The following is a 49,944-nucleotide window of genomic DNA, read 5'->3' on the forward strand; positions in this document are numbered from 1 at the left end:
GCCGTCCGCGAAGCCGGCCTCTGTCAGGAGCTTGCGCGCGCCGTCGACGTCGCCCTTGTGGTCGGTGCTCGGGTACGGGTCGTAGTCCACCCGGCCGGTGATCGTCGGCGGCTGGATCGTCGTACCGATCTCCGCCAGCGCCGAACCACCGTCCGCGTCCCGGACGGTCTGCTTGTTCACCGCGAGGTTGATCGCCTGCCTGACCTTCACGTTGTCCAGCGGCTTCTTCGTGGTGTTCAGCCCCATGTACGTCGTACAGCCGTTGATGCCGGTCATCGTCCGCTGCTTCAGCTGCGGCGTCTGCATCCGGGCCACGGTGGCGGCCTGGACGGTGCCCGCGATCGCGTCCGCGTCGGTGCCCTGGCCGGCGATCATTCGCTCGTCGATCGTCGCCGGGTCGAGCCCGAACGTCCACTGGAACACGTCCGGGTTCGCGGTCCGGACGTCGTCGGTCTTCTTGTCCCACTTGTCGTTGCGGACCAGCTTCAGCGAGGCGCCCGGCTTGTAGTCGGCCAGCTTGTACGGGCCGGACGCGATCGGCTTGCTGTCCAGCGCGTTGCCCGCGCCCTGGCCCTTCGGCACCGGCGTGAAGGTGTTCTGGGCTACCACGCTGCCGAAGTCAGCGAACGGCTTCTTCAGGTGGAAGACGATCGTCTTCGCGTCCGGGGTCTGGATGGTTGCCAGGTCACCCGACTTGTACGGCCCCTGGTACGTCGCGGGCGCCTCGATCAGCTGCTTCGCGTACGGCGAACCGATGCCGATCTCCGGGTCCCACGCGCGCTCGACGCCCCACTTCACGTCCGCGCTGGTGATCGGCGCGCCCGTCTCGAAGAACAACCCGTCCTTCAGCGTGAATGTCCAGGTCTTGCCGCCGTCCGTCGGCTTGCCGGTGTCGGTGGCGAGGTCCGCGACGATCTTCGTACCCTCCGCGCCGGGCGCGGCGCCCTGGGTGGTGAGCGTGCGGTAGATCAGCCGGTAGAAGTTGTTCACGCCGCCGTCGAACCCGCGGGCCGGATCGAGGTGCGAGAACGCCGCGTTCGCGAGCACCTGCAACGTACCGCCCTGGACAGCCTTGGCGCCGGGGCCGTCCGACGTACCCTTCGTCCCGGATGCACCGCCGCCGCACGCGGTGAGGGTCAACGCGGCCGCTGCCACGAGCCCGACCAGCTTCGAGGTTCTCTTCATCAGTCTTCTCTTTCGGTTCGCAGCCACACACGCATGGCCAGGGGCTGACGGTTTCCCCAGAGGAAGTACGGCGACAACGTCACCGGCACGTACTTCGAGGCGGTCTCCTGGGGTGTTCCGGTGAGGACGGGGTACAACTCGGCCACCGGCGGCGGGGCGACACCGGCGGTCAGATCCAGTACGACGTGCCCGCCGTCGGTGCGCGCCGTCGCTTGTGCGACGCGGGCCGGCGTCAGCAGCAGGTCGTCCACGGGGGCGTCGACGTCTTGTTGCTCGACGCAATAAACAAGCGGGCCGCGGGCAACAGCAAGCGCTCCGCGGGTCGCGTCCGCGTACGGGTGCGTTCCGTGTGCTCTGGGTGCCATCGGCAACGTCAGCCGGATCACATCTCCAGCCACGAATGCCCTTCGAACACGAACCCACCTGTCTCCCTCCGGCTGAACAACAAGCGGTTCAGCCGCCGGGCCCGGGTTGGTGAGGGTTGGGGTGGTGGTCCAGTTGGGGATGCGGAGGGCGATCGTGCGTTCCTCCGCGGGGGCGTTCTCCACCGTGAGGGTGATCTCGCCGTCCCATGGGTAGTTGGTGGTGACGGTGACGGTGAGGTCCGGGGTGGTGAGGCGGGCGTCGGCGTAGATGCCGACGTAGAGGGTGTTGTCGCGGTGCAGGGCGAGGTGGTCCTGGAGTTCGGACATCCAGCGGATGATGTTCGGCGGGCAGCACGGGCAGCCGAACCAGGCGCGGCGGAGCAGCTCACCACCGTCCTCGGCGCCCGAACGCTGCTCGTGGTCCGGCCGGCGCTGCAGCGGGTTGTCGTAGAAGAACGCCGTACCGTCGGCCGAAAGCCCCACCGCGTAAGCGTTGTAGAGCACCGTCTCGTACACGTCGAGGTACGACGCCTGCCCCGTCGCGCGGAACATCCGCCACGCCCACTGCATCGTCGCGATCGCCGCACACGTCTCGGCGTACGCCCGCTCGGACGGCAGCTCGTACCGGTCGCCGATCGCCTCGTCGGAGTGCCGGCTGCCGAGCCCGCCGGTGAGGTACAGCTTCGTCGCGACCATGTCGTCCCACAGCCGCTCGAGCGCCGCGAGCAGCGTCGGATCGCCCGTTTCCAGGTGTACGTCGGCGGCTCCGGCCGCGAGGTACGCCATCCGTACGGCGTGCCCGGTCACCGAAGGCAGCTCGCGGAACGGGACGTGGTCCTGGAAGTACTCCCCCGGGAAGATCGTGTGCCGGAGCTTCCCCCGCCCGCGCCGGTCGACGAACAGCTGTGCCTGTGTCAGGTACGCCGCGTCGCCGGTTTCACGATAAAGCTCGACCAGCGCCAGCTCCACCTCGGGATGACCGTCGACGACCTCCTCGCCGTCCACGCCGTACTTGCGGACCACGAGATCCGCGAACCGCCGGGCGATTGTCAACAATCTGCCGTCCGACAGTTGACGCTTCGCGGCGACCGCCGCCTGGACGAGATGGCCGAGGTTGTACAGCTCGTGCCCCCAGCCGAGGTCCGACCACGGCTGCTTCGGCTGGTCCGGGTCCTGGAAGTACGAGTTCAGGTAGCCGTCGTCCGCCTGCGCCTGCTCGAGCAGCTCGACGACCTCGTCGTAGAACTCCCGCGCCCCCGCCGGCGCGTCCTCGCGGCCGACCTCGTAGGCGAGTCCTTCGAGGGTCTTGTACAGGTCCGTGTCCAGGAACGGGTACCGCCCGCGGTACGGCCCGGCCGACGGGTCGCTCAGCCGGCGGAGGTTCTCCAGGTTGCCGGCCTTGCGGAGCTCGGCGATCGCGTGCGGGATCGTCGCCGTCCGGTTCCGCTGCTGCCAGGCCTGCAGCAGTCCGCCGGTCAGTTGCGCGTGCACCTCTGTACCGTGTGACATTGCACTGACCTTAAGTGCAATGTCACACCTTGCCAACCCTTGACGGAAGACGTTTACACGCCGGAAACCAACCACGCGATGGACCCTTGAGCCGCCATCGTGTTCGGGTGAGCGCGCCCCGTATCAGCCTCCGCCGCCCGGCGGCGGGCAGACCCGCCGGCAACCTGTACCGCGTCACCGCCGCCGTCACCTTCGTGACGGTGCTGCTGTTCTGGTTGCTCGACGAGTTGCTCGCGACAACCGCTCCGGACCCCTGCGCGAACGTCCCCCGCGGAACCGTCTGCGCGCCTCCCCCGGCGCTCGACCGCTCCGACGGATCCCCCACCGGCCTGCAGCTGCTGCTGTGGACGATCGCCGTCGAAGTACTGGTCATCGCCTGCTACCTCGCGCTGGCGATCGTGCGCCGCACGATCGACGTCCGCGCGGCACTCCGCTGGTCACCGGCGGCGGTCATGCTCGTCGTACTCGCCGTCGGGGGATTCGGCTGGCTGTTCGGCAACACCTGGACCCTGAGCGGCACCGTCGGCGTCGGCTATCTCATCCTGTTCGCCTGCTGGCTGCTCACGCCACTCGTCCTGTACGACGTCTACCGCGGCGACCGTGCGGCCGTCGTCCCGGCCGCGATCGGCCTCGCCCCGACCGTGGTCCTGAACGCGGCCTTCCAGGAGTGGACCACGTCGCTGCCCGCCGTGATGCTCGTCATCGCACTCGCTACGGTCGCCTTCCTCCACCTCCGCCGGCAGCGGTCATAGCCGCGGGTCGACCGGCTCCGACTCCAGCGCCAGTACGGCGAAGACGCATTCGTGGATGCGCCACAGCGGCTCGGCCCGCGCCGCGCGCTCCAACGACTCCAGCCCGAGCGCGTACTCGCGGAGCGCCAGCGACCGCTTGTGACCGAGGTTCCGATCACGCAGCCGTTCGAAGTTCGCCGGATCGGTGTAGTCAGGCCCGTAGATCAGCCGCAGGTACTCCTGCCCACGCACCTTGAGCCCCGGCTGCGCGAGTCCCTTCGCCGTCCGGGTCAGGTTCGCTGCCGGCTTCACCACCATGCCCTCTCCCCCGGCACCGGTCAGTTCCTCCCACCACGCGACGCCCGCGTCCCAGTTACCGGCGTCGACGTAGAGCCGGCGCGTCGGCGTGATCAGTTCCGGGCCGGCGGCAACCATCCGATCTGCGAGGCCGAGATGCCAGCGGTGCGGCCGCTCCTGGAACGTCGCACCCTCGGACGCCAGCACCTGGAACGGCGCGAGCCGTACGCCGTCCAGCCCGTCCGTCGGCCAGCAGTACCGCCGGTACGCCGCCGTGAACCGCTCCGCGTTCGCCGTCCGGCGTTCCGCCGTGGCCAGCAACTCCCCCACGTCCAGCCCGGCCTCAACCGCGGACCGCAGCGCGGCGGTTGCGGCAGGCAACGAAGTACGCGCGGCCGCGCCGACCGCGGCGTACTGGTTCCGCAGCAGGTCCTCCGCCTTCGCGCTCCAGGGCAGCAGCTCCGCGTCGAGCAGCAGCCAGGATGTGTCCAGCTCTTCGAAGAGACCGGCAGCGGAGGCGACCGCGCGCAGTCGCAGCAGCAGCTCGTCTGTCAGCGCCGCACCGAAGAACGACCGCCCGGTCCGCGTGTGGATCGCCCCACGCCCGGCCAGTCCGAACCGCCGCTCAGCAACGTCGTCGTCCCGCGTCAGCAGTACGACGGCACGCGAGCCCATGTGCTTCTCCTCGCACACCAGTTCCGTGACGCCCTGCCCGCGGTACGTCTCGAACGCCTGCCGCGGGTGCTCCAGCAGCCCCGGCTCCGGCGATGTCGCGACCGGGCTCATCGTCGGCGGCAGGTAGAGCAGGAACCGCGGGTCGATCGCGAACCGGCTCATCACCTCCAGCGCCGCGCCGGCCTGCTCCGCGCGGACGCTCAGCCGGCCGTGCGACGCGGTCTCGATGACGCGGCGGCCGGTCACGTCGGTCAGCTCGAGTACGTCGGGTTCGCGCTCCGGAGCTGTTGCCACGTGCAACGGTTTCGCGGGCGCGTAGTACTCCTCGGCGGCCGGTACCGAGACCAGCTCCCGCTCCGGGTAGCGCAGCGCGGTGAGCGAGCCGCCGAACACGCAGCCGGTGTCCAGGCAGATCGTGTTGTTGATCCACTCCGGCTCGGGCGTCGGCGTGTGACCGTAGACGACCATCGCGCGACCGCGGTAGTCGTTCGCCCACGGACACCGCACGGGCAGCCCGAACTCGTCGGTCTCGCCGGTCGTCTCGCCGTACAGGCAGAACGAGCGGACGCGCCCCGACGTCCGGCCGTGCATCCGCTCGACCAGGCCGGCGTGCGAGACGACCAGGTTGCCGCCGTCGAACACGTAGTGCGAGATCACTCCGTCGATGAACGCCGCGACCTCGTCCCGGAACTCCTGCGGCTCGGCGGCGAGCTGCTCCAGGGTCGTTTCCAGGCCGTGGCTGATCTTCACGTTCTTGCCGCGGAGCACACGGAGCAGTTTGTCCTCGTGGTTGCCAGGGACGCAGTACGCGTTGCCAGCAGCAACCATTCCCATGACCAGGCGGAGGACGCCGGGGGTGTCGGGTCCGCGGTCGACGAGGTCGCCGACGAAGATCGCTCTGCGGTCGGGGTGTAGGGCGTCGACGGGACGGCCGGCGTCGTCGCGGGTCAGGGTGTAGCCGAGGTCGGTGAGCAGGCGCTCGAGTTCGGGGCGGCAGCCGTGGACGTCGCCGATGATGTCGAACGGGCCGGTCCGGTCGGTGAGGTCGTTGTACAGCCGGGTGCGTTCGATGCTGACGGCATCGATCTCTTCCACGCTGTTGAGGACGTGGACGGTGCGGAAGCCCTCGCGTTTGAGGCTGCGCAGGCCGCGTTTGAGCTGCGAGCGCTGGCGGACGATGACCTTGCTGCCGAACTGGCGGTCGGCGCGTTGCTCGTTGCGTTCGACGCAGACGCGCTCGGGTGGGTCGAGGACGATCGCGACCGGGAGTACGTCGTGTTCGCGGGCCAGGTTGACGAGTTCCTTGCGGGCGTCCGGCTGGACGTTGGTCGCGTCGATCACGGTCAGCCGACCGGCCGCCAGCCGCTTGCCCGCGATGAAGTGCAGGACTTCGAACGCGTCTTTGCTGGCGGCCTGGTCGTTCTCGTCGTCGGACACCAGCCCCCGGCAGAAGTCACTCGAGATCACCTCGGTCGGCCGGAAGTGCGTCCGCGCGAACGACGTCTTCCCGGACCCACTGGCCCCGACAAGCACCACCAGACACAGGCTGGGGATCTGCATCAGTTCACCACCTGTCGGCGGAAGAGAGCGAGTTGGGTGGGTGGGCCGACCCCTGGGTCGTCGGGGCCTACCGCGCGGAACTCGACCGTATAGCCGTAGCGGGTGGCGGTTTGCTGGGACCAGGTTCGGAATTCCGCGCGGGTCCACTCGAAGCGGTGGTCGGGGTGGCGGAAGGTGCCGGCCGGGAGGGACGGGAAGCGGATGTTGTACTCGCTGTTCGGGGTCGTGACGACGGCCGCCGCCGGGCGCGCGGCGTGGAAGACCGAGTGGGCGAGCGCGGGCAGGCGTGGTGGGTCGACGTGTTCGACGACCTCCATCAGTACGATGGCGTCCAGGCCGGCGAGGCGTTCGTCGGCGTACGTCACCGAGGACTGCAGGAAGGTCAGCCGGTCCCGCTGCCGGTCCGGCAGGTCGTCGTAGTGCAGCCGGCGTTTCGCCGCGAGCAGCGACCGCACCGACACGTCCGTCGCGATCAGCTCCCCGACCATCGGGTCCTTGAGCAGCTCGCCGACCAGCGCGCCCTCACCACAGCCGATGTCGGCGATCCGCCGCGCCCCGAGTTCCCGCAGTACGCCGGCCACCTCCGTACGACGCTCCACCGCGAGCGACACCACCCCCGCGGCGGACGCCCCCTCCGATCGCGCCCCGCCGTCCCCAGCCGGCGCCCCATCCAGGAGTGTGACGCCGTCCTCCTCGGTCGGCTCCTCCGTGAGCGCGAACCCGTCGACCTCGGCCAGCCGTTCCAGCGCGGCGTCGGCGAGGTACCGCCGGTGCGCGAGGTAGCGCCGCGAGATCAGCTCCTTCTCCGGATGCGCCGACAGCCACCCCTCGCCGGCCCGGACCAGCTTGTCGACCTCGTCCGGCCCGACCCAGTAGTGCTTCGCGTCGTCGAGCACCGGAAGCATCACGTACAGGTGGTTCAGCGCGTCGGCCAGCCGCAGTACGCCAGTCAGCCGCAGGTCGACGTACCGCGAATCACCCCACGCGGGGATCTCCGGGTCGAGCGGTACGGGGCGGGCGTCGACGGTCCACCCGAGCGGCGCGAACAACCGCTCCGCGAGGTCGGCGCCGCCGTTGCAGGGCAGCGCCGGTACGTGGACGTCGAGCGGGATCGCCCGCGCGGCGAGTTCGGGGCGGGCGTCGCAGCGGCCGTTCATCGCCGTACGGAAGAGTTTTCCGAGCGCGACCGCGAGCAGGCTGGAGGCGGCGTACGGACGGTCGTTCACGTACTGGCCGAGCGTGAAACCCTCGGTCGCCTTGCCGCGGCCGGCCTTCACCAGGCCGATCGGGTCGATCTCCAGCAGCACCGCCGCCGTACAGCGATCGGCAGTGGCCTCCGGGTAGAACACGTGGGCCGAACCGCCGGTGACGTCGATCGCCTGCGGCCGCGCCGGGTTCTTGTGCAACAGGAACCCGAAATCGCTCGCAGGGGCGTCCACTCCGGAAAGATCGGTACCAAGTGTCAGGAACACCCGACGTATTCGATCATGTGTCGCGGATCGAGACACGCGGTTCAGGGTCTGGCGTGTTCAGGCGGTTTGGATCTAGCTTGAGAACAGAAGATGAGTCGCTACAGACCGTCCTTCCCCGCTGACACTCTGTACACGTCCCCGGTTTGTGGCGAGAGCCCACCCACGCCACCACTACGGGGAAAGGATCATGGCAGCTCTCACACGCCACACGGGGTGTCGCCGGTGAAACCCCAGACGTTCGAACTCGTCCGTTACGCCGACATCAGCGGGGTCTCCGGAACCGGCGTCGTCGCCGAAGGGTGTGTCTTCACCGACGGCTCGGTCGCCCTGCGCTGGCACGGCGCGAACCCCTCGACGGCCGTCTGGCCGGACCTGGACTCCATCCTCGCCGTGCACGGCCACCACGGCGCCACCGTCGTCCGCTGGCTGGACGTCTCCGAGATGGAACCCGTCCCGGGCACCGACCTGCTGCCCGGCGAGGTCGCCCACATCCTCGCCACCGGCCGCCGCACCCACCACAACACGCCGGCCGCCGCCTCGGCCTGACGCACTGGATCTTCGGACTGGCCGCCTACGGGGTGAGGCCGGTCAGGGCGAAGAACTCGGCGCGGGAGCTGGGGTTCTCGCGCAGGGTGCCATGCAGGGATGACGTGACGGTACGCGAGCCGGCCGCCCGGACGCCGCGCAACGACATGCACTGGTGCTCGGCCTCGATCACCACGCCGACGCCCTTCGGGTCCAGGTGGTCCTGCAGCCAGTCCGCGACCTGCTTGGTCAGCCGCTCCTGCACCTGGAAGTCGCGCGCGAAGAGTTCCACCACGCGGGCCAGCTTCGACAGCCCGAGGATGCGGTCGCCGGGCAGGTAACCGACGTGCGCCACGCCCTGGAACGGCAGCAGGTGGTGCTCGCACAACGACTGCACCGGGATGTCCTTGGCGAGGACGAGTTCGTCGTACCCCTCGTCGTTCGGGAACGTGGTGAGCTCGAACTCCCGCGGCGTGAGCATTTCGGCGTACGCGTTCGCGACCCGGCGCGGGGTGTCCGCGAGGTGCGCGCTCCGCGGATCGCGCCCGAGCGCGGTCAGCAGGTCCGCGACGGCACGCTGCGCGGCCGGCAGGTCGATCTGCTCCCGGCGGGCAACGATATGGAGGGGGACGGACTCGAGGTCGGCCGAGATCGCCATCTGCACTCTCCTGAGGTATCAGCGAACTGCCATCATACTGTTTGATCAACCGAAGTTGTCGATAGAATCATTCCGTGGACACCTCGCGCGATGCCGCCGTCCAGGCGGTCGCCGTACTCGAGGAGCCGACCCGGCGCCGGCTCTACGAGTACGTCGTCGCGCACGCCGAGCCGGTCAGCCGCGACGACGCCGCGACCGCGCTCGGGATCCCGCGGACGACGGCCGCGTTCCACCTGGATCGGCTGACCGACGAGGGCCTGCTCGAGACGTGCTACGAGCGGCGTACCGGTCGCACCGGTCCGGGCGCGGGGCGGCCCGCGAAGCTGTACCACCGCTCCGACCACGAGATCGAGATCAGCCTCCCCGAACGCCAGTACGCCGTCGCCGGCCAACTCCTGGCGGCCGCGATCCAGGACGCGGAATCCGGCACCATCACCCCCCGGGAAGCCGCGAACCGCCGAGCCCACGCCTACGGTGAGGAACTCGCCCAGGCCGCCGCGGACGGTGATGGGGTTGATGTTCTGGTGGGGGTGCTCGAGGGCGCTGGGTTCGAGCCTCGGGTGGAAGAAGACGGGATCGCGCTGGTGAACTGTCCGTTCCGGCGGTTGGCCAAGGAGCATCCTCGGTTGGTCTGTGGGATGAATCTGCATCTCGTGGCCGGGGTTGTCGCGGGGCTGGAAGTCGGGTACCAGGCGGAGCTCGCACCCATGCCGGGGCATTGCTGTGTGCGTCTCGTACAGTCGACCCGTGGCTAAGGCGAAGCAGAGCCAAGGGACGCCGGCGACAGTCGCGTTGACCAAGGCGAAGGTCGAGTTCACGACGCACGCGTACGAGCACGACCCGGCGGCGAAGTCGTACGGGCTGGAGGCCGCGGAGGCGCTCGGGCTGGATCCGGAGCAGGTGTTCAAGACGCTGCTCGTCGAGGTGGACGGCAAGCTCACGGTCGGCGTCGTACCGGTCGGCAAGCAGCTCGATCTGAAGGCGATCGCGGCCGCGGCCGGTGGGAAGAAGGCCGTGATGGCCGACCCGGCCGCCGCCGAACGCAGCACCGGGTACGTCGTCGGCGGGATCAGCCCGATCGGCCAGAAGCGCGCCCTGCCCACGGTCGTCGACGCCACCGCCGCCGACCACCCGACCGTCTACGTGTCGGGCGGCCGGCGCGGCCTCGACATCGGCCTCTCCCCCGCCGACCTGATCACGGTGACGAGGGCACGGACGGCGGCTATCGCCAGATAGACCCGAGCTGGTGGACCGCCAACTGGTCGACGACCACCCGCCCTTCGGCGATCAGCTCCAGGTCGGTGGGACGAACGTTGTAGCTCTGGTAGACCGCACCGTCGTTCCCGAACACGTCCAGCTGATCGCGATCGACCAGTAGGCGCAGCTTGATCCGGCCGTCGGTCGCCCGCAGCGTGGCGCCGTCCAGCGTCTGCTCCGCCACGTCGTACGTCACCTCACGCCCCACCTTCAGCGTGACCCGCCTCGCCTGGCTGACGTCGACGACGGCCTCCAGCTCGTAGGTGCTGCCGGTCGCGAGCTGCCGCGTACCGTCCTCGACCACCAGGTCCTGCTGAATCTCCGTCGCCACGCGCAGTGAGGCGAGTTCGGCGATCGGAGTGCAGACGATCTGCAATCCGTCGATCGTCTCCGCCAGCCGCAACTCGACCGGAAACGACGCGTTGCCCGTCCACACCGCCCCCTTGTTCTCCCCCTGCCACGCCATCGACACGATCCGCTGGTCCGGCAGATTCTCGAACGTCAACCCCGCGTAGTACCCGCTCCCCGCGAAGGTCTTCGTCTGGTTGAGCTTCCGCGGCACAGTCCAGTCACTCGTGTACGTCGTACCGTCCCAATCGCCGACGTAGTACTCGCCGCTCCCCGCGTGCAGCACCCACCGGTACCCGCCCTCGACCGGCATCCGGATCAGGTTCGGGCACTCGAACAACCAGTCCGCGCGGTACCGCGACGCGAACGTCCAGTCGAGCAGGTTGAGCGACGTGTAGAAGTCCGCCCCGTTCCCGCCCTCGTCCGACCACACGACCATGCCCCACGTCTCCGTCACCGGATCCCGGAACACCTTCGGATCCCGGCTCGTGCCGCCGGGCGTGACGACCGCCTTCCCTCCGGCGTACGCCGTGAACGTGTTGCCGCCGTCCAGGCTGTAGAAGACCGTGGCGCCGTTCGTCCCGGAGTACACGACGATCGGGTCCTCGTCGCCGTTCTTCAGGCCGCTCGTGTTCGCCAGGTCGACCACGCCGCCGCCGGACCACAGGTCGCCCGGATGCACCTTCGGATCCAGCGCCACCGGGCCTTGTTCCCAGTGCACGAGGTCGGTGCTGGTCGCGTGTCCCCAGTGCATCGTGTCCCACACCAGGCTGTCCGGGGCGTGCTGGAAGTAGAGGTGATAGATACCGCGGTAGTACAGCGGCGCATTCACGTCGTTCATCCAGCCCCGCCGGCTACTGAAGTGGAACTGGCCCCGGTTGTCTTCGTCGTAGTCCTCCATAGGCAATCAGATTGCCTGTGGAGGACTGCCCTCGCGAGTTCGGCGCGTGTCAGCCGGTGAGGCCGGGTTTGCCTGTTTCCAGGTGGCCGGTGAGGCGGCGGCGGTACGTCGGGTCGTCGGGGGTGGTCACCTCGACGTCGTACCAGCCGTGGTCGGTCGGCCAGAACAGTGGGCAGGACTGTTTGCCGCGCAGCTCGAGTGTCGTGGCCTTCTCGGTGTAGTCGCGGGCCTTGAGCTTGACCGTGAGCTGCTTGCGGGAGGTGTTGACCAGGTGGATCTGCAGCGCGCCGGCCCGGTTCTCGATGCGTACGTCGAGGCCTGCTGCCACGCCGGCGGACGAACCGGCCACTTCCACCCAGAAACGGTTCGGGCCTTGGACCGCGAGTTCGAACGGGCCGTCGACGGGGATCTCCACCAGTGTGGGTGTGTCGCCCGGCGTTCGAGCGGTTGCCTCGTGGTGTACGTCGTAGTGGGTCGGCGCCGGGAGCTCGCCGCCGTACGGGTAGACGGTGAAGTGCGCCGACTGCGCACCGTGGTTGCTGAGGGCAAGCATCAACTTGCCGTCGGCCACCGAACCCGAAACCGACGGCCCGTAAGGAAGTGCGCGGGCCGAGCGGCGGCCGGTCTCCTGCACGGGGAGTGCCTGGTCGGCCGGCGGCGACGGGTGCCAGCGGTCGATCGGCGCCGGCACCGGGCCGGGCTTCTCGACCGAGGGCTGCGGGTAGCCGCGGTCGAAGTCGAACGTCGACGTCAGGTCACCGCAGGCCGTCCGGCGCCAGGTGCTGATGTTCGGCTCCCGGACGCCGGTCCACTCCTCGAGGAACCGCAGTACCGACGTGTGGTCGAAGACCTGCGAGTTCACGTGCCCGCCGACCGTCCACGGGGAGACGACCGTCATCGGGACCCGCGGGCCGAGGCCGATCGGCCGGCCGGCGTACCAGTCGTCGCTGCCGGCCGAGCCGGGCCGCGGCGCGACCGGCGGCGGTACGTGGTCGAAGTACCCGTCGTTCTCGTCGAAGTTCACGAACAGCACGGTGTTCGACCAGGTCTCCGGGTCGGCGGCGATCGCGTCCAGAACGTCGTAGATCAGGTTCGCGCTGGCGACTGGGGTGGACGCGTCGGGGTGCTCGGAGTCGACCGACGACGGAACCAGCCAGCTCACCTGCGGCAGCGTGCCGGCCCTGATGTCGGCGCGCAGCCGCGGCACCAGCGACTCCGGTTCGGAGCGGTACATCGCCTTGCGGAACAGCTTCTGCTCCGCGGCCGGCAGCTCGTCGACCGCAGCCGTCAACTGCTGCAGCGCGACGGCCCGCTCGGCCTCGCTCTTCGCGAAGAGCTTGTCGTAGAACTCCTCGGTGGTCCGGTAGCCGCCCGGTACGTGCGCGAGGATCTTGTGCCCGACGTCCTTGAAGGTCTTGAAGTACTCGACCGCGTTGTCGGTGAAGTTGTCCCACTCCTGGTAGATCTGCCAGGAGACGCCGGCCTTCTCCAGCCGTTCCGGGTACGTCGTCCACTCGTAGCCGGCGTGGTCGTAGTCGTACGCCGCGTTCGTGACCGCGCGTTCCGTCGTACCGGGCTCGTAGCCGACCGTGCCGGACCAGAGGTAGGTCCGGTTCGGATTGGTGGAGCCGTTGATCGAGCAGTGGTACGCGTCGCAGATCGTGAACGTCTCGGCGAGCTCGTACTGCAGCGGGATGTCCTGGCGCTCGTAGTGGGTCATCGTGGCGGCGGTCTTCGCCTGGATCCAGTCGTCGTTCCAGCCTCCGGCCCAGGCCTGGGTCGCGTCGCCGAAACCGTGCGCCAGCGCGCCGAGGTACTGGATGTCGTCCGGGCCACGGCCCGCGTCCGCGGCGGCCTTTCGCAGAGCGAACGGGAGGACCTCGCCGCCGCCCGACATCGGCTGGTGGAAGATGCTCTTGCCGTTGCGAAGGCGCAGCGGGCGGCGGTCGCCGTAGCCGCGGACGCCGCGGAGCGTGCCGAAGTAGTGGTCGAACGAGCGGTTCTCCTGCATCAGCACGATCACGTGCTCGATCGCGCGCAGCCCGCCACGCCGGACGGGTTGCGCCATCGCGGTGTGCAGCGACGGTGGGAGCAGCGAGACCGCCGTCCCACCCGCCACCGAACCGAGCACCAGGCGCCGGGAGATTTCAGTCATGGCCGGGACCCTAAAGGCAACCTGTATCCACCGCTAGACACGAAGGTGAACACTGCCCGCCCCTCGCTTCGCTCGGGGCGGGGGGTGGAATGAGCCCGCGCTTCGCTTGGGGCGGGGGCGGAATGAGCCCGACCCGAGCAGCTAGCCCCGGCGGGTGACTGCTGCGTCTCTGAGGGATTGGAGGACAGTTTCGGTTGTGTCCCAGCCCATGCACGCGTCGGTGATCGACTGGCCGTAGGTGAGTTTCCGGGTGGGGTCGAGGTCCTGGCGGCCCTCCTGGAGGAACGACTCCAGCATCACGCCGACGATCGCCTTGTTGCCGGCCGCGACCTGCGCGCCGATCTCACCCGCCGCCACCGGCTGCCGCTTGTGGTCCTTGCGGCTGTTGCCGTGGCTCGCGTCGACGACCACCCGCTCGGGCAGCCCGCCCTTGCGGAGCAGTTCGACGGCGCCGGCGACCGAGTCCGCGTCGTAGTTCGGCCCGCTGTCCGAGCCACGCAGTACGAGATGGCAGTCCGGGTTGCCGCGGGTGTGCAGGATGGCCGGCGCGCCGTCGTGGTCGATGCCGGTGAAGACGTGCGGTACGGCGGCCGCCTTGATCGCGTCGACCGCGGTGGCGATCGAGCCGTCGGGGCGGTTCTTCATCCCGATCGGCATAGACAGGCCGGACGAGAGCTGCCGGTGCACCTGGCTCTCGACGGTCCGCGCACCGATCGCGCCCCATCCGACGGTGTCGGCGATGTACTGCGGGGTGATCGGGTCGAGGAACTCGCAGCCGACCGGCAGGCCGAGCTCGGTGACCTGGACGAGCAGCTTGCGGGCGATCCGCAGCCCGCGGTTCACGTCGCCGGAGCCGTCCAGCCCCGGGTCGTTGATCAGGCCCTTCCAGCCGAGGGTCGAGCGCGGCTTCTCGAAGTACACCCGCATCACGACCAGCAGGCCGTCGGACAGCCGCTCCGCGATCGGCGCGAGGCGTTCGGCGTACTCGAGGGCCGCGTCGGCGTCGTGCACGGAGCACGGGCCGACGACGACCAGCAGCCGGTCGTCGGTGCCGTTCAGTACGTCGGTCACCGCCTGGCGGCCGGCGGCGACGGTACGGGCGAGCTCGTCACCGAGCGGGAACTCGTCGTGCAACGCCTGCGGGGTGACCAACGGGACGGTCTTCTCGATCCGTCGGTCGACGACGCGGGTCTGCTCGCCCGGTTTCGGCAGGGTGTTCATGATGGGGACCTTTCCGCCGGTCCGCTCGCGTTGCAGCGCAGTCAGCCGGCTGGAGATACGAGAAAAGGCAAGGACGGTCGTCCTTGCCTTCGTGCCGGCTCTGGTGTCTGCGGTGGGCGTCAGCGATCGGCTGAGTCGCCCGGCACCAAGGCCGGCCACTCAAAAAATCGCCAATAGCTGCGCTTCACACCAAGGACAATAGCACCCATGAACATCCGTACCACCCACCGAGACGAACTCCCCGCCCTCCAGGACCTCGAACTCGCCGCCGGCGTGCTGTTCCGGGAGATCGGGATGACCGACGTCGCGGAACACCCGCCGCCCGCGCTGGAGGTGTTCGAGGGCGCGCGCCGACGGGCGGCTCTGGGTGGCGGCCGACGCGGCGGACCGGCCGGTCGGGTTCGTGCTCGTCGAACTGGTCGACGACGGCGTGCACATCGAGCAGGTCAGCGTGCGCCCGGAGCAGCAGGGGCACGGGATCGGGCGGCGGTTGATCGGGTACGTCGACACGTGGGCGGCCGGACGCGGATACCAGCTACTGACGTTGAGCACGTTCCGGCACGTGCCGTGGAACGGGCCGTACTACGCGCGGCTGGGTTTCGAGGAACTTCCGGACGAGGCGTTGACGCCGGGGCTGGTGCGGATCCGGGCGGCGGAGACGGCGTTCGGGCTCGACCCGGTGGAGCGGATGTTCATGGTGCGGAAAGTTGCCGGGCAGTAACCACCTGCGTTCGGTTTCGTTGACTGCTGCAAGACGGGTCGAGACAGCGGGGAGTTGCAACAGGTGGTGAGGCCGCGGACCTTCGAGCTGGTTCGGTACCGGGATCCCAGTGGTGTGTCGGGGACGGGTGTGGTGGCGGAAGGGTGTGAGTTCACCGACGGTTCGGTGGCCCTGCGCTGGCGCGGTGACAACCCGGCGACAGCCGTCTGGCCGAACGTCGAGTCCATCCTGGCCGTGCACGGTCACCAGGGCGCGACGGAGATCCGCTGGATCGACGCTCCGAGGCCGCCGGGCAACCTGTTCGAGGAACTCCATCGGGTCCAGTCCGCGAACGCAGTCCCAGATCCGCTCACGCCGCCGCCCGGCCACCCTCGTGGATGGGCGGGGGCCCGACATCTGAGGTAGAACGTGGCCGTGATCCAGATCCACCAGAGGCAGCGCCCATGCCCGTGACGCAGCTCTACCTGGTCCGGCACGGTGAGCCGGACTACGCGCCGATCGACTCCCGCGGCTGGCCGGGGATGGCGGCCGACTCCGCGCCGCTCACCGCCGTCGGGATGAAGCAGGCCGAGGACCTCGCGGACCTGCTGTCCGGCATCCGCGCGACGTACCTGGTCAGCTCGCCGTTCACCCGGGCCCTGCACAGCGCCGCGATCATCGGCCACCGGCTCGCGCTCGGCGTCAAGGTCGACCACGAACTCCGCGACTGGCTGCCGGACCACACCGGCCTCTGGCGCAGCGCCGCCGACGTCCGCGCCGCGCAGGCCGAGTTCGAGGCGTACGACGGTGAGTGGCCGGAAGGCATCCAGCGCCCGTGGGAGCCGCTGTCCCGGGTCCGCGAACGCGCCCTCGACGCCCTCGCCCGGCACACCGCCAGCACCGACGGACCGGTACTCGTCGTCACGCACGCGACCGTGATCCGGGCCTTGACCGGCGCGAAGGACCTCGCGCACGGAGCCCACGAGTACTACCGCTACGAGGCCTGAAAACCCCGCCTGAAACGGCGCCTGGGCATCTGCACGTGCAGACGACTTTGCACCGATAAAGTGACCTATGTCACATCTCTTGATGACGTGAACACGCTTTCCGCCTGAAAACCGCCGATTACGGCCCGCGACGGGCCCGTGTTGGCTCGCCGCGATAACGATGCGCCCGAACTTCGAGACAACAAGGGTTGAACTACGTAAGAGATGAGCATAGTTTTCACCGAGCGCCCGTCCGCGCTCACGGTGAGTCAAGGAGGTTGCCATGTCGAGAGGGATGCCTCGCCTGCCCCGCCCGCTCATGGATCTGTGGGATTGGCAGTCGCAAGCCGCATGCCGGGACGTCAACCCGGAGCTCTTCTTCTCACCCGAATCGGAGCGTGGCGTTCGCAAACGCGCTCGCGAGATGGTGGCCAAGTCGCTCTGCGGCACCTGCCCGGTCCAGCCCGAGTGCCGGCAGCACGCGCTGTCGGTCGGTGAGCCGTACGGCGTCTGGGGCGGCACCACGGAGTCCGAGCGCGACAACACCGTCCTGCCCGAGCACCGGAAGTCCGCCTAACCCCCTCCTCGCCGAGACTGTGAGGCCTGTGAAAATCAGGCCTTACCGTCGTCTGCGTCGGTGTCCGGGTCGACGTCCTTGGGCTTCTCCTCGGGCTCCGGCGGCTGCACGGTCGTCCGCGGGTCCCGGTAGCGGTCCAGCGACTTGAGGAAGTCCGGATCGTCGTCGGGCGCCATCGGCCGCGCGGCCGGTGGCGACGCGGGCCGTCGTACGGCGGCCTCCGGACTGCTGACCTGGGCACGGGACATCAGCAGCCAGACGATCGGCCCGGCGAACGGGACGAACACGATCAGGATGATCCACACCAGCTTCGGCAGGTGCGGCACGTCCTCGTCGGGCGTCTGGATGCAGGAGAACAGCGCGTACACGGTCAGTACGAGGCTGATCAGGAACGGCAGGAATCGAACCACGGTCCAACAGTACGGCCCGTGGTGTCTCAGCGTGCGGAAGCGGTGAGTCCCCGCGCGCGGAGGACGCTGTTCTCGAGCGGCCGGAAGACGAGCAGTTCGATGCCGACGCCGACCACGAAGATCAGCACGATGCCGGCGAACACCATCGAGATGTCGGACAGCGACATGCCGTTGTGCAGGAACTGGCCGAGGCCCTCGCCGAGCTCCGGCGAGGTCGCGATCAGTTCCGCCGCCATCAGCGAACGCCACGAGAACGCCCAGCCCTGCTTGAGTCCGCCGAGGAACCCGGGCAGCGCGGCGGGCAGCAGGATGTACCGGATGCCGCCCCAGCGCCCGGCGCCGAGGGCCTTGCCGACCCGCGGCAGGATCGGCGGCACCTGGTCGAGCCCGGACACCAGCCCGTTCGCGATCGACGGCACCGCGCCGAGCAGCACGACCCAGTAGATCGCCCGGTCGTTGATCCCGAACCACAGGATCGCGGCCGGTACCCAGGCCACCGACGGCAGGCTCTGCAGTCCGGAGACGAGCGGCCCGATGCCACGGCGTACCACCTGCAGGTTCGCGATCGCGAGCCCGAGCGGTACGGCAATCAGCAGCGAGAACGCGAACCCGATCACGGCCCGGTGCACGGACACCCAGAACAGCCCGAGGATGTCGCCGCTGGACAGGAGCTGCCAGATCTGGCTCCACACCGCGGCCGGCGCGGGCAGCTTGTACTCGGGCCAGAACGCCGCCGCCCACAACGCCTGCCAGATCGCCACGAACACGACCACCGCGCCGACCGGCGGGAGGACGCGGGCTGCGATCCGGCGGAGCCGTGAACCCTCGACCGCGTGGACCGGTGTGTCGAGCGCGTCGAGGCCCGCCTCGACCGCGTCCTCCTCGTGCAGGTCAAGCTGCGGCATGGCTGCTGATCACCTTTCGCAGCGCGGTGTTGATCTCGTCGACCGCCTCGGGCGTGTCCTCGACGTCCCATTCGCGGACCACACGCCCGGGCCGCGACGAGAGGAGTACGACGCGTTGCCCGAGCCGTACGGCCTCGCGGACGTCGTGCGTGACGAACAGGATCGCCGTACCGGTGGCGCGCCAGATGCGCAGCAGTTCGCCCTGCAGGACGTCGCGCGTGATCGCGTCCAGCGCGGAGAACGGCTCGTCCATTAGCAGCAATGACGGCTTGCCCGCGTCCGCACTGTCGGTGGTCGAGGCGAGCGCACGGGCGAGAGCGACTCGTTGCCGCATGCCACCGGACAGCTCGTGCGGGCGCTTGTCCCCAAGACCCTTGAGTCGTACGAGTTCCAGCAGCTCGGCTGCCTTCGCGCGCCGCTGCGCCTTCGGTACGCCCGCCATCCGGAGCGGAAGCTCGACGTTCCCGGCCGCGGTCAGCCACGGCATCAGGGCGGCCTCCTGGAACACGACGGCCGGTCGCGACGAGTTCAGCTCGATCGTCCCGGCCGTCGGCCGGTCGAGTCCGGCGACCAGGTTCAGCAGCGTGGACTTGCCGCACCCGGACGCGCCGAGCAGGCAGACGAACTCGCCGCCGCGCACCTCGAGGTCGACGCCGTCCAGCGCGACCACCGCCTTGCGGCCGCTGCCGAACGCCTTGCCCACTTGGTGAAACCGCACCGGGCTGAGCTGCTCCGGCGGCGCGTCCAGAATCACGGTCATGTCCCCACTCCCCTACTTCGCGTCGAGGCCGGCGGCGTCGACGGCAGGCTTGCCTGCTTTGGCGAGTACTTCGTTCAGCGGGCCGAGGTCCGCGAAGCCGGCGACGTTCGGCGCCTGCTTGGCGATGCCCGCGGTGACCTGGTCCTTGGCCAGCTGCGGGAACGTGCTCGCGACCGGGTCCGCGGTGATCTGGATGTGCTCGAACGCGCGGTCGATGACGGCCGGCTTCAACGCCTTGCCGGTCGCCGCCTTCAGCTGCGCGTTCACGACGGTCTTCGCGTCGGCGGTGTTCGCCGTACTGAAGTCGATCGCGGCGACCAGCCCGGTCAGCAGGGCCTTCACGGTCTGCGGGTGTTCCTGCAGGAACTGCGTACGGACGATCAGCACGGTGGTCGGGAACTTCCCGTTCGGCCACAGCGACGCCTCGTCGAGCAGGACCTTCGCGCCAGCGTCCAGGACGAGCCGGGACGACCACGGCTCGGGCAGCCAGGCCGCGTCCACGTCACCCTTCTTGAAGGCGTCGAGCGTCTGCGCGTTCTCCAGGTTCGTGACCTTTACCTTGCCGGTGAGGTTCTGCCCGGCGAGCCACTTCTTCAGCGACACGTCCTGGGTGTTGCCGAGCTGCGGCGTCACGACGGTCTTGCCGATCAGGTCCGCGGGCTTGGTGATCGACGGCTTCACCACGAGCTGCGCGCCGCCGGACGTCGTACCGGCGATCAGCCGGACCGCCTCGCCGTTCGACTTCGCGTACGCGTTGATCGCGGGGCCGGAGCCGATGAAGCCCGCGTCCAGCGACCCGCCGAGCAGCGCTCCGACTTCTTCGGGGCCAGCGTTGAACTTCGTCGGGACGAGCTTGGTGTTACCGAGCTCCTTGGCGAACAGGCCCTTGCCGAGGCCGACCAGCGCCGCGGCGTGGGTGACGTTCGGGAAGTAGCCGAGCCGCAGCTCGGTCGCGGGGCCCTTGTCGGACGAGGCGGCCTGGGTGGCGTCGCTGCCACCGGCACGGGAGCAACCGGCGGCGGCAGCGGTGAGTGCGAGGGTGGCGGCGAGCAGGCGGAACGGGCGAATGGCGGAGATACGCACGAGGGACCCTTTGGTCTCGGAGGTGGTTGTGACGGGGGCTGGAGCGGCGCCGCCGGTCAACAACCTGCCGAGTTCACGCGCAGCAGATCGACGTGCCGGCGCCGGGTGAGGGCGTCTCCGGGCGCGTTCGCGATGAGCTGCATAGGACTATGAAAGCGGACAAAGTCAAGCAACCTGCTCTGGTTTCGCGATGTGAGACGAGAAATCGAATGCCGGATGCGGTCACAAGGGTTGAACCGCGGCGAGGGCGCTCATACGGTCGTCAGCGTGCTGACTCCCCGCTCTCTCAAGACCGAGTACGCCGTTCAGCCGCTGGGCGTCGACGTACCGCGCCCGCGCTTCAGCTGGGTCGCCGACGCACCCGGGTACGGCGCCACGCAGACGTCCTACCAGGTGCTGGTCGCGTCCGCGCCGGAGTTGCTGACGCCGGAACAGGCCGACGTGTGGGACTCGGGCAAGGTCGAGTCGGCGCGGACCTTCGGGATCGCGTACGACGGACCGGCCGCGGCACGGACGCGGTACTACTGGACCGTCCGGCTGAACGAGGGCGACTGGGCCGAGCCGTCCTGGTTCGAGACCGGGCTGCTCGCCGAGGGGTTCGGCGACGCTGCCTGGATCGGCGGAGCGACCGAGAGCGCGCCGCTGCTCCGGCGCGGGTTCGCGGTCGACGGGACGGTCCGGCGGGCGCGGCTGTACGCGAGCGGCCTCGGCTACGCCGACCTACGGCTGAACGGGCAGGCGGTCAGCGACGCGGTCCTCGATCCCGGCTTCACGGCGTACGACCATACCGTACTGTATGGTACGCACGACGTGACCGGCCTGCTGCGGCCGGGCGACAACGTGGTGGGGGCCGAGCTCGGCCGCGGGTTCTTCGGGCTGACCTCGGTGAACGTCTGGCGCTGGCACGACACCCCGTGGACGGCCGACCCGCGACTGATCGCGCGGCTGGTGATCGAGTACGACGACGGCCGCGTGGCCGAGGTCGTCAGCGACGAGGAGTGGCGGATCACCGGCGGGCCGACGCTGTCCGACTCGCTGTACACCGGCGAGACGTACGACGCCCGCCGCGCACTGGCCGGGTGGGACGCGCCCGGGTTCGACGACTCGACGTGGTCCACGGCCTCGGTGGTCGAGGCACCTCGCGGGACGTTGCGGGCGCAGGCCCACGAGCCGATCCGGGTGATCGAGACGGTCGACCCGGTCGAGGTCACCGAGGTCCGGCCGGGCGTCTGGATCGCGGACCTCGGCCGCACCGTCGCCGGGTGGACCAAGCTGGAGGTGACCGCGGCGGCCGGCACCACGATCACCCTGACGCACGGCGAGACGGTTGCCGACGGCAACGTGGCGGCCTGGAACGTGCACGTCGACGGCGACCGGATCCAGCGCGACGAGTACATCGCGGCCGGTACCGGCGTCGAGACCTGGGAGTCGCGGTTCTCCTACAAGGGCTTCCGGTACGTGCAGCTCGAAGGGGCGCCTGCCCGGTTGCGGATGCGGGTGGTGAACTCCGACGTCGCGTCGGTGACCAGCTTCGCCTCGTCGCAGCCGCCGTACGAGCAGTTCGAGCACGCGATGCGGCGGACGATCCTCAGCAACCTGCACGGGATCCCGACGGACACGCCGTACTTCGAGAAGAACGGCTGGACCGGCGACGCGCAGGTCGGTACGCCGACGATGCTCGCGACGCTCGACCTGGCCCGGTTCTTCACCAAATGGCTCGGCGACATCCGCGACAGCCAGGCGGATTCCGGTCAGCTGCCGGTCATCGTACCGACCAGCGGGTGGGGCTTCACCGACCTCTCCCCCGCGACCGAGTGGCCGACGGTGTACCCGTTCCTGCTCCGCGAGATGTACCGCTGGTACGGCGACGACCGGCTGCTGCGCGAGCACTGGGACTCGCTCACCCGGTACCTCGCCTGGGAGCTGGACCGGGTCGAGGACGGGCTGTCGGTGAGCGTGCTCGGCGACTGGTTGCCGCCCGGGTTCGGCGACGGCCCGGCACCGGAGGACCGGCGGCTGACGGGTACGGCGTACCTCTACCGGGCGTGCGTGGTGGCGGCCGAGATCGGCTCGGTGATTGGCGAGCCCAACGAATACCGCAAGGCGGCGGGTGAACTCGCGGACGGGCTGAACCGGGCGTTCCTGGACCGCTCGGCCGGGCGGTACCGGTCGGCCGACGACCCGGACTACCGGCAGACCTCGAACGCGGTCCCGCTGGCGTTCGGGATCGTGCCGGAGGAACTCGTCGACCGGGTCGCCGCCGGACTGGCCGCGGACGTCGAGGCGCGCGGGTTCCATCTGAACACCGGGTGTCTCGGTGTCGGCGTCCTGCTGCCGGTGCTGACCGCGCACGGGTACGGCGACGTGGCGACGAAGGTCGCGCTGCAGCGCAGCTACCCGAGCTGGGGGTACTGGTTCGACCTCGGCGCGGACACCATGTGGGAGAAGTGGGAGGACGACTCGCGGTCGCGCAACCACTACTTCCAGGGCACGGTCGTGCAGTGGATCTTCGAGAACGTCGCTGGGCTGCGGGTGGTCGACGCCGGCTGCGAGCGGATCGTCGTACGGCCGGACGCGCGCGCCGAGGTGGATTCGGCGAGCATCCGCACCGAGACGATCCGCGGGACGGTGGCGGTCGCGTGGCAGCAGACCGGGAGCGTGCTCTCGCTGGACGTGCAGGTCCCGGTCGGTACGACGGCCGAGGTGTACGTCCCGTCGGACGGGGCAGCGGACGTCGAGGCGGTACCTCGGGCGTTCGCGGGCGACTCGGCGTACGCCGACGGGTACACGGTTTACACCGTCGGCGCCGGGCCGTGGTCGTTCACGAGTCGGTCCGCTTCGTGAACAGGAGGTCGCGGACGTCGCGGCCTTCCGCCTGGGCGCGCGACTCGAACTTGGTGACGGGGCGCCATTCGGGACGTGGCGCCCAGCCGTCGTAGGAGTTGCGCAGCGACGGCTCGGCCGTGCCGATCGCCAGCATCCGGTCGGCGTAGTCCGCCCAGTCCGTTGCCAGGTGCAACGTTCCGCCGGGCTGCAGGCGGGACGCGACCAGCGCGACGAACGGCGCCGTGACCAGGCGGCGCTTGTGGTGCCGCTTCTTCGGCCACGGGTCCGGGAAGTAGATCCGTACGCCGGCCAGCGCGCCCGGGGCGACGTGGTCGCGCAGGAAGTCGAGCGCGTCGCCCTGCAGCAGGCGGACGTTCTCGAGGTCGTACTTCTCCACCCAGAGCATCAGCTGCCCGAGGCCGGCCGGGTAGACCTCCGCGGCCAGGTGGTTCACCTCGGGCGCGGCGACGGCCAGCTGCGCCGTCGCCTCACCCATCCCGGAACCGATCTCCAGCACCGTCGGCGCGTCCCGCCGGAACCAGTCGGCGAGGTCGAGGACGCCGGGCGGCAGGTCTTCCTGCGTCCGGCCGAGCTCGGACCAGTGCGACTGCCAGACACGCTTCTGCCCGGCCGTCATCCGCACACTGCGGCGGACGGTGCTGAACACGCCCGCTTGCCTGACCTGGTCCGTCGCTCCCACCAGGTGGATTCTATAGCTGCAGGGTGCGGCCGGTCTCCAGGTAGGTCTTCAGGTTGGCCAGGATCGGGCCCCAGCCGTTGCGCCAGCCCTCGACGGTGTCCTCGGCGATCTGGTCGTGGACGACCTCGAGCTTCACGACCGTCGCGCTGCGCGGCTCGATCGTGAACGTGACCCGGCCGGGGACCTGCTCCCCGGCGGAGACCTCGTTCTTGAAGGTGTACGCGAGCGTCTTCGGCTCGTCGTACACCAGGACCTCGCCGGAGTCGGTGAGGCTGTCGTCGGCGCTGTCGTAGAACCGGACCGGCGAGCCGACGGTCCAGTCGGACTCGATCCGGCGGCCGAACCAGTACTGCTGGGTGAACGCCCCCGAGGTGAGGGCCTCCCACAACTTCTCCGGGCTCGTTTCGATGTAGGTCACGTGGATCATCGCGGGTTTGCTCATCGGTTCTCCTCCAGGGCTGCCTTCAGTGCGCTGAGGGCGCGCAGCTTGTCGCGCTCGTAGTTGCTCAGCCACCGTTCGGCGATCTCGTTGATCGGTACCGGGTTCAGGTAGTGGAGCTTGTGCCGGCCGCGCCTGACCGTGACCACGAGGTTCGCGTCCTCGAGGATCCGCAGGTGCTTGGTCACGCCCTGCCGGGTCAGCTCGGGCAGCAGCTCACACAGCTCCTGCAGGCTCTGCCCGTTCCGCTCCCGCAGAGCATCCAGCAACCGGCGCCGCCCCTCGTCGGCCAACGCCTTGAACACCAGCTCCACGACTCCGACAATAGGTAACTAAAAGGTTGCCTGTCAGTGCTGCGTGAAGACGAACAGGTAGTAGTCGGTTCCGGCGCGCGGGCGCAGGCGGGAGACGTGCTCAGAACGGCACCGGAACAGGAGTACTACCTGTTCGTCTTTACGGGTCAGTCGTCCCAGAAGAGGTGGGCGACCGTGTTGTGAGCACGGCGGGTGGTGCGGAGGTAGTCGTCGGCGAAGCGGCCGGACTCGCCGGGCGGGTAGCCGCAGATGCGGGCGACCGCGGCCAGGTCGCGCGGGTCCTGCGGGAGCGAGTCGCCGGGGCGGGCGCGGACCAGCATGATCGCGTTCCGGATCCGGCTCGCCAGCTGCCACGCGGCACTCAGCGTGTCTGCCTCGGACGGATCGACGAGGTGCGCCTCGACGCCGGCCCGGAGGGCGCGGAGCGTGCGGGCGGTCCGGAGGGTCGGCACGCGGTGCGCCTCGCGGAGCTGGAGGAGCTGGACGGTCCACTCGATGTCGGCCAGCCCGCCGCGGCCGAGCTTGGTGTGGGTGGCCGGGTCGGCGCCGCGCGGCAGGCGTTCGGCGTCGACGCGTGCCTTGATCCGGCGGATCTCCAGCACGTCCCGCTCGCTGATCCCGTTCTCCGGGTAGCGCAGCGGGTCGATCAGGTCGCGGAACGACTTGCACAGCTCCGCGTCGCCACACAACGGATCGGCCCGGAGCAGCGCCTGCGCTTCCCAGACGGCCGACCAGCGGGCGTAGTACGAGGCGTACGACGCGAGCGTCCGGACCAGCGGTCCCTGCCGGCCTTCGGGGCGCAGGTCCGCGTCGATCGCGACCGCCGGATCGGCCCCGGGCAGCGCGAGCATCCGGCGCAGCTCGGTCGCCGCCTGGGTCGCGAAGTCGGTCGCCTGCTTCTCGTCCGCGCCCGGCAGCGGATCGTGGACGAACATCACGTCGGCGTCGCTGCCGTACCCGAGCTCGTGCCCGCCGAACCGCCCCATCGCCACGATCGACATCCGGGTCGGCTCCGGCTCGCCCTTCGCGACCGCCTTGCGCGCGACCTCGAGCGCGGTCGTCAGCGTGCCGACCGAGGTGACGGTGAGCGCCTCCCCCACCGCCTCCACGTCCAGCAGCCCGGACAGGTCGGCGGCCGCGATCCGGAACAGTTCCCGGCGTCGCACCGCCCGGATCGCCGCAACGGCCGCCTCCGGCGAGTCCTGGCGGCGCGCGGCCGCGGACATCTCGGTCAGCAGCGCCTCCTGGGTCCGGGGCGTCAGCTCACGTTCGTCGGCAAGCATCGCGGTCGCCTCGGGCGCGCGTTGCAGCAGGTCGACGGCGTACCGGCCGCTGGCCAGCAGGTGTGCGAGCCGCTCGGCGGACGCGCCCTCGTCGCGGAGCTGACGCAGGTACCAGGGCGTGGAGCCGAGCGCGTCGGAGATCGTCCGGAACGCCAGCAGTCCGGCGTCCGGGTGCGGCGACTCCGCGAACCAGCCGAGCATCGCGGGCAGCAACGCCCGCTGGATCGACGAGCGCCGCGACACCCCTTCGGACAGCGCCTCGATGTGCCGCAGCGCCGAAGCGGGATCGACGTACCCGAGGGCCGTCAGCCGCTGCTTCGCCGCCTCGGGCGTCAGCCGTACTTCGTCCCCCGGAATGCGCGCGACCGCGGCGAGGAGGGGGCGGTAGAACAGCTTCTCGTGCAGGCGGCGTACCTCGAGCGCGTGCTTCTTCCACGCGGCGGTGAGGTCGGTGACCGGGTTCTTCGTGAAGCCGAGCGAGCGCCCGAGCCGGCGCAGGTCGGCCTCGTCGTCGGGGACCTGATGGGTACGGCGCAGGCGGTACAGCTGGATGCGGTGCTCCATCGACCGGAGGAAGCGGTACGCGTCCGCGAGTACGGCGCCGTCCGTGCGGCCGACGTACCCGCTCTTGGTCAGGGCCTCCAGGGCGACCAGCGTCGTACCGCTGCGGACCGACTCGTCGCTGCGGCCGTGCACCAGTTGCAGGAGCTGTACGGCGAACTCGACGTCGCGCAGCCCACCCGGGCCGAGCTTCAGCTGCCGGTCGACGTCCGCGGCCGGGATGTGGTCGATGACGCGCCGGCGCATCGCCTGGACGTCGTCGACGAACCCCGCCCGGTCCGCGGCGGACCAGGCCAGGCAGCCGATCTTCTCGGAGTACTCGCGGCCGAGCGCGGCGTCGCCGGCGACCGGGCGGGCCTTGAGCAGCGCCTGGAACTCCCAGGTCTTCGCCCAGCGCTGGTAGTACGCGAGGTGGCTGTCGAGGGTGCGGACAAGCGGACCGGACTTGCCCTCGGGCCGGAGGGCCGCGTCGACCGGCCAGAGCGTGCCTTCGCCGGTGTGCGCCGAGCAGATCCGCATCGTGGCCGCGGCCAGCTGGGTCGCGGTCTTCAGCGCGGGCGCCTCCGGGTCGCCCTCCAGCGGTTCGGCGACGAACAGTACGTCGACATCGCTGACGTAGTTGAGCTCCCGGCCACCACACTTGCCCATGGCAATGATCGCGAGCCGGCAGTCGGCGGCGCCGGGGTGCGCGGCGAAGTACTCGTTCCGGGCGATGTGCAGGGCGGTCTGCAGCGCGCCGCCGGCCAGGTCCGCGAGCACGGCGGCGACCTCGTCGACGAGCAGGCCCTCGGCGAGGTCACGGGCGGCGAGCCGGAGCAGCAGCCGCCGGTACTCGACCCGGAGCGCGTCGATCGGGCTGTCCGCGTCGATCGCGGTGGCGAGCCGGGCCGCGACGTCGTCAAGGGTCGGCCGGGCGGCGGCGAGTGCCGGGTCGGCGAGGTCGTACCAGTGCCGCGGATGCACGCTGAGGTGCCGGCCGAGCGCCTCGCTGGCGCCGAGCACGAAGATCAGCCGGCGGCGGAAGTCGGCGTCCATCTCGAGCGTGCGGGCGAACGCGGCGATGTCGTGCCCGTGCCGGTGCAGCGCCTCGGCCATCGTGCAGAGCCCGAGCAGCGCGAGGTCCGGGTCGGCGGACTCCGAGAGCGTCGTGATCAGCTGCTCGGTCGCCATCGGGCTGTGCGAGTCGAGGCCGTCCAGGTTCTCCAGCATGCCGGCCGCCCGCCGCGGGTCCTCGAACCCGAGCCGGACCAGCCGTCCCTCCCACGACCCTCTCCGACCCTCAGCCACCCCCGCAGGCTACCCAACCGCACGGCCGGCCGAACCGGCGGCCGGAGAAAGTCTCAACTGGATTGCAGGCAATACACGGTGTCGTGTAGCGGATTCGCTGAGTAGTCGGCATGATGGCTGTTCATGGTCATGATGACGGGGTCGCTCGCCGTGCGCGGCACGGTGGTGTGGTTGACGCCCCAGCAGGGCGGACGCGTGTCCGGGCCGCCGGATCCGGACTACGACTACGACTACACCGCGACAGCGTATCTGCCGCCGCGGACCCCCGACGACGGGCAGGCCGGGGTCGCGCTGCGCCGGTTCGCGCCCGGCGCCTGGCGGACGCCGGCCGAGGGGATTCTCGTGCCCGGCAAGGGGAACCGCGCCCAGCAGGTGATCCCCGGCTGCATCGTGGTGATCACCGAAGGCGTGCGCCCGGTCGGGCTGCTCACCGTCGAGGAGGTCACCGCGCTGGCCGACGACGGTACGCCGGTCGTGGCCGCCGTACCGGACTACCCGGTGGTCCAGTACGACACCGACGTACCGCCGCCCGCGGAACCGCCGTACCGGCACTCCACCGCGGCCGCCCGCTGGACGTCGACGCACGGCTCGGACCTGCAGCTGGCTGAGTGATTCTGCTCATGCGCCGGCCGGTGGCAGGCCCGACGATCGGTGCATGACGAAACGCATCCAGCCCCAGCAGACCGCAGCGTTCTACGCCCAGGCCGTCGCCTCGTTCGGCATCTCGCTGACCGCGATGGCGATCGGCCTGGTCTACCTCCCGGCCGCGCCGTGGGTGCGTGCTTTCCTCAGCCTCGGACTGCTGTACGTCGTCACCTCGACGGTCGTGCTCTGCAAGGTGGTCCGCGACCGCCAGGAGGTCTCCGAGGTCAGCAGCCGCGTCGACCAGGCCCGCCTCGACAAACTCCTCACCGAACACGACCCGTTCAAGGTCGACGCGGCCTAGAGGACCGGCAGTAGCTTGTTCAGCTCGAACGGGGTGACCTGGCGGCGGTAGTCCTGCCACTCGGCGCGCTTGTTCCGGAGGAAGAAGTCGAAGACGTGCTCGCCGAGGGTCTCGGCGACCAGTTCGCTGTCCTCCATCGCGCTGATCGCCTCCGCCAGGCTGCCCGGCAGCGGCTTGATCCCGAGGGCCTTGCGTTCGCGGGACGTGAGGGACCAGATGTCCTCCTCGACCTCCGCGGGCAGTTCGTACCCCTCCTCGATCCCCTTCAGGCCGGCGGCGAGCATCAGCGCGAACGCGAGGTACGGGTTCGCCGCCGAGTCCAGCGAGCGGAACTCGACCCGCGACGACTGGCCCTTGTGCGGCTTGTACATCGGCACCCGGACCAGAGCGGAGCGGTTGTTGTGCCCCCAGGACACGAACGACGGCGCCTCGTCGCCGACCGCGAGCCGCTTGTACGAGTTCACCCACTGGTTGGTGACCGCGGTGATCTCGCCCGCGTGGTGCAGCAGCCCGGCGATGAACGCCCGCCCGGTCTTGGACAGCTGGTACTGCGCGCCGCCCTCGAAGAACGCGTTCCGGTCGCCCTCGAACAGCGACATGTGGGTGTGCATCCCGGAGCCCGGCTGGTCGGACAGCGGCTTCGGCATGAACGACGCGTAGATGCCCTGCGAGAGCGCCACCTCCTTCACCACGACGCGGAACGTCATGATGTTGTCGGCGGTCGACAGCGCGTCGGCGTACCGCAGGTCGATCTCCTGCTGGCCCGGGCCGCCCTCGTGGTGGCTGAACTCGACCGAGATGCCCATCGACTCGAGCATCGTGATCGCCTCGCGGCGGAAGTCGTTGCCGATCCCCTGTGGCGTGTGGTCGAAGTACCCCGACGAGTCGACCGGCTCCGGTGTCGTCCCGGGCGCGCCGGTCAGCGACTTGAACAGGTAGAACTCGATCTCCGGGTGCGTGTAGAACGTGAACCCGAGGTCGGCGGCCTTCGACAGCGTCCGCTTCAGCACGTGCCGCGGGTCGGCGAACGACGCGGACCCGTCCGGCATGTTGATGTCGCAGAACATCCGCGCGGTGCCCATCGTCTCGCCGCGCCAGGGCAGGATCTGGAACGTCGACGGGTCCGGCTTGGCCAGCATGTCCGCCTCGGTCACCCGGGCAAACCCCTCGATCGCCGACCCGTCGAACCCGAGCCCCTCGGCGAACGCGCTCTCCAGCTCGGCCGGCGCCACCGCGACCGACTTCAGGAACCCGAGCACGTCGGTGAACCAGAGCCGCACGAAGCGTACGTCGCGCTCCTCCAGCGCGCGCAGCACGAACTCCTGCTGCTTGTCCATCAGTCCACCTCTCGTCCGGGTCTGCGGAGACTTCTCACAGTGTGCCCCGCGCTTGTTAAGCAGACGTTACGTGCCCAGCCGGACAGCGCACCGTTCAGGGCCTAGCGTGTCTGTTCGTGCAGACGATCTTCCATGCCGCCCTGATCGTGGCCGGCGTACTGTGCCTCAGCGACCTGATCGTCAGCACCGCGCGGTTCGTCCAGTCGCTGCGCCGGAAACGACCGGCCGAACGGGACGTCCTCGGCCGCCGGTGGCTGCCGATCCCGGAGCTCGGGTTCGGCATGGTCGCGTTCTGCTGCCCTGGGCTGGTGACGCTCGGGCTCCGGCATCAGGACGCCACCGACCTGCCGACCCGGCAGATCCTGCTCGCCGCCCTGGTCTTCGGGTACGCCGGTGCCGTGCTGTCCCGGGTCGTCCGGACCCCGGGCCCCGGCGGGCGCCGGTTCAAGCTACGCGCCGGCCTGCTGCTCGGCCTGCCGGCCGTGTTCGGGCTGGTCTTCGGCCTCTCGGGCATCGCGGCCTGAACGCCGGGCCTGCCACCACGGCACGATCCGCTCCAGCGGCGCGAACGCCAGCCAGCAGACCACCGTCGGCAGGAAGTGGATCAGCAGGATCGCCGTGTTCGCCGCGTGGAACCCGAGGAAGAAAAGCGCCCCGAACAGTTGCCAGCGGCCCTTGAGCCAGAGGATCACCGGCGAGCAGAACTCCCCGATGATGCCGACCCACTGCATCACGTGCAGCATCCACGGATAGTGCAGCAACCACTCCCCGACCGGATGCGGGCGCCGCACGATCGCCCACGTGAGTACGGCGCTCCCGGGCCAGGTCAGCGCCCATCCCGCACTGCGCAGTTTCGCGACCGCGGACAGGAAGTACGTCGCGATCACGCAGAGCTGGACGCACCGGATCACCCAGCCGGCGGCCTCCGACGTGGTCTGGTCGCCGTACGACGCGCGGCCGACCGTCGGCAGCACCCACAACGCGATCACGAGTGCGAGGTGGTCGTGGTCGACCTTGCCGTCGCTCATCCCGATCAGTACCCACCAGGTGAACGCGGGCGCGACGATCCACCCCGCGATCCGCGGGAACCGGTTCGTGGCGGCGATCAGGCAGGCGACGATGAGGACGACGTACAGCGCGGTGGTGTTGGCGACCGAGGGCTTCGGGAGGTCGAGCAAACGGGCCAGCAGCAACGGTTGGTACAGCCCGGGGTGCTCGCCCTTGTCGCGGGTGTCGCGGACGAACGCGTGCATGTCGAGGATCACGAACAGGTACAGGACCGTCCGCAGCCAGGCGATCCGGGCCATCGCGATCGCGGGGGTGAAGAAGCTCATCGGCCGGCCTCCCACGTGGCCAGCACCTGCGAGGTCGGCGGTCCGTCGACGCGGCCGTCCACCAGCTGGGTCGTGTCGCGGATCAGTTGCAGCTTCAGGTACTTCGGCTTGTCCGGGTGCTTGCGCGCCCATCCGTCCGCGACCTGCTGGAGCAGCGTCGGGTTCTTCTGGATCTCCCCGGCCCGGGCCTCGATCTCGGCACGCGCGACCCCGGCACCCTCGATGTTCAGCGGTACGTCGACAGTCGTACCGGCGTCCGTGACCGCGCTGATCCGGGTGTAGTCGATCTTGGCGTCGTCCGGGACCGACATCGCGTACTGCGACATCGGGCCGAACGGCCAGGCGTCGTCGCTGGCGCGGACCGATCCGTTGATCAGCAGACCGATGCCGGCGACCGCGACCAGGATCCGTACCGCCTTGCCGACCCGCCCCAGTCGCACCTGTTCACCGTCCGTCACGCCCGCCATTACACCATTCCGGTTTGGAGGTCCCGTACGTAGGGAATTTTCCTATACATGACCGCCCCAGAAAATATCCAACGTGCCCGGATGTCCCGGCGTACCCTGCTCGGCGCTACCGCCGGCGGCGTACTGCTCGGCGGCATCACCCTGCCGACAACAGCACAGGCGGCGCCGGCGCCGCGATGCTACACGCGCACCGAGTGGTCGGCGCGCCCACCCAAGTCCCCCACCCAGGTGATCGGCAAGCCCGACCACATCGTCATCCACCACACCGCGAGCCCGAACGTCACCGACTACTCGCTGGCGGCGGCGTACAAGGTCCAGCACTGGATCCAGGACCTGCACATGGACACCAACGGCTGGATCGACATCGGCAACCAGCTCACGATCAGCCGCGGCGGCTTCCTGATGGAGGGCCGCAGCCAGTCGTTGTCCGCGATCAACAACGGCAAGAACGTGCTCGGCGCGCAGACCGCGAACAACAACAGCCACACGATCGGGATCGAGCACGAGGGCATCTACGTCGACGCGAACCCGACGACGGCGTTGTTCGACACGTCCGTGCTGACGTGCGCCTGGCTGTGCACGAAGTACGGCCTCGACCCGCACACCGCGATCGTCGGGCACCGCGACTACAACACGACCCAGTGCCCCGGCGACGTCTTCTACGCGCGCCTTCCGGAACTGCGGGACCGGGTGGCCGCGGTGCTTTGATGTCAAAGTGACGGTGGGTGCTCCGACTGGTGGGTGACAGCACCCAGACGGAGGAGCACTCACATGTCGCAGGTTCGGATTCACAACTTCTCGATCTCCCTGGACGGGTTCGGCACCGGCGAGGGCCAGTCCAGGGAGGCGCCGTTCGGTCACGCCGGCGAACGGCTCCACGAGTGGCTCGTCGGCACGCGGTTCTTCCACGCGATGGGCGGCAAGTCCGGCGGTACACAGGGCGTCGACAACGCGTTCGCGGAGCAGCACGAGCCCGGGATCGGCGCCGAGATCATGGGCGCCAACAAGTTCGGACCGCCCGGCTGGCAGGACGACTCCGACTGGACGGGATGGTGGGGTCCGAACCCGCCGTACCACTCGCCGGTCTTCGTCCTCACCCACCGGCCGCGCCAGTCGGTGGAGATGGCGGGCGGTACGACGTTCCACTTCGTCGACGCGACGCCTGCCGAGGTGCTGGCGCAGGCGCGTGCGGCGGCGGGTGATGCCGACGTACGGCTGGGTGGTGGGGCGACGGTGATCCGCGAGTTCCTGGCCGCGGGGCTGGTCGACTACATGCACCTGGCCGTAGTGCCGATCGTGCTCGGGCGCGGGGTGCGGGTGTGGGACGACCAGGAGTCGCTCGAGCAGAGCTTCGACATCGAGGCCGTGTCGTCGCCCGGCGGCGTCACCCACCTGAGCTTCACGCGGAAGTGAGCTTCGCGGGCCGTCCGTAGGTGATGCGGCGGATCAGCAGCTCGAACGGGCCGCGGTAGTTCGCACGGCGCATCCGGTCGGCCAGCAGTACGGTCCCGAGCCAGGTCGCGACCGCCAGGAGTGCGGTCGTGGTGGTGGTCAGCGTGTCCGAGAGATCGAGCAGGTACGGCGTGAACACCACGGCCCAGACGATCGACTGCGACAGGTAGCACGTGAGCGACCGCTGCCCGACGGCGGCGATCGCGCGGGTGATCGGTCGCTCGCCGACCCGGTGGGCGACCAGCACCAGCAACGCGGCGTACCCGAAGCCGCCGAACACACCGGTTGCGTCGTGCAACGGTCCGAGGATCGTCAGCGCGTGGTCGCTCGGCCGGGTCAGGACGCCGCCGACGACGAGCGACATCGGCAGTGCGCCGGCGACCGCGGTCGAGATGCCGAGCAGGGCCGTCGTACGGAGCAGGGTGAGGTGCTCGGCGGGGCGTTCGAGGATGCGGCGGCGGCCGGCCCAGAGGCCGATCAGGAACGGCGTGACGAAGCCGATCCAGCCGAGGCCGGCGATGACCGGCTGCACGGTGATCCGCTCGGCGAACTGGTCGAGGAAGCTGGTCGGCAGCATCGACGGGTCGGGGCCGTCGGCGGACGCGGAGAGCGCGTCGTTGCTCGGGAGTGCGGTGAGAACCAGGACGAACGCGGCGAGGACGAACAGCCAGCGGTCCTTCCAGCGCAGGACCACCACGCCGAGGAACAGCAGGACGCCGTACGCCGCGAGGATGTCGCCGACGTAGAGCAGCATCGCGTGCGCGAACCCGAGCACGATCAGGACCAGGCTGCGGCGCCAGAGCAGCTTGCGGATACCCCGGTCGTCGTTGCCGGTCTCGTGTTGGCGGCGGACGATCTGGGCGACGCCGTACCCGAAGAGGACGCCGAACATCGGGAATGCGCGGCCGTCGACGAACGTCGCGATCAGCGTGCCGAGGATCCGGTCGAGCGGCGACCCGTCGGTCGGGAAGCCGCCGAAGTACGCGGTGCCGGCGACGAAGTAGTGCGAGTTGGCCAGCGCGATGAACAGCAGCATGAAACCGCGGGCGAGGTCGGGGCCGAGGGCGCGTTCACGGAGTTCGGTCGGGCCGCCCTGGGTGTCCATGTCAGCCAGTCAAGCCGATCCGTGGCGCGGTCGCGTCCGACCAAAGTCCCCGCCGGGTGAACCTTCGTCGTTGTTCGATGGATCGCATGCACGACGAAGCCCTGACTCGTTGGCAGCGCGGATGGTCGGCCGCCCGCGGGTGGAACGACGCGCAGCGCGTCGACGACGTGACGGTGGTGCTGATCGGCGAACCGCAGCGCCGGGTCTCGTACGTCGCGACCGAACGGAACGCCGCGGCCGCGGCGCATCTCGCGCTGACCGACCGCAACCCGCCCGGTACGTCGTGGCTGACGATCGCGACCGCCGAACCCGAACGGCTGGCGGCCGAGCTGCTGCCGCTCGACATCGTCCGGACCGAGTGGCTGATGACGATCTCCCTTCCGGAGCAGGCACTCCACCCGGTGCCGGCGCCGTACGCCGTCGAGGTCACCGGCGGGCCGTCGCTGATCGACGTACAGATCTACGGGTACGGCGAACTCGCCGCCTCCGGCCGGATGTCGGTCCTGCACACCGGAGCCGTCGCCGACATGATCCAGACCGACCCCGCCCACCGCCGCCGCGGCCTGGCCCGCGCCGTCATGACCACCCTCGCCACCCACGCCGTAGCCCGCCACACCACCACCGCCCACCTCTCCGCCTCCCCCGAAGGCCACCCCCTCTACACCTCCCTAGGCTGGACCACCCTCACTCCCCTCCTAATAGCCCGAACGGCACCGTTGTGAACGGTTGTTTGAGACGACAGCTAGTGGTCGAACGACCCGCGCCTGTGGAGTTCTCGGTTATGGGATCACGTGGTGCGGATGCGGAGTGAGTACCCCCGGTTGGGGTGGGGGCAGTTGGTGGTGGACGGGGTGGAATCGGTGGAGGTGAACCTTGCGCGGGTCCGGGACTACATTCGGCGTACGTAAGAGGTTGGTGACAGGCGTGGGGTCGGGCCGGTCGACCCAGTAATGTGCTCCCGTGCCTCAGCTTCGGGTTGCTCTTGCTCAGATCGATGTGACCGTGGGTGACATCGACGGGAACACCGACAAGATCGTCGCGTGGACCCGGAACGCGGTCGAGCAAGGTGCGCACGTCGTCGCGTTCCCCGAGCTCGGGCTGACCGGGTATCCGGTCGAGGACCTGGCGCTGCGGGCGTCGTTCGTGGACGCGTCGCAGGCCAAGATCAAGAGCCTCGCGAAGCGGCTCGCCGACGAAGGGCTCGGCGACATCGTGGTGATCTGCGGCTACCTCGACCGGGCGAGCGGTACGGCGATGGGCATCGACCGGCTCGGCCGTCCGAAGGGCTCGCCGACCAACTCCGCCGCGGTCATCCACCAGGGCAACGTGGTCACCAGCGCGGTCAAGCACCACCTCCCGAACTACGGCGTCTTCGACGAGTTCCGGCACTTCGTCCCCGGCAACACGTTGCAGGTCGTCCGCGTGCACGGCATCGACGTCGCACTGGTGATCTGCGAGGACCTCTGGCAGGACGGCGGCCCGGTCGCCGTCACCCGGGAAGCCGGCGCGGGCCTGCTGCTCGTCGTCAACAGTTCGCCGTACGAGGCCAACAAGGACGACGTCCGCGGCGATCTCGTCCGCCGTCGCGCCCGCGAGGCCGGCTGTGCGCTCGCGTACGTGAACCTCGTCGGCGGGCAGGACGAACTCGTCTTCGACGGCGACTCGCTGGTCGCGGACGCCGACGGCACGGTCATCGCGCGCGCCCCGCAGTTCGAGCAGGGCAGCATGATCGTCGACCTCGACCTCCCCGCCGCCTCCGGTACGCCGTCCGGTACGCACGAGGGCATCGAGATCGTGCACACCGTGCTGCAGTCCGACGAGCTCGCGCCGTACGACGCGATGACGCCGAGCATCGCACCGCGGCTCTCGGACGAGGCCGAGATGTACGGCGCGATCGTGCTCGGGCTGCGCGACTACGTCCAGAAGAACGGGTTCAAGTCCGTGCTGCTCGGACTGTCCGGCGGCATCGACTCCTCGCTGGTCGCCGCGATCGCCTGCGACGCGATCGGCGCCGAGCACGTGGTCGGGATCTCCAACCCGAGCGTGTACTCCAGCGACCACTCCAAGGACGACGCCGCCGAGCTCGCCGCCCGTACCGGCCTGAACTACCGGGTGATCCCGATCCAGCCGATGGTGCAGCCGTTCCTCGACACGCTCGGGCTGACCGGGCTCGCCGAGGAGAACCTGCAGGCCCGGGTACGCGCGGTGATCTGGATGGGCCTGTCGAACTCCGACGGCCACCTGGTACTTGCCTGCGGCAACAAGTCGGAGCTGTCCGTCGGGTACTCCACGATCTACGGCGACGCGGTCGGCGGGTACGCGCCGCTGAAGGACCTGCCGAAGACACTCGTCTGGCGGCTCGCGAAGTGGCGCAACGAGGACGCGAAGGCACGCGGGCAGCAGCCGCCGATCCCGGAGAACTCGATCGTGAAACCGCCGTCCGCGGAGCTCCGCCCCGGACAGCAGGACACCGACTCGCTGCCGCCGTACGACCTGCTCGACGACATGCTGGACGACTACGTCGAGCAGGACCGCGGCAGCGCGGAACTGGTCACAGCCGGATTCGACGCCGAGCTGGTCACGAAGGTGATCCAGCTCGTCGACAGAGCGGAGTACAAGCGCCGGCAGTACCCACCGGGCCCGAAGCTGACCCACAAGGCCTTCGGGCGGGACCGCCGGTTGCCGATCACCAATGCATGGCGTGAGGACGCACGGAAGGCAGCCGAGCACTGAGCGACTCCTGGCGATACCGCCCATCCCAAGAATCCACGTGGGGCTCCACCGAGGAGCCCGGCTCCGGCGCGCCCGGCGGCTCGTCCACGGCCGGTGGCGCTTACCCTCCGCGACGGTGGGACGATGACGGTATGGTTGACAACTACCTGTCGGCCGGTACCCCTGGCGAAGACGAAGGTTCGCCGTACGGGACCGGACCGAAGAACCAGGCAGCCGACGACAACCGCCGCTCGGACTACGACAACGACAGTTGGCGGGACCGCGGTCCCGTCCTCGACCCGTCTCCGTCGTTGCCGAACGCACCCCGGACGTACGAACGCGGGCCGGTGCCGCAGCAGCCGTACGTTCCGAAACCGCCGTACTTGCCGACTGCTCCACCACCGCCCGGGCAGCAGCCGTACTACGAGCCGGCGCGGGAAGAACAGAACCCGTTCCGCCCGCAGCAACCGCCGGCCCAGGGCCGGCCTAGCCCGTTCGGTCCGGGGGCCAGCAACACGACACCGCAGAGGCCGCCGTCGAGCAGCCCGTTCGCACCTCAGAACAACGGCTCGGCCGGCAATGGGGTCAGTGGTGACGCGTGGAACGGTGGTGCCGGTAGCAATGGGGTCAGTGGTGACGGGTGGAACGGTGGTGCCGGTAGCAACGGGTTGAGCAGCAACGGGCTGCCTCCGCAGCAGCCGCCGCGTCCGCCGCAGCGCTTGCAGCCGCCTGCACAGCGACCGCCGGAGTCCCCAGAACCCCCGCGCCGACACGAACCAGGCCCCGGCCCGGACCCCAGCTGGGGCCAGTCATCCCGCCCCCCACAGCCGTGGGAGAACCAGAACCCACCACGCGATCAGTACGACGGTCGCGCACCGGAGAGTCGCGCACCGGAGGGTCGCGCACCGGAGGCGGGTCGCGCACAGGAGGGTCGCGCACCGGAGGCAGGTCGCGCACAGGAGGCAGGTCGCGCACAGGAGAGTCGCGCACAGGAGCCGGGTCGCATGCAGGAGCCGGGTCGCATGCAGGAGCCGGGTCGCACCGAGGACCCCGCGGACGCGTTCAGCACCCGCTGGTCCCTCGACCAGCCCGACGACCAGCCCGCTCCCCGCCACCCCGACCCGAACGACGCAGCCCGCGCCTACGGCACCGGCCGCTCCCAAGAAGCAGCCCGGGCATCCCAAGACCCCCAACGGACCGACACCCGCCGCACCAACGACGGCCCACCCAACACGGCCCCACAGAACGGCCTCCCCCCACAGACCTCCCGCCCGGCAGACGAGGGCGCACCACGTGCGGACAGCACCCCCGCACAGAACGGCCTGCAGCCACACGACCCACGCCCCACGGACGACACGCGCAGACCATACGGCGACGTACCACCGGCGGGCTCTGCCCACTCGCAGAACGGGTTGCCTTCGCGCGAGCCGCGTCCTGTGGAGGATGGGCGTGGGCAGAACGGGTTGCAGCAACGCGACTCGCGCTCCGAGGAGGACGCGCGCCGGTCGAACGGCGACGTACCGCAGGCGGACTCCGGCCGGTCGCAGAACGGGTTGCCGTCGCGTGATGGTCGGCCTGTGGAGAACAACTCGTCTGGGTACGCCGATGTGCGGCCGGGCAGCTACGGGCAGAACGGGGTGCCGGGACGCGACGCTGGTCGTGGGCCGGAGGTCGCCGGTGCGGACGTCCGGCGCGAGCAGGACACCGCCGGCCCGCGGGACGCTGCCGGCCCGCGGGACGCTGCCGGCCCGCGGGACGCTGCCGGCGGGCAGGACTCTCAGCGTGGGCAGGATGAGCTGCGTGCACCGGGCGGTTCGCGTGGGCAGGATGAACTGCGTGCACCTGGCAGTTCGCGTGGGCAGGATGACGTGCGTGCAGCAGGCGGTTCGCCTGGGCAGGCAGCTGGTGCTGGGCATAGTGGGTTGCCTGGGGTGGGTGAGGAGTTGCCGGAGGATACGCGGCCTCAGGAGATTCGGCTTCGGGGTGAGGTTGCGCCGCGGGAGTCGGGGCGTGGGGCGGACAACGGGTATTTGACGGATCCGAGTGCTGAGTACGAGATCGACTCGCCGGTGAGTGAATCCGGTGCTGGTCGGCCGGTCGGGGCTCGGCGGCGGGCGGGTGTGCAGCAGGATGCGCCCAGTCAGGTGACGGCTGAGCAGGTCACCTCGCATCGGGCTGCTCGTCGCGCATACCAGGCGCCTGGATCTGGCGAAACGCCGGAGAACAACACGTCAGCAGCCAGCGGCACCCCTCGTGAGTCGGGCGAGGCTGAGGTTTCGCCGTACGGCGGGCCAAAGAAGACGGCCGCCCAGGGTGACAGCAAGCGGCCGCGGCGGTACCGGGTGCATCACCTGCGGGACTTCAAGAACCGCGGTGAGAAGTGGGCGATGCTCACGGCCTACGACCAGTACACCGCCGAGATCTTCGACCAGGCGGGCATTCCTGTCCTGCTCGTCGGCGACTCCGCGGCGAACAACGTCTACGGCTACTCCTCCACCCTCCCTGTCACGGTCGACGAACTGATCCCCCTCGCCCGCGCAGTGGCCAACGCGGCCCAGCACGCCCTGGTAGTCGCGGACCTCCCGTTCGGTTCCTACCAGGCATCACCGGAGCAGGCGTTCCACACCGCCGTACGGTTCATGAAGGAAGCCGGCGTACACGCGGTCAAACTCGAGGGCGGCCGCACCATGGTGCCGATGGTGGAGAAGCTCACCCAGTCCGGCATCCCGGTGATGGCGCATATCGGGTTCACGCCGCAGAGCGAGCACAGCATCGGCGGGTACCGCGTGCAGGGTCGCGGCGATCAAGCCGCCGGCCTCATCGACGACGCGGGCGCGCTGGCCGCGGCGGGTGCGTTCTCGGTGGTGCTCGAGATGGTGCCGGGTGATGTCGCGGGCGAGATCACGAAGCGGATCCCGATCCCGACGATCGGCATCGGCGCGGGGCGCGACACCGACGCGCAGGTGCTGGTCTGGCAGGACATGGCGGGGCTGCGGGCGGGCACGATGCCGCGGTTCGTGAAGCAGTACGCCGACCTGCGCGGCATCCTCACCAACGCGGCCACGACGTACGCCGCCGAGGTCGCGAACGGCATGTTCCCGGGAGACGAACACACCTTCTGACGCGCAGTGATGAGACGGTAGCGCTCCGGAAGCACGGGTCGAACCCTTGTCCGTCCCGACATCGCAGGTTCAGGATGTTGGGCGGCAAAGGGGGCCGCGTGGAGGGGTGTGGAACGGGATGATCCGTCGATTCGTTGTTGCCGCAGGGGTTTCGTTCGCGTTGGTGGCTGGGGCGATGACGTCGCTGCCGGCGGCGACCGCCGTTCCGGACCGGGCGAAACCGTCGGGCTACACGCCACCGCCGATCACCTGGGGTGCGTGCGCGAGCGCAGGCCTGACCAGGCGTGGTGCGCAGTGCGGGTTCGTCGAAGTACCGCTGGACTACAGCCATCCGGACGGCACGAAGCTCGAACTCGCGGTGTCGCGTATCAAGCACAAGACGCCCGACGCGCAGGCGCAGGGCCCGATGCTGGTGAACCCGGGCGGTCCGGGTGGCTCCGGGCTGACGCTGTCGGTCCTGGGCGGGTTCGTCCCGAACAACGGCGGCGATCCGTACGACTGGATCGGGTTCGATCCGCGCGGTGTCGGCTCGAGTCTGCCGTCGCTGCACTGCATCGCGGACTACGCCGGCTACAACCGCCCGTTCTACATCCCGGTGACGCGGCAGGTCGAGCAGGTGTGGATCAACCGCTCCAAGGCGTACGCGAAGGCCTGTGACAGCAACCAGCACGCGCTGCTCGGGCACTTGACCACGCTGGACTCGGTGCGCGACATGGAGAGCATCCGCAAGGCGCTCGGTGCACCGCAGATCAACTACTACGGCTTCTCGTACGGCACGTACCTCGGCCAGGTGTACGTGACGCTGTACCCGGACCGCCTGCGCCGTGCGGTCTTCGACGGCGTCGTGAACGCGACCCGCGTCTGGTACCAGGCCAACCTCGACCAGGACGTCGCGTTCAACAAGAGCGTCAAGGTGTTCTTCGCGTACGTCGCCGCGCACGACTCCACGTGGCACCTCGGGACCACCGAGGCCGCGGTCGAATCGCAGTACTACAAGCAACTCGCGAAGCTGGTCGGGCATCCTGCTGACGGCAAGATCGGCCCCGACGAGTGGACCGACATCTTCACGCAGGCGGCGTACTACGTGTACGGCTGGGTTGACATCGCGGACGCGTTCGCGGCCTGGGTCCACGACGGCAACGCCGCGCCGCTGGTGTCGTTGTACGGCGGCCCGCCGTTCGACGACAACCTGCTCGCGGTGTACCTCGGGGTGTCCTGCACCGATGCGAAGTGGCCGACGAACTGGAACACGTGGCGCCACGACAACTGGAACTACTTCGCGAAGGCGCCGTTCCTGACCTGGGCGAACGCGTGGTTCAACGCACCGTGCGCGTTCTGGCCGGTGAAGGCAGGGCACCCGGTGAAGGTCGACGGCAGCCGGGTCAAGAGTCTGCTGCTGATCAACGAGACCCTCGACGCGGCCACGCCGTACTCGGGCGCCCTGCAGACGCGGAAGACGTTCCCGCACTCGGTGCTGATCGAGGGCGTCGGCGGTACGACGCACGCCGGCTCGCTGTCCGGCGTCTCGTGCACCGACGACCGCATCGCGGCGTACCTGCTGACCGGAGCGCTCCCCGCACGGGTGCCGGGCAACCGGTCCGACGTGCAGTGCGATCCGGTGCCCGCGCCGCAACCGACCGCCGCGCTGAGTCCCGCGGCGTCCAGCCCGGGGGCTCAGCGGCAGGCGCTCACGCGGCTGCTAGATCCACGGCAGCGCTGACCGTTCGGTCCAGTACTCCTCGGGTTGCTGTACGAACTCGAGGAGCGGACCGTCGACGTGGTAGGCGAGATTGCTCTCGAGCTGTTCGGCCGTGGTGGCTCCGCTGAGGACGACGTCCGCCCAAGGTTGAGCCACCGCGGCACCGAGCGCCACCGCGTCCGGCGTCACGCCGTGCTGGTGCGCGAACTCGTTGAACGGCGTCTCGCCGGCGCGCGCCGTCAACCGCCCGTTCGCGACCGCTTCCTTGACCACGACGAACCAGCCGGCGTCGTGCGCTTCGGCGAGCGCCGCGCCGGCCGACGTCTCCAGTACGTTCCAGGTCGCCTGCACGGCGGAGAACGGCGTGCCGGATGCGAGTGCCTTGCGAAGCGTCTCGGCCTGCCGCGGACCGCTCGTGGAGAGACCGACGCGTACGCCGGTGTCCGCCAACTCGCGCAGGCGATCCAGCAAACGCTTGTCCCCCAGCGCCGGGCTGTCTGTGGTCAGGCTGTGGACGAGGTAGAAGTCGGGCCGCCCACCGAGCGCTCGCAAGGTCTCCGGCCATTGCCGTTCGAACGTCGCGAGGCTGTGGTTCTTCACCTCGTGCGTGTCCGCGTCGTGCCGCCAGTCGGCGACGTACGTGTAGCCCCACTTCGACCCGACGGTCAGTTGGCTGCGGCGTTCCGGTGTCAGCCAGCTGCCGAGAAACTCTTCGGCAAGTCCGTACGAACGCGCGGCGTCGAAGTACCGAACACCTGCTTTCCACGCCTGCTCGAGCAGCTCGTGCGTCCGCGCGCGCAGGTCCTCGACCGCACGCCGCGGCGGCAGGTCCTCGTCGTGACCGAGGTTGATGTAGCCGGGACGCCCCAGCGCCGCGAGCCCTAGCCCAATCGTTGCCATGTCCCGATCCTCCCACTCGGCTCTGGTCTTCCTTCCTTCCTCTAGGGCTTTTGGCAACCACTGTGAGACGCGCCGCACTGGACGACGTACCACCTGCATTGTCCTTTAGCGTTTTGTGGTGTGACGGAATCTACGGTTCGGCGGCGGACAACCGCCCGCGTACTGCCGGTGCGCCCGGACGGCAGGGTCCTGCTGCTGCACGGCTGGGACCCGCTGAAGCCGGACACGACGTACTGGTTCACGATCGGCGGCGGGGTTGAGGACGGCGAGACGCTCGCCGCCGCGGCCTGCCGGGAACTGCGCGAGGAGGTCGGGATCGTGCTGCCGGCCGCCGAGCTCGGTACTCCGTTCGCGACCAACACGATCGAGTTCGAGTACAGCGGCAGCCGGATCATCCAGGCGCAGACGTTCTACGCGGTCGCGGTGGACCGCGTCGACGTGACGTTCGCGAACCAGGAGGAGCTCGAGCAGCAGACGATCAGCGAACACGGCTGGTGGTACGGCGACGACCTCGAGGCGACCGGTCTGGCCGCGCACGTGACGATCCCCGGGCTGCTCCGGCAGGCGACGGACGCGATCACGTTGCGCCGGGCGTCCTGAGCTTCAGCGCGCGCGAGCTTCCTTGAGGACCTTCTTCGGGACCTTCTTGTCCACCTTGTAGTGCACGCGATCGAGCCGCTCGGCGCAGCCTGCCTTGGACAGGCGCATCAGGACCACCGGGCACTTCTTGCACCTCGGCTTGTCCTTGCAGCACTTCTTCTTCGCGGTCATCGACGGCACCCGGCGAGCGTAGGTGAGGCATACCTAACCCGTCCAGTCGTCGAGCGGTGATCGTGGCGGACGTCACGCCAGCTGTCCGCTCAGCACGGCGCGCGCCTCGACGAGTGACGGTCCGTACCAGGTCAGATGCCGGCCGGACACGCACTTCGCGGGTTCGCCGAACGCCTCCGGTCCGTCGTCCGGCGAAAACGCGTACGGCTCGTCCGGCAGTACGACGACGTCGTACTCCGGTAACGCGTCCGGATCGAATCGCGGATAGCGTTCACCGGATTCTCTCAGCACGTTGTCGATACCAATACGCGCGAGCAGATCGCCGGCGAACGTGTCCCGGCCGAGCGCCATCCATGGTCTACGCCAGATCGGTATCACCGCGCGCCGGCGCATTCCGTCGTACGGCGAACTCCAGACCGCGCGCGCTTCCCGCAACCACTCCGGTTCGGCGCCGGCGATCGCGGACAGCATGCGGCCGAGTGAGTCGAGTGATTCGGGAACCGTCGTCGGCGCGGTCACCCAGACCGCGATTCCGGCGGCCCGCAACGCGTCGAGATCGACGGCACGATTCTCTTCGGCGTTCGCGAGGACGACGTCCGGCGCGAGTGCGCGGATGGTCGAGAGATCAGGATTCTTCGTACCGCGGACACGGGTCACGTCGAGGTCCGCGGGATGCGTACACCAGTCGGTCGCACCAACGATTTTGCCGACGTCGGTGGCCGCGACCGACTCGGTCAGCGACGGCACGATGCTGACCACGCGACGCACCTCGCGTGGTAGCTCGACGACGTTGCGCAGGTCGTCGTACATGCTCCTCAACTCCTCCTCCGGCAAGGACGTTGCCGAGGACAACACTCGCCGATCCGGCACTTTCGGGGCCAAAAGCGCCGCGTGTCGCGAAGAAAATATTCCACCGATCCGGCATGCTCGACCCGCGGCGGAATCCCTTCATTACAAGGATGTTCGGCATTTGTGCCAGTGTACGCCGCCAGTTCGCCTTAGCGTGCGGACGTTTCCGGTGCTTTACGTAGCGCACAAGTGTTGTCATCATCATGACGACGAGGAATCCACCGTGGTTTTCCTCAGCCGCACCAAGGAGGCAGAGTGCCAGCCAAGAAGGCAGCCGCAGGGAAGGCGACAGCCAAAAAGGCTTCTCCCGCCAAGAAGACTGTCGCGAAGAAGACCGGCGCCGCGAAGACGACCACCGCGCGCAAGGTCAGCGCAGCAAAGAAGACAGCGACGAAGAAGGTGAGTGCGGCCAAGAAGACCGCGGCCACGAAGACGGTGGCGAAGAAGGCTCCGGCCAAGAAGGTCGTGGCCCGGAAGACCACCGCGAAGAAGGCTGTCGCGAAGAAGGCTCCGGCCAAGAAGGTCGCCGCGAAGAAGACCACCGCGGCGAAGAAGACGACGGCCACGAAGGCGCCGGCTAAGCGCACCACCGCTGCCCGGAAGACAACGGCTGCTGCGAAGAAGACGACGGCCGCGAAGCGGACCACCGCCGCCAAGAAGGCACCGGCGAAGACCGCAGCCAAGAAGACCACGGCCCGCAAGACGGTCGCGAAGAAGGCCCCGGCCACGAAGGCCGCCGCCAAGAAGACCGTCGCGAAGAAGGCACCCGCGAAGCGCGTCGCCGCGAAGAAGGCGCCGGCCCGCACGGCTGCCAAAAAGGCGCCGGCTCGCAAGGCTCCGGCCCGCAAGGCCGCGGCCAAGCGCGTCGCCCGCTGACGTCAGCAACAGCCGAGGGGCACCACCGCATCGGTGGTGCCCCTCGGCCTGTGTTGAGGAGAACTCAGTCCTCGTCCCACTTGGGGTCGTTGTCCCAGTTCTCGTTGCGTTCCTGGACCTTCTCCAGCGCGCGGGCGGCTTCCTCCGGCGAGCTGTACGGCCCGAGCCGGTCCCCCGACTTGGCGCCTTGATAAGGCTCCACCTTGCCGGTCTTCGTGTTGTAGTACCACTCGTTGCTGTGATCGTCACTCATCTGGATGACCACCTCCTGGGAGTCGTTTCGCAGCGCTCTCTAGAATGATCTCACCATGTCGATTCTTACTGCTGGCGTCATTTCGCCGCGCCGCGACGTACCTGCTTCCATCGTCCGCCCGGAATACGTCGGCAAGCCGGCGCCGGCGCCGTTCGACGGATCGTACGTGACCCCGCCGGAGCTGATCGAGAAGATGCGGGTGGCGAGCACACTGGCCGCGCGGGCGTTGCAGGCGGTCGGTGCGGCGGCGAAGCCGGGCGTGACCACCGACGAACTGGACGCGGTCGGGCACGAGTACCTGATCGAGCGCGGCGCGTACCCGTCGACGCTCGGCTATCGCGGGTACCCGAAGTCGTTGTGTACGTCGGTCAACGAGGTGATCTGCCACGGCATCCCCGACGATCGGCCGCTCGCGGACGGCGACATCGTCAACGTCGACATCACGGCATACCTGGACGGCGTGCACGGCGACACCAACGCGACCTTCCTGGTCGGCGACGTCGACGAGGAGAGCCGGCTGCTGGTCGAGCGCACCCTGGAGGCGCTGAACCGCGGCATCAAGGCGGTCAAGCCCGGGCGCAAGGTGAGCATCATCGGGCGCGTGATCGAGTCGTACGCGAAGCGGTTCGGGTACGGCGTGGTCCGCGACTTCACCGGCCACGGGATCTCGACGTCGTTCCACTCCGGGCTGATCATCCCGCACTACGACGACGAGCGGTTCGACGACGTGATCGAGCCCGGGATGACGTTCACGATCGAGCCGATGCTGACGCTGGGCTCGTACGACTACGACCTGTGGGACGACGGCTGGACCGCGACCACCAAGGACAAGTCGCGCACCGCGCAGTTCGAGCACACGCTGGTGGTGACCGGCACCGGCGCCGAAGTACTCACCTTGCCGTGAACATCACGCGGTACGCCGAACCGCATCTCGCGGGCATCCTCGCGCTGTGCGAGTCCGAGGGCTGGCCGAGTCTCCCTGCCGACCCCACGCGCGCCCACACCGTCCTGACAGCTCCTGGCGTCACGACAGTGGTCGCGCTCGACGGGGAGCAGGTGATCGGCTTCGCCTACCTGCAGAGCGACGGCCACATCCAGGCCCACCTGTCGATGATGGCCGTGCACGCTTCCTATCGCCGCAAGGGCGTCGGCCGGGCGCTCCTCGAGTACGCCCACCCGCTGACCGGCGCCCAACGCATAGACCTGGTCACCGACACCGCCGAAGACTTCTACGCCTCCTTCGAACACCGTACCTTCAGCGGCTTCCGCATCTACCCTTCCTGAAACCCGAACGACCGGTAGAGCTGCATCGCCGGCGCATTGCCCGGGTCGACCCGCAGTGCGACGGTGACTGCCGAGCAGGTGCTGAGAAGCAGCTTCGCGATCCCCCGCCGTCGGTGCGAACGCGCCGTGAACAGCTCGATGACGAACGGACAGTCAGGGGCGTCCGGCCACGGTGCGCGTTCTACTACGAGAAATGCGCCGACGAGTTGATCGCCTGCGAACGCCAGTTGGCTGCGCGTGAGTACGCCGTACCCGTTCTCGAAGGTCAGGGCGATGTCCTCGAGCGCTTCCTCGAGGTTTGCTGAGGCGACGCCCGGGTCGTACGACTCGTAGTACAGCCGGCCGAGTGCCACGGAGTCGGTCACCGCCGGCGGACGCAGTACGACGCCGGGGATGTCGGGCGTCGGTACTGCGTTCGCCGGGCGGAGCAGGATCATCGGTTGGAGGACGCCGTGATGAACGCGCCGAGGTCGGCGGCCTGCTGGATGCGGGACTGTTCGTGGACGTACATCATGTGGCCGGCCGGGTAGTACTTCGTCTCGATGTTGCCGGCCAGCTCCGCCGGGATCTGCAGGCGGGCCAGCGTCGACTCGGTGGCGAAGTACGGCGTCGCACCGTCGTAGTGGCCGGACGCGACGTACACCTTCAGGTGCGGGTTCACCCGCATCGCCTCGGCGAGCTTCTCCGCGACCGTGATCTGCTGGCCCTCGAACTCCTTGAACGACCAGTTCTTCGCGGCGTCCATGCTCATGATCTCGTACGGTACGTCGTTCTCGTACCCGAGCTCGACCCGCACGTAGTGGTTCAGCGCCGCCGAATACGGACCGGTGATCGCGTTCATCGACGGGTCGCGGTCCTGCCGCTCGCCTCCGGAGTCCGGGTCCCAGCCGGTGAAGCGGCCGTCGATCCGGCCCACGATCAGCCGCCGCGCCCGCAGCAGTTCGGCGAAGAACCGGCCGTGCTCGATCCGCAGGTTCACCCGGTCGACGTAGTCCTCGGAGAGCCCGGTCAGCTGCGCCAGCCGGGTGACCACCTCGGCCCGGTAGTCCGCCGGGATCCTGTTGCCCTGGGCAAGCGCATTCGGGTACCGTCCGGCCGCGAACCGCTCCGCGTCGGCGAGCAGTTCGGCCAGCTCCCGGTCCGGGACCATCCCGTGGTAGTGCGCGATCGCGGCGTACGTCGGCAGGAACAACGTGTACGGCAGGTCGTTGCCCGGCGTGAAGTCGAGCGTCCCGAACTCCAGCACCACCGAGATCAGCATCACGCCGTTCAGGTACATCCCGTACCGCTGCTGCAGGTGCGCCGCCAGCCCGGCCGCCCGCGTCGTACCGTAGGACTCCCCCGCCAGGAACTTCGGCGACATCCAGCGCCCGTTCCGCGACGTCCACAGCCGGATCACCTCGCCGACCGACTCCAGGTCCCGGGTGAACCCGTGGTAGTCCGCCGGCTTCTCCCCCTCCGCGGCCCGCGAGAACCCGGTCGACACCGGGTCGATGAACACCACGTCGCTGTACTTCAGCAGCGTCTCCGCGTTGTCGACGAGCTCGTACGGCGGCGGCGCGAGCTCACCCACGTCACCCGACACCACCCGGCGCGGACCGAGCAGCCCGAGGTGCAGCCACAGGCTCGACGACCCCGGCCCGCCGTTGAACGCGAACGTCACCGGACGGTCCTTGGCTTTCGCGTCGTCCAGCGTGTACGCCGTGAGGAACACCTCGGCCTTCGGCTTCAGGCCCTCGAACTTGGCGTCGGTGTACACCTCCTCGCGGAGCACGATCCGCCCGGTGGTCGCGGTGTACCGCAACTCCTGCCCGTCGACGGTCAGCGTGTGCTGCGTGGTGACCAGGTCGTCGGTCGGCTCCGCAGGCTTGCTCTCGGTCTCCGTCTGCTCCTCGTTGGCCATGTCAGGCACCCTAATCCACTAGCGTTGGGTCCATGGCGACGATTTTTCATATCGCGTTTCCGGAGCAGTGGGAGGCGGCCGTGGAGGCCGGCTGTTACCGGTGGTCGACGCGCGGCAAGAGCCTCGACGACGGCGCGACGTTCATCCACGCCTCCCGCCCGGACCAGGTCGCGATGGTGGCGAACTTCGCGTACGACGACGTCGCCGTACCGCTGTGCCTGCTGGTGATCGACACGGCCAAGCTGGTGTCGGCGCTGTGTGACGAGGACCTGGACGGGACCGGGATGAGCTTCCCGCACATCTACGGGCCGTTGAACCTGGACGCGGTGGTCGACGTACGGCCGTATCTGCGCGGTCCGGACGGCCTGTGGCCGGAGGTGCCGGCGGAGGCCGTATCCTGAGGTACGGAACGGGTCGGTCGGGCGATCGCGTCGCCCTTTGCAGAGGGCGCCGAGGAAAGTCCGGACTCCACAGGGCAGCGTGGTGGGTAACGCCCACCCGGGGCAACCCGCGGGACAGTGCCACAGAGAACAGACCGCCAGCGGCTCCGGTGAACCCCGTGGTTCACAGGAGTGCGGGTGAGGGTGAAACGGTGGTGTAAGAGACCACCAGCTCCGCAGGTGACTGCGGAGGCTAGGTAAACCCCACGTGGAGCAAGGCCAAGAAGGGCGGCGGGAAACCACCGCTCGCGCGAGCGTTCGAGGGCGGCCCGCCCGAGCTCGCGGGTAGGCCGCTGGAGGTGCCCGGCAACGGTCACCGTAGATGGATGATCGCACTCGACAGAATCCGGCTTACATGACCGGCCCGTTCCCCCCTCCGAAAGGACCCGCATGCCCGGCCGCCTGATCGCCCTGGTCGGCACCTCGAGCGTCGGCAAGTCCACCACCGCCCACTCGAAGCGATCGAAGAACGTGAACTCCACCGCCACCACGGACGCCACCTGGGCAACGCCCGCGGCCACTACGGCCACGGCATGGAAGGTCCGTTCGACCTCGTCCTAGACACCACCACCCTCGCTCCCGAAGAACGAGCTGCTGCGATCGCAGAGGCCGTAACGCCTTAGTTGCAAAGCGGGTCGCGAGGCAAGCGATGCGGCCGCGCGGGTGTCGTGGATTGACGGGTTGGGGAGGATTATGTGCCGATCTGGGGGGGCGGGTTCAGGTGATTGTTGCAACGCCTGATTGTTGGAGGGTGTTGTGGCGGTGAAGCTGTCGGAGGAATGTCGGCGGGTGGTGCTGGATCTG

50 protein-coding genes, 1 other RNA gene and 1 pseudogene (1 of these 52 cut by a window edge) are annotated in these 49,944 nt (G+C 69.3%); 25 read left to right on the plus strand and 27 right to left on the minus strand.

What is annotated here, in order from left to right; translation table 11 throughout:
- Both ACFV9C_RS29275 and ACFV9C_RS29280 read right to left on the minus strand, forming a co-directional pair.
- Positions 1–1,185 carry the 5' portion of an ABC transporter substrate-binding protein gene (locus ACFV9C_RS29275; RefSeq protein WP_380198732.1) on the minus strand. 510 nt of this gene lie to the left of the window's left edge, so only the first 1,185 of its 1,695 coding nucleotides appear in the window; the start codon lies at positions 1,183–1,185; the stop codon falls past the left edge of the window.
- A complete protein-coding gene (locus ACFV9C_RS29280) occupies positions 1,185–3,059 on the minus strand; it encodes a glycoside hydrolase family 127 protein (RefSeq protein ID WP_380198733.1) in 1,875 nt (624 codons plus the stop codon). The genes ACFV9C_RS29275 and ACFV9C_RS29280 overlap by 1 nt, the downstream gene beginning before the upstream one ends.
- 107 nt (positions 3,060–3,166) lie before the next feature.
- Here ACFV9C_RS29280 and ACFV9C_RS29285 point away from each other — a divergent pair, with 107 nt between their 5' ends.
- Positions 3,167–3,811, plus strand: a complete 645-nt coding sequence (locus ACFV9C_RS29285) for a hypothetical protein (RefSeq protein WP_380198734.1) — start codon at positions 3,167–3,169, stop codon at positions 3,809–3,811.
- Here ACFV9C_RS29285 and ACFV9C_RS29290 read toward each other — a convergent pair.
- Together ACFV9C_RS29290 and ACFV9C_RS29295 are read right to left on the minus strand one after the other, a co-directional pair.
- The gene (locus tag ACFV9C_RS29290) at positions 3,806–6,322 is read right to left on the minus strand and encodes a polynucleotide kinase-phosphatase (protein ID WP_380198735.1); all 2,517 of its coding nucleotides are present in this window, start codon (positions 6,320–6,322) and stop codon (positions 3,806–3,808) included. The two genes, ACFV9C_RS29285 and ACFV9C_RS29290, sit on opposite strands and share 6 nt — an antisense overlap.
- Complete coding sequence (locus ACFV9C_RS29295) at positions 6,322–7,830, minus strand: 3' terminal RNA ribose 2'-O-methyltransferase Hen1 (protein WP_380198737.1); 1,509 nt, start codon at positions 7,828–7,830, stop codon at positions 6,322–6,324. The genes ACFV9C_RS29290 and ACFV9C_RS29295 overlap by 1 nt, the downstream gene beginning before the upstream one ends.
- Before the next feature lie 186 nt (positions 7,831–8,016).
- On the opposite strand from ACFV9C_RS29295, the gene ACFV9C_RS29300 reads away from it, so the two are divergent.
- A complete protein-coding gene (locus ACFV9C_RS29300; protein ID WP_344198067.1) occupies positions 8,017–8,340 on the plus strand; it encodes a hypothetical protein in 324 nt (107 codons plus the stop codon).
- 25 nt (positions 8,341–8,365) lie between these two features.
- Here ACFV9C_RS29300 and folE read toward each other — a convergent pair whose 3' ends face one another.
- Positions 8,366–8,977: a GTP cyclohydrolase I FolE gene (gene folE, locus ACFV9C_RS29305; protein ID WP_380198738.1), complete on the minus strand. Its 612-nt coding sequence runs from the start codon at positions 8,975–8,977 to the stop codon at positions 8,366–8,368.
- Positions 8,978–9,051: 74 nt separating this feature from the next.
- Between folE and ACFV9C_RS29310 the strand changes: the two genes are divergently transcribed.
- A complete protein-coding gene (locus tag ACFV9C_RS29310) occupies positions 9,052–9,732 on the plus strand; it encodes a helix-turn-helix transcriptional regulator (protein WP_380198739.1) in 681 nt (226 codons plus the stop codon).
- Complete coding sequence (gene ybaK / locus ACFV9C_RS29315) at positions 9,725–10,213, plus strand: Cys-tRNA(Pro) deacylase (protein ID WP_380198740.1); 489 nt, start codon at positions 9,725–9,727, stop codon at positions 10,211–10,213. The genes ACFV9C_RS29310 and ybaK overlap by 8 nt, the downstream gene beginning before the upstream one ends.
- Here the strand turns inward: ybaK and ACFV9C_RS29320 are convergent.
- The 3 genes from ACFV9C_RS29320 to ACFV9C_RS29330 form a co-directional block, all read right to left on the minus strand.
- Positions 10,200–11,483, minus strand: coding sequence for a GH32 C-terminal domain-containing protein (locus ACFV9C_RS29320; RefSeq protein WP_380198741.1), 1,284 nt, complete (start codon positions 11,481–11,483; stop codon positions 10,200–10,202). The two genes, ybaK and ACFV9C_RS29320, sit on opposite strands and share 14 nt — an antisense overlap.
- Before the next feature lie 49 nt (positions 11,484–11,532).
- On the minus strand, positions 11,533–13,638 hold the full coding sequence (locus ACFV9C_RS29325) for a phosphocholine-specific phospholipase C (RefSeq protein WP_380198743.1): 2,106 nt from the start codon (positions 13,636–13,638) through the stop codon (positions 11,533–11,535).
- 141 nt (positions 13,639–13,779) lie between these two features.
- Positions 13,780–14,859 (minus strand): 3-deoxy-7-phosphoheptulonate synthase, encoded by a 1,080-nt coding sequence (locus ACFV9C_RS29330; protein ID WP_380198744.1) that lies wholly within the window; start codon positions 14,857–14,859, stop codon positions 13,780–13,782.
- Positions 14,860–15,211: 352 nt separating this feature from the next.
- Between ACFV9C_RS29330 and ACFV9C_RS29335 the strand changes: the two are divergent.
- The 3 genes and pseudogenes from ACFV9C_RS29335 to ACFV9C_RS29345 form a co-directional block, all read left to right on the plus strand.
- Positions 15,212–15,580: pseudogene (locus tag ACFV9C_RS29335) on the plus strand (GNAT family N-acetyltransferase); the annotation flags it as partial.
- A gap of 443 nt (positions 15,581–16,023) precedes the next feature.
- On the plus strand, positions 16,024–16,566 hold the full coding sequence (locus tag ACFV9C_RS29340; RefSeq protein ID WP_380198745.1) for a histidine phosphatase family protein: 543 nt from the start codon (positions 16,024–16,026) through the stop codon (positions 16,564–16,566).
- 262 nt (positions 16,567–16,828) lie between these two features.
- Positions 16,829–17,122 (plus strand): WhiB family transcriptional regulator, encoded by a 294-nt coding sequence (locus tag ACFV9C_RS29345; RefSeq protein WP_134097793.1) that lies wholly within the window; start codon positions 16,829–16,831, stop codon positions 17,120–17,122.
- Positions 17,123–17,157: 35 nt separating this feature from the next.
- Here the strand turns inward: ACFV9C_RS29345 and ACFV9C_RS29350 are convergent, their stop codons facing one another.
- The 5 genes from ACFV9C_RS29350 to ACFV9C_RS29370 are packed head-to-tail and all read right to left on the minus strand — an operon-like array spanning position 17,158 to position 20,423.
- Positions 17,158–17,532, minus strand: a complete 375-nt coding sequence (locus tag ACFV9C_RS29350; protein ID WP_380198746.1) for a PLD nuclease N-terminal domain-containing protein — start codon at positions 17,530–17,532, stop codon at positions 17,158–17,160.
- A 26-nt stretch (positions 17,533–17,558) separates the two neighbouring features.
- Entirely contained in the window at positions 17,559–18,437 is an 879-nt protein-coding gene (locus tag ACFV9C_RS29355; protein WP_380198747.1) for an ABC transporter permease, read from the minus strand.
- Positions 18,424–19,197 carry an ABC transporter ATP-binding protein gene (locus ACFV9C_RS29360; protein ID WP_380198748.1) on the minus strand — a complete coding sequence of 258 codons (774 nt, stop codon included), beginning with the start codon at positions 19,195–19,197 and terminating at the stop codon, positions 18,424–18,426. Before ACFV9C_RS29360 ends, ACFV9C_RS29355 begins: the two co-directional genes overlap by 14 nt.
- A gap of 12 nt (positions 19,198–19,209) precedes the next feature.
- Positions 19,210–20,280 (minus strand): ABC transporter substrate-binding protein, encoded by a 1,071-nt coding sequence (locus ACFV9C_RS29365; protein ID WP_380198749.1) that lies wholly within the window; start codon positions 20,278–20,280, stop codon positions 19,210–19,212.
- A 56-nt stretch (positions 20,281–20,336) separates the two neighbouring features.
- On the minus strand, positions 20,337–20,423 hold the full coding sequence (locus tag ACFV9C_RS29370) for a putative leader peptide (protein ID WP_380198783.1): 87 nt from the start codon (positions 20,421–20,423) through the stop codon (positions 20,337–20,339).
- 124 nt (positions 20,424–20,547) lie between these two features.
- On the opposite strand from ACFV9C_RS29370, the gene ACFV9C_RS29375 reads away from it, so the two are divergent.
- Positions 20,548–23,124 (plus strand): family 78 glycoside hydrolase catalytic domain, encoded by a 2,577-nt coding sequence (locus ACFV9C_RS29375; protein WP_380198750.1) that lies wholly within the window; start codon positions 20,548–20,550, stop codon positions 23,122–23,124.
- On the opposite strand, the gene trmB is transcribed toward ACFV9C_RS29375, so the two are convergent.
- From trmB to ACFV9C_RS29395, 4 genes are all read right to left on the minus strand, one after another.
- Positions 23,102–23,806, minus strand: coding sequence for a tRNA (guanosine(46)-N7)-methyltransferase TrmB (gene trmB / locus ACFV9C_RS29380; protein WP_380198751.1), 705 nt, complete (start codon positions 23,804–23,806; stop codon positions 23,102–23,104). The two genes, ACFV9C_RS29375 and trmB, sit on opposite strands and share 23 nt — an antisense overlap.
- 10 nt (positions 23,807–23,816) lie before the next feature.
- Complete coding sequence (locus ACFV9C_RS29385; protein WP_380198752.1) at positions 23,817–24,248, minus strand: SRPBCC family protein; 432 nt, start codon at positions 24,246–24,248, stop codon at positions 23,817–23,819.
- Entirely contained in the window at positions 24,245–24,559 is a 315-nt protein-coding gene (locus ACFV9C_RS29390; RefSeq protein WP_380198753.1) for an ArsR/SmtB family transcription factor, read from the minus strand. Before ACFV9C_RS29390 ends, ACFV9C_RS29385 begins: the two co-directional genes overlap by 4 nt.
- 146 nt (positions 24,560–24,705) lie before the next feature.
- Positions 24,706–27,612, minus strand: coding sequence for a bifunctional [glutamine synthetase] adenylyltransferase/[glutamine synthetase]-adenylyl-L-tyrosine phosphorylase (locus ACFV9C_RS29395; protein WP_380198784.1), 2,907 nt, complete (start codon positions 27,610–27,612; stop codon positions 24,706–24,708).
- 201 nt (positions 27,613–27,813) lie between these two features.
- On the opposite strand from ACFV9C_RS29395, the gene ACFV9C_RS29400 reads away from it, so the two are divergent.
- Both ACFV9C_RS29400 and ACFV9C_RS29405 read left to right on the plus strand, forming a co-directional pair.
- Positions 27,814–28,302, plus strand: coding sequence for a hypothetical protein (locus ACFV9C_RS29400; RefSeq protein WP_380198754.1), 489 nt, complete (start codon positions 27,814–27,816; stop codon positions 28,300–28,302).
- Positions 28,303–28,345: 43 nt separating this feature from the next.
- On the plus strand, positions 28,346–28,636 hold the full coding sequence (locus ACFV9C_RS29405) for a YiaA/YiaB family inner membrane protein (RefSeq protein ID WP_380198755.1): 291 nt from the start codon (positions 28,346–28,348) through the stop codon (positions 28,634–28,636).
- Here the strand turns inward: ACFV9C_RS29405 and glnA are convergent.
- Complete coding sequence (glnA, locus tag ACFV9C_RS29410; RefSeq protein WP_380198756.1) at positions 28,633–29,973, minus strand: type I glutamate--ammonia ligase; 1,341 nt, start codon at positions 29,971–29,973, stop codon at positions 28,633–28,635. The two genes, ACFV9C_RS29405 and glnA, sit on opposite strands and share 4 nt — an antisense overlap.
- A 116-nt stretch (positions 29,974–30,089) precedes the next feature.
- On the opposite strand from glnA, the gene ACFV9C_RS29415 reads away from it, so the two are divergent.
- Positions 30,090–30,497, plus strand: coding sequence for a hypothetical protein (locus tag ACFV9C_RS29415; RefSeq protein WP_380198757.1), 408 nt, complete (start codon positions 30,090–30,092; stop codon positions 30,495–30,497).
- Here ACFV9C_RS29415 and ACFV9C_RS29420 read toward each other — a convergent pair.
- Together ACFV9C_RS29420 and ACFV9C_RS29425 are read right to left on the minus strand one after the other, a co-directional pair.
- Positions 30,423–31,307, minus strand: a complete 885-nt coding sequence (locus ACFV9C_RS29420; RefSeq protein WP_380198758.1) for a hypothetical protein — start codon at positions 31,305–31,307, stop codon at positions 30,423–30,425. The genes ACFV9C_RS29415 and ACFV9C_RS29420 overlap by 75 nt on opposite strands.
- On the minus strand, positions 31,304–31,774 hold the full coding sequence (locus tag ACFV9C_RS29425) for a hypothetical protein (RefSeq protein WP_380198759.1): 471 nt from the start codon (positions 31,772–31,774) through the stop codon (positions 31,304–31,306). Before ACFV9C_RS29425 ends, ACFV9C_RS29420 begins: the two co-directional genes overlap by 4 nt.
- An 81-nt stretch (positions 31,775–31,855) precedes the next feature.
- Between ACFV9C_RS29425 and ACFV9C_RS29430 the strand changes: the two genes are divergently transcribed.
- Complete coding sequence (locus ACFV9C_RS29430) at positions 31,856–32,482, plus strand: peptidoglycan recognition family protein (protein WP_380198760.1); 627 nt, start codon at positions 31,856–31,858, stop codon at positions 32,480–32,482.
- A gap of 63 nt (positions 32,483–32,545) precedes the next feature.
- Positions 32,546–33,187, plus strand: a complete 642-nt coding sequence (locus tag ACFV9C_RS29435; RefSeq protein ID WP_380198761.1) for a dihydrofolate reductase family protein — start codon at positions 32,546–32,548, stop codon at positions 33,185–33,187.
- Here the strand turns inward: ACFV9C_RS29435 and ACFV9C_RS29440 are convergent.
- Complete coding sequence (locus ACFV9C_RS29440) at positions 33,174–34,331, minus strand: DUF418 domain-containing protein (RefSeq protein ID WP_380198762.1); 1,158 nt, start codon at positions 34,329–34,331, stop codon at positions 33,174–33,176. The genes ACFV9C_RS29435 and ACFV9C_RS29440 overlap by 14 nt on opposite strands.
- Before the next feature lie 86 nt (positions 34,332–34,417).
- Here ACFV9C_RS29440 and ACFV9C_RS29445 point away from each other — a divergent pair, with 86 nt between their 5' ends.
- The 4 genes from ACFV9C_RS29445 (at position 34,418) to ACFV9C_RS29460 (ending at position 41,885) form a co-directional block, all read left to right on the plus strand.
- Positions 34,418–35,053: a GNAT family N-acetyltransferase gene (locus tag ACFV9C_RS29445; RefSeq protein WP_380198763.1), complete on the plus strand. Its 636-nt coding sequence runs from the start codon at positions 34,418–34,420 to the stop codon at positions 35,051–35,053.
- 238 nt (positions 35,054–35,291) lie between these two features.
- Positions 35,292–37,064, plus strand: a complete 1,773-nt coding sequence (locus ACFV9C_RS29450) for an NAD+ synthase (RefSeq protein ID WP_380198764.1) — start codon at positions 35,292–35,294, stop codon at positions 37,062–37,064.
- A gap of 1,001 nt (positions 37,065–38,065) precedes the next feature.
- Positions 38,066–40,165 (plus strand): 3-methyl-2-oxobutanoate hydroxymethyltransferase, encoded by a 2,100-nt coding sequence (panB, locus tag ACFV9C_RS29455; RefSeq protein ID WP_380198765.1) that lies wholly within the window; start codon positions 38,066–38,068, stop codon positions 40,163–40,165.
- Positions 40,166–40,283: 118 nt separating this feature from the next.
- Positions 40,284–41,885, plus strand: coding sequence for an alpha/beta fold hydrolase (locus ACFV9C_RS29460; protein WP_380198766.1), 1,602 nt, complete (start codon positions 40,284–40,286; stop codon positions 41,883–41,885).
- On the opposite strand, the gene ACFV9C_RS29465 is transcribed toward ACFV9C_RS29460, so the two are convergent.
- Positions 41,865–42,764, minus strand: a complete 900-nt coding sequence (locus ACFV9C_RS29465; protein WP_380198767.1) for an aldo/keto reductase — start codon at positions 42,762–42,764, stop codon at positions 41,865–41,867. The two genes, ACFV9C_RS29460 and ACFV9C_RS29465, sit on opposite strands and share 21 nt — an antisense overlap.
- A 120-nt stretch (positions 42,765–42,884) precedes the next feature.
- Here ACFV9C_RS29465 and ACFV9C_RS29470 point away from each other — a divergent pair, with 120 nt between their 5' ends.
- Positions 42,885–43,364, plus strand: a complete 480-nt coding sequence (locus tag ACFV9C_RS29470; RefSeq protein WP_380198768.1) for an NUDIX hydrolase — start codon at positions 42,885–42,887, stop codon at positions 43,362–43,364.
- A gap of 3 nt (positions 43,365–43,367) precedes the next feature.
- Here the strand turns inward: ACFV9C_RS29470 and ACFV9C_RS29475 are convergent, their stop codons facing one another.
- Both ACFV9C_RS29475 and ACFV9C_RS29480 read right to left on the minus strand, forming a co-directional pair.
- A complete protein-coding gene (locus ACFV9C_RS29475) occupies positions 43,368–43,544 on the minus strand; it encodes a hypothetical protein (protein ID WP_380198790.1) in 177 nt (58 codons plus the stop codon).
- 63 nt (positions 43,545–43,607) lie between these two features.
- Complete coding sequence (locus ACFV9C_RS29480; protein WP_380198769.1) at positions 43,608–44,345, minus strand: helical backbone metal receptor; 738 nt, start codon at positions 44,343–44,345, stop codon at positions 43,608–43,610.
- Between the two features lie 294 nt (positions 44,346–44,639).
- Between ACFV9C_RS29480 and ACFV9C_RS29485 the strand changes: the two genes are divergently transcribed.
- Positions 44,640–45,260, plus strand: a complete 621-nt coding sequence (locus ACFV9C_RS29485; protein ID WP_380198770.1) for a hypothetical protein — start codon at positions 44,640–44,642, stop codon at positions 45,258–45,260.
- A gap of 64 nt (positions 45,261–45,324) precedes the next feature.
- Here ACFV9C_RS29485 and ACFV9C_RS29490 read toward each other — a convergent pair whose 3' ends face one another.
- Positions 45,325–45,513 (minus strand): hypothetical protein, encoded by a 189-nt coding sequence (locus ACFV9C_RS29490; protein WP_380198771.1) that lies wholly within the window; start codon positions 45,511–45,513, stop codon positions 45,325–45,327.
- Positions 45,514–45,568: 55 nt separating this feature from the next.
- Between ACFV9C_RS29490 and map the strand changes: the two genes are divergently transcribed.
- Both map and ACFV9C_RS29500 read left to right on the plus strand, forming a co-directional pair.
- Positions 45,569–46,417: a type I methionyl aminopeptidase gene (map, locus tag ACFV9C_RS29495; RefSeq protein ID WP_380198772.1), complete on the plus strand. Its 849-nt coding sequence runs from the start codon at positions 45,569–45,571 to the stop codon at positions 46,415–46,417.
- Positions 46,414–46,797, plus strand: a complete 384-nt coding sequence (locus ACFV9C_RS29500) for a GNAT family N-acetyltransferase (RefSeq protein WP_380198773.1) — start codon at positions 46,414–46,416, stop codon at positions 46,795–46,797. The genes map and ACFV9C_RS29500 overlap by 4 nt, the downstream gene beginning before the upstream one ends.
- On the opposite strand, the gene ACFV9C_RS29505 is transcribed toward ACFV9C_RS29500, so the two are convergent.
- Positions 46,785–47,234 carry a GNAT family N-acetyltransferase gene (locus tag ACFV9C_RS29505; RefSeq protein WP_380198774.1) on the minus strand — a complete coding sequence of 150 codons (450 nt, stop codon included), beginning with the start codon at positions 47,232–47,234 and terminating at the stop codon, positions 46,785–46,787. The two genes, ACFV9C_RS29500 and ACFV9C_RS29505, sit on opposite strands and share 13 nt — an antisense overlap.
- Positions 47,231–48,700 (minus strand): S10 family peptidase, encoded by a 1,470-nt coding sequence (locus ACFV9C_RS29510; protein ID WP_380198775.1) that lies wholly within the window; start codon positions 48,698–48,700, stop codon positions 47,231–47,233. The genes ACFV9C_RS29505 and ACFV9C_RS29510 overlap by 4 nt, the downstream gene beginning before the upstream one ends.
- A 32-nt stretch (positions 48,701–48,732) precedes the next feature.
- Between ACFV9C_RS29510 and ACFV9C_RS29515 the strand changes: the two genes are divergently transcribed.
- The 4 genes from ACFV9C_RS29515 to ACFV9C_RS29530 all read left to right on the plus strand — a co-directional run bounded on the left by ACFV9C_RS29515 (position 48,733) and on the right by ACFV9C_RS29530 (position 49,763).
- The gene (locus ACFV9C_RS29515) at positions 48,733–49,101 is read left to right on the plus strand and encodes a DUF952 domain-containing protein (RefSeq protein ID WP_380198776.1); all 369 of its coding nucleotides are present in this window, start codon (positions 48,733–48,735) and stop codon (positions 49,099–49,101) included.
- Between the two features lie 9 nt (positions 49,102–49,110).
- Positions 49,111–49,511: RNase P RNA component class A (gene rnpB, locus ACFV9C_RS29520), an RNA gene on the plus strand.
- A gap of 19 nt (positions 49,512–49,530) precedes the next feature.
- Positions 49,531–49,701 carry a hypothetical protein gene (locus ACFV9C_RS29525; RefSeq protein WP_380198777.1) on the plus strand — a complete coding sequence of 57 codons (171 nt, stop codon included), beginning with the start codon at positions 49,531–49,533 and terminating at the stop codon, positions 49,699–49,701.
- Positions 49,641–49,763 carry a hypothetical protein gene (locus ACFV9C_RS29530; RefSeq protein ID WP_380198786.1) on the plus strand — a complete coding sequence of 41 codons (123 nt, stop codon included), beginning with the start codon at positions 49,641–49,643 and terminating at the stop codon, positions 49,761–49,763. The genes ACFV9C_RS29525 and ACFV9C_RS29530 overlap by 61 nt, the downstream gene beginning before the upstream one ends.
- The last annotated feature ends 181 nt before the right edge of the window (positions 49,764–49,944 follow it).

The sequence above is a fragment of the Kribbella sp. NPDC059898 genome, assembly GCF_042730855.1.
Lineage (GTDB): Bacteria > Actinomycetota > Actinomycetes > Propionibacteriales > Kribbellaceae > Kribbella.

What these genes read in the sequence shown, in the direction of transcription:
- ACFV9C_RS29280 (WP_380198733.1), bottom strand. Translation starts at nt 3,059, where the DNA reads ATGTCACACGGTACAGAGGTGCACGCGCAACTGACCGGCGGACTGCTG.
- ACFV9C_RS29290 (WP_380198735.1), bottom strand. Translation starts at nt 6,322, where the DNA reads ATGCAGATCCCCAGCCTGTGTCTGGTGGTGCTTGTCGGGGCCAGTGGG.
- folE (WP_380198738.1), bottom strand. Translation starts at nt 8,977, where the DNA reads ATGGCGATCTCGGCCGACCTCGAGTCCGTCCCCCTCCATATCGTTGCC.
- ACFV9C_RS29320 (WP_380198741.1), bottom strand. Translation starts at nt 11,483, where the DNA reads ATGGAGGACTACGACGAAGACAACCGGGGCCAGTTCCACTTCAGTAGC.
- ACFV9C_RS29325 (WP_380198743.1), bottom strand. Translation starts at nt 13,638, where the DNA reads ATGACTGAAATCTCCCGGCGCCTGGTGCTCGGTTCGGTGGCGGGTGGG.
- ACFV9C_RS29330 (WP_380198744.1), bottom strand. Translation starts at nt 14,859, where the DNA reads ATGAACACCCTGCCGAAACCGGGCGAGCAGACCCGCGTCGTCGACCGA.
- ACFV9C_RS29340 (WP_380198745.1), top strand. Translation starts at nt 16,024, where the DNA reads ATGCCCGTGACGCAGCTCTACCTGGTCCGGCACGGTGAGCCGGACTAC.
- ACFV9C_RS29345 (WP_134097793.1), top strand. Translation starts at nt 16,829, where the DNA reads ATGTCGAGAGGGATGCCTCGCCTGCCCCGCCCGCTCATGGATCTGTGG.
- ACFV9C_RS29355 (WP_380198747.1), bottom strand. Translation starts at nt 18,437, where the DNA reads ATGCCGCAGCTTGACCTGCACGAGGAGGACGCGGTCGAGGCGGGCCTC.
- ACFV9C_RS29360 (WP_380198748.1), bottom strand. Translation starts at nt 19,197, where the DNA reads ATGACCGTGATTCTGGACGCGCCGCCGGAGCAGCTCAGCCCGGTGCGG.
- ACFV9C_RS29370 (WP_380198783.1), bottom strand. Translation starts at nt 20,423, where the DNA reads ATGCAGCTCATCGCGAACGCGCCCGGAGACGCCCTCACCCGGCGCCGG.
- ACFV9C_RS29385 (WP_380198752.1), bottom strand. Translation starts at nt 24,248, where the DNA reads ATGAGCAAACCCGCGATGATCCACGTGACCTACATCGAAACGAGCCCG.
- ACFV9C_RS29395 (WP_380198784.1), bottom strand. Translation starts at nt 27,612, where the DNA reads ATGCTGGAGAACCTGGACGGCCTCGACTCGCACAGCCCGATGGCGACC.
- ACFV9C_RS29400 (WP_380198754.1), top strand. Translation starts at nt 27,814, where the DNA reads ATGGTCATGATGACGGGGTCGCTCGCCGTGCGCGGCACGGTGGTGTGG.
- ACFV9C_RS29405 (WP_380198755.1), top strand. Translation starts at nt 28,346, where the DNA reads ATGACGAAACGCATCCAGCCCCAGCAGACCGCAGCGTTCTACGCCCAG.
- glnA (WP_380198756.1), bottom strand. Translation starts at nt 29,973, where the DNA reads ATGGACAAGCAGCAGGAGTTCGTGCTGCGCGCGCTGGAGGAGCGCGAC.
- ACFV9C_RS29420 (WP_380198758.1), bottom strand. Translation starts at nt 31,307, where the DNA reads ATGAGCTTCTTCACCCCCGCGATCGCGATGGCCCGGATCGCCTGGCTG.
- ACFV9C_RS29425 (WP_380198759.1), bottom strand. Translation starts at nt 31,774, where the DNA reads ATGGCGGGCGTGACGGACGGTGAACAGGTGCGACTGGGGCGGGTCGGC.
- ACFV9C_RS29430 (WP_380198760.1), top strand. Translation starts at nt 31,856, where the DNA reads ATGTCCCGGCGTACCCTGCTCGGCGCTACCGCCGGCGGCGTACTGCTC.
- ACFV9C_RS29435 (WP_380198761.1), top strand. Translation starts at nt 32,546, where the DNA reads ATGTCGCAGGTTCGGATTCACAACTTCTCGATCTCCCTGGACGGGTTC.
- ACFV9C_RS29440 (WP_380198762.1), bottom strand. Translation starts at nt 34,331, where the DNA reads ATGGACACCCAGGGCGGCCCGACCGAACTCCGTGAACGCGCCCTCGGC.
- ACFV9C_RS29445 (WP_380198763.1), top strand. Translation starts at nt 34,418, where the DNA reads ATGCACGACGAAGCCCTGACTCGTTGGCAGCGCGGATGGTCGGCCGCC.
- panB (WP_380198765.1), top strand. Translation starts at nt 38,066, where the DNA reads ATGCAGGAGCCGGGTCGCACCGAGGACCCCGCGGACGCGTTCAGCACC.
- ACFV9C_RS29460 (WP_380198766.1), top strand. Translation starts at nt 40,284, where the DNA reads ATGATCCGTCGATTCGTTGTTGCCGCAGGGGTTTCGTTCGCGTTGGTG.
- ACFV9C_RS29465 (WP_380198767.1), bottom strand. Translation starts at nt 42,764, where the DNA reads ATGGCAACGATTGGGCTAGGGCTCGCGGCGCTGGGGCGTCCCGGCTAC.
- ACFV9C_RS29480 (WP_380198769.1), bottom strand. Translation starts at nt 44,345, where the DNA reads ATGTACGACGACCTGCGCAACGTCGTCGAGCTACCACGCGAGGTGCGT.
- ACFV9C_RS29490 (WP_380198771.1), bottom strand. Translation starts at nt 45,513, where the DNA reads ATGAGTGACGATCACAGCAACGAGTGGTACTACAACACGAAGACCGGC.
- map (WP_380198772.1), top strand. Translation starts at nt 45,569, where the DNA reads ATGTCGATTCTTACTGCTGGCGTCATTTCGCCGCGCCGCGACGTACCT.
- ACFV9C_RS29505 (WP_380198774.1), bottom strand. Translation starts at nt 47,234, where the DNA reads ATGATCCTGCTCCGCCCGGCGAACGCAGTACCGACGCCCGACATCCCC.
- ACFV9C_RS29510 (WP_380198775.1), bottom strand. Translation starts at nt 48,700, where the DNA reads ATGGCCAACGAGGAGCAGACGGAGACCGAGAGCAAGCCTGCGGAGCCG.
- ACFV9C_RS29515 (WP_380198776.1), top strand. Translation starts at nt 48,733, where the DNA reads ATGGCGACGATTTTTCATATCGCGTTTCCGGAGCAGTGGGAGGCGGCC.
- ACFV9C_RS29525 (WP_380198777.1), top strand. Translation starts at nt 49,531, where the DNA reads ATGCCCGGCCGCCTGATCGCCCTGGTCGGCACCTCGAGCGTCGGCAAG.